Genomic DNA, 57,671 nt, shown 5'->3' with positions numbered 1-57,671 from the left:
CGCGGCGACCGCGCCCGCGGGCGCGGCCTGCGCAGGCAGGGCCGCGAGCGCGCAGCCCGCGACGAGCGCCCCGGCACCGAGGCCCGCGACGACGCGGGCCCCCGTCCGGCGGACGGCCAGGCCGCCAAGGCCCGTGCGGCGAGGACCGGGTGGTCCACCCCGCGTGGTCGTGTCGGTCTCGGTCGGGCTCATCCCTGAGCCACCTCCTTCGCGTCGCTGCGAACCGGCGGGGTGCACCGGGTGCGGGTCGTTCCCGCGGGGGTCTGTCGTGCCGAGGTAGCGCCCTGGTCCGCCGAGGTAGAGGCGTGGTCTCGACGACGGCGACCACGGCCTCCGGCTCGGCGATACCAGGCCTCTACCTCGCGGTACCAGGCCTCTACCTCGCGGTACTGGGGCTCTACCTCGTGGAGCCGGGGCTTTACCTCGCGGTGGCGGGGTTCTTCCTCGGCGGGGTCGGCGCGGCCGGGCGGCGGACGACGGCGACGCCGCGCGGCTCGAGCAGCAGCGCGCCGTCCCCCGTGCTTCCCGCCGCGCCGTCCGTCGTGCCCGACGCCGTGAGGCGGCGCCCGGCGAGGACGTCGCCCGCGACGTCGGGCACCTCGACCGGACGGGCCGTGCGGTTGACGAGGAACCAGAAGTCGTCCGTGCCGTCCGTGCGCACCGCGAGCTCGACGTCGCCGCGCACGGCGGCGGGCAGCTCGCTGCGCACGCCCGCGTCGTCGAGCAGACGGGCGAGCACGGGGACGAGGCCCTGGCGGCCGAAGCGCGTGGAGACGTACGCGGCGGAGCCCTCGCGGGTGCCCGTGCCGTCCCCGGTGCGGACCGTCCGCCGCGTCACGGCGGCGCGGCCGGCCTGCTCGCCGGTCTTGTACCAGCCCAGCACCTCGACGTCGGGGTCGACGACGTCCACCGGCTCGGTCCACACCGTGCCCTCGAGCTGCTCGCCCGCGAGCTCGACCGTCGCGCTCTCGCCGTCCAGCAGCGGGGCGAACTCCTCGACCCGGATTCCGAGCAGGTCGCGCAGCGCGCCCGGGTAGCCGCCGAGCCACGCGTGGTCGTCCTGGTCGACGACCCCCGAGAAGTACGTGGTGACCAGGTGGCCGCCCGCCTCGACGAACGCCGTGAGGCGGTCGCGCAGCCCGGCCGGGACGACGTGCAGCACCGGCGCCACGACGACGTCGTACGCCGCGAGGTCCGCCGCGGACGGCACGACGTCCGCGCGCACGCCGAGCGCGAGGAACGCCGAGTACCAGTCGAGCGCCTCCTGGCGGTAGCGCAGCCGGTCGGTGGGGTGGGAGTCGAGCTCGCTCGTCCACCACGAGTCCCAGTCGAAGACGATCGCGGCGCGCGCGGGCTTCTGCGTGCTGCCCGCGACGGGCGCGAGGTCGCGCAGCGTCGCGCCGAGCGCGACGACGTCGCGGAACAGGCGCGAGCGCTCGCCCGCGTGCGGGACCATGCCCGAGTGGTACTTCTCCGCGCCGGCCGCGGACTGGCGCCACTGGAAGTAGCAGACCGCGTCGGCGCCGTGGGCCACGTGGGTGAGCGAGTCGCGCGCGAGCTCGCCCGGCTTCTTCGCGACGTTGACGGGCTGCCAGTTCACCGCGCTCGTCGAGTGCTCCATGAGGAACCACGGGCGGTGCCGGGCGATGCCTCCCGTGAGGTTCGCGGAGAACGACAGCTCGTCGAGCGCCTGCGGGCCGGGCAGCACGTAGTGGTCGTTGGAGACGAAGTCGAGCTCGTCCGCCCACGCGGCGTAGTCCATGCCCTTCGTCTCGCCCATGACCATGAAGTTCGTCGTCACGGGCACGTCCGGCGTGACGCGGCGCAGGATCTCCGCCTCGGCGCGCAGGTACTGGCGGAGCGCGTCGGACGAGAAGCGCTTGAAGTCGAGCTGCTGGGTCGGGTTCGGGTGCGACGCGGCGAGTCGCGGCGGGAGGACCTGCTCCCACGCGCTGTAGCGCTGCGACCAGAACGCGGTGCCCCACGCGGCGTTGAGCGCGTCGAGCGTCGTGTAGCGGTCGCGCAGCCACGCGCGGAAGGCCGCGGCCGCGTCGTCGGAGAAGTCGTAGACGTTGTGGCAGCCGAGCTCGTTCGACACGTGCCACGCGACGAGCGCCGGGTGGTCGCCGTACCGCTCGGCCATGCGCTCGACGAGGCGCAGCGCGTGCTCCCGGAAGACCGGCGACGTCGGGCGCCACTGCTGCCGCGCGCCCGGCCACAGGGTCTCGCCCGTGCGCGTCTGCGGCAGGACCTCCGGGTGCTTCGTCGTCAGCCACGGCGGCGGCGAGGCCGTCGCCGTCGCCAGGTCGACCGTGATGCCGTGCGCGTGGAGCAGGTCCATCGCGTCGTCCAGCCACGCGAAGTCCCACGTGTCCTCGGTCGGCTGGATGCGGGCCCACGAGAAAATCGCGAGCGAGACCACCGTCACGCCCGCCTCGCGCATGAGGCGCACGTCCTCGTCCCAGACCTCGCGCGGCCACTGGTCCGGGTTGTAGTCCGCGCCGTAGGACAGGCCCGACGGCGTGTACGCGCCGGGCTCGCCCGGCGGCGTGTGCGGCCCGGGACGGCGCAGCCAGCGGAACGGGGTGGGGGAAGACATGCGTGCTCCTAGCGGGACGGTGCGCGGCGACGGGCGGTGCCCGGCCGGTCGGGAGGACGCGCGACGGCGTCCTCGGGGAGGTCGTCGGGCCGGCGAGCGAGCGCCGGCCCGACGACCGGGGGTGACGGTGTCAGCGCGTCACTCGTTGACGGTGAAGCCCTGGTCCTTGCCGTAGGTGACCGTGGCGTCCTGCCACGCGGTCAGCCCGTCGGCGAGCGGGGTGCCCGAGACGTAGGCCTTGCCGACGGTGTCGTTGAAGACGGAGTTCGCGTACACCTGGAACGGCAGGTACGCCCAGCCCTCGGCGACGTGCGCGGCGGAGTCCGCGAGGACCTCGTTGACCTTCTGGCCGCCGAAGTACTCGAACTCCTGCTGCGTGAAGTCGTCGGCCTCGAGCTCGGCGACGGTCGCGGGGAACGCGCCCTCGGCGACGCGGGTCGCGATCCCGTCACCGACCGTCGCGTACTCGAGGAACGCCCACGCGAGGTCCTGGTTCTTGCTCGCCGCCGGGATGGCGAGCGAGCTGCCACCGTTCTCGGAGGTGACGTCGGCGCCGGACTCCCACTGCGGCATGGGCGCGACGGCCCAGTCGCCCGAGGCGGACTCGACCGAGGTCTCGAGGTTGCCGCGCATCCAGGCGCCGATCACGAGGCTCGCGATCGACCCGTCGGCGAGGCCCTGGTACCACTCGTCGCTCCACGACGTGACGGGCGCGACGAGGTCCTCGTCGATCATCTGCTGCCACGTCGTCGCGAACTTCTGCGTGCCCTCGTCGGAGAAGTCGACGGTGACGTCGGTCCCGTCGACCTGGTAGGGGCGCCCGCCGGCCTGCCAGATCATGGAGGTCGTGAAGCCGGCGTCGCCCGTGTCGTTGGTGAGGTACGCGCCGGGGTCGGCGGCGTGCAGCGCCCGGGCGGCCTCGACGTACTCGTCCCACGTCGTCGGTACCGCGATGCCGTGCTCGTCGAACACGCGCTTGTTGTAGAAGAGCGCCATCGGGCCGGAGTCGGTCGGCAGCGCGTAGACGCCGTCGCCCTGCGTCACGGCGTCCCACGGGCCGGGCGTGAACGTGCCGTCGAGGTCGTCGGCCCCGTAGGACGAGAGGTCGGTGAGCGCCTCGGAGAGCGCGAACTGCGGGAGGGCGTAGAACTCGATCTGCGCGACGTCGGGCACGCCGGAGCCGGCGGCGATCGCGTTCTGGAGGGCCGTGTACTGGTCGTTGCCGGTGCCGGCGTTGACGATGTCGACCGTCACCCCGGGGTTCTCCTCCTCGAAGTCGGCGGCGACGCTCTCCAGCGTGGGGTCCCAGGCCCACACGGTGATCGTGCCGCCCTCCTCGAGGGCGCTCTCCGCGTCGTCGGAGCTCCCGCCGCCCGACCCGCCGCTGCAGGCGGTGAGCACGAGGGCGAGGACGCCGGTGGCGGCGATGGCGGCGGTCGCTCGGCGCGACCTGCGGGTGATGGGGGACATGCGGGTTCCTCTCACTTCGTCGTCAGACGGGCGGGTGGTGCGTGGGGTGGTGCGGGTGGGGGTGTGCGCCGGGGTGCCGGCGGGTGGGTGGACGGTCCGGCGTCGGACCGTCACTCCTTGACCGAGCCGGCCGCGAGGCCGGACTGCCAGTAGCGCTGCAGGAACAGGAACGCGATCACGAGGGGCAGGATCGTCAGGACCGCGCCGGTGATGACGAGGTTGAAGATCGCCTGCCCGCCCGCGGTGGCCGCCTGGGCGTTCCACGCGTTGAGCCCGAGGGTCAGCGGGTACCAGTCGGGGTCCTTGAGCATGATCAGCGGCAGGAAGTAGTTGTTCCAGGTCGCGACCATGGTGAAGAGCAGGACGGTGACGATGCCGGGCGCGAGCAGCGGCAGGGACACCTGGAAGAACGTGCGGGCCTCGTTGGCGCCGTCGACGCGGGCGGCCTCCAGCAGCTCCTGGGGCACCGACTCGGCGGCGTAGGTCCACATGAGGTAGAGACCGAACGGGGAGATCAGCGACGGGATGATCACGGCCCAGGGAGTGTTCGTCAGGCCCATCTGGCTGAACATGAGGAACGTCGGCACGGCGAGCGCCGTGCCCGGCACCGCGACGGCGCCGATGACGGTCGCGAACACGCCTCGCTTGCCGGGGAAGTCGAACTTGGCGAGCGCGTACCCGCCCATCACGGCGAGGAACGTGGCCCCGCCGGCGCCCACGACCACGTAGAGCAGGGTGTTGGCGAGCCAGCGGACGAAGATGCCGTCGTCGTAGGTGAGCGTCTGGACGACGTTGTCGACCAGCGCGAACTCGCTGCCGAACCACAGCCCGAAGCTGTCGAAGAGGTCGGGCTGGCTCTTCGTCGCGTTGACGACGAGCCAGACGAGCGGGACGAGCGAGTACACGAGCACGACGCCGGTCAGGACGGTGAGCAGCACGCTGCGGCGGGGCTTGTCGGCGGAGTACGCGGCACGCCGGGGCGTGCGGAGACGGACGGGCTTCGGTCCGGGGCGGGACGCGGCGGAGGCCGTGGGGGTCGCGGTGGTCATGGTCTCAGGCCTCCTTGCGCATGCCGCGGAGCTGGACCACGTAGGCGACGATCATCGTGACGACGCCCATGATGATCGCGACCGTGGCCGAGTAGTTGTACTGCTGCCCGGAGAAGGACAGCGAGTACGCGTACAGGTTCGGGGTGAAGTACGTCGTGATCGCGTTCGGGGCGAGCGCCTGCAGGATGCTCGGCTCGTTGAAGAGCTGGAAGGAGCCGATGATCGAGAAGATCGTCGCGATGACCAGCGCGCCGCGGATCGCGGGCAGCTTGATCGCCGAGATGATGCGCCACTGGCTGGCCCCGTCGAGCTCCGCGGCCTCGTACAGCGACGTGGGGATCACCCGCAGCGCCGAGTAGAAGATGAGCATGTTGTAGCCCACGAACTCCCAGGTCACGATGTTGCCGATCGAGGCGAGCACGAGGTCGGGGGAGAGCGGGTTGGGCAGCGAGACGCCGAGCGCGTCGTCGATGTTGCCGACGAGCCCGAACCGCGTGCCGTACATGAAGCCCCACATGAGCGTCGCGACGACGGCCGGGACGGCGTACGGCAGGAAGATCGAGATGCGGAAGAACGACTTGCCGTAGAGCCGGCCGCTGTCGATCGCGAGGGCGACGAGCAGCGCGAGGCCGAGCATGATCGGCACCTGGACCACGAGGAAGAGGCTGACGCGCCCGAGCGCCTCCCAGAACTGCGGGTCCGAGAACGCCCGGACGTAGTTGTCGAGGCCCACGAAGTGCGTGCCGCCGACCATCTGCGTGCGGAACAGGCTCAGGTACAGGGAGTACGCGATGGGTGCGAGGAACACCAGGGCGAACACGGCCATGAACGGACCCACGAAGCCCCAGCCGACCCACGAGCGCCGGTGGCGTCGGGTGCGGGGGGACGAAGGTGCGTCGACCGATGGCAGGGACGCTCCTGCCACGGGTGGGGACGTCGTCGTCATGCTGTGTCCTCGTCGTCGGGGGAAGGGGACGCCGGTCGTCGCCCTTGTTTACGCAAACATCAGCATGCACGACATTCGATGTTTGCGCAAACATCGCTTAGGGTGGTCGACGTCGGCGCGACGGCGCCGAACCAGCGCTGGAGCTGTGCCGCCACTGACCGCGAGGACGACGGATGACCAACCGGCTCGACGACGACGCCCCCGTCACGACGACGGCGCCGCAGCGGCGGACCGCTCCGGTCGCCGAGACGGTCCCCGCCGTCGAGCCGGCCCGGGCCCGCCGGCCGCACGACGTCCGCCGCGTGTCGATGGCCGACGTCGCCCGGATGGCCGGGGTGTCCGCGCAGACCGTGTCGCGCGTCGCCAACGGGCACCCCGGGGTCGTGGAGGAGACGCGCACTCGGGTGCTCGCCGCGATGGCCGAGCTCGACTACCGGCCGAACAGCGCGGCCCGCGCGCTCAAGAGCGGCACGTTCCGGACCATCGGCGTGATCCTCTTCTCGCTCGCGACCACGGGCAACGTCCGCACGCTCGAGGCCATCGCGACGTCCGCGGCCGCCCAGGGCTACGCGATCACCGTCATCCCCGTCGCCGCGCCGACCCAGGGTGGCGTGCACGGCGCGTTCACGCGCCTCGGCGAGCTGGCCGTCGACGCGATCATCCTCCTCATGGAGGTGCACCTGCTCGACGTGGCGCGAGTCAACCTCCCGCCCGGGGTGAAGGTCGTGGTCGCCGACTCCGACGCCGGCGACGCGTACGCCGTCGTCGACACGGACCAGGCGGACGGCACCCGCCAGGCGGTGCAGCACCTGCTCGACCTCGGCCACCGCACCGTCCACCACCTCGCCGGCCCGGAGAGCTCCTTCGCGGCCGAGCGCCGGGCCGTCGCGTGGCGCGAGACGCTGGAGCGCGCCGGCCGTCCGGTGCCCGAGCCGGAGCGGGGCGACTGGTCGCCCGCGTCGGGCTACGAGGCCGGGCGGCGGCTCGCCGAGGACGACGACGTGACCGCGGTGTTCGTCGCGAACGACCAGATGGCGCTCGGGCTCGTGCGCGCCCTGCACGACGCGGGCCGGCGCGTGCCGCAGGACGTGAGCGTCGTCGGGTTCGACGACCTGCCCGAGTCGAGCGAGTTCCTGCCGCCCCTGACGACCGTCCACCAGGACTTCGCCGAGGTGGGGCGTCGGTGCGTCGAGCAGGTCCTGCGCCAGGTGCACGACGGCGTCGCCGAGACCGGGACGCGGCTCGTGCCCACCCGTCTCGTCGAGCGCGCGAGCACCGCACCCCCGCCCGCCGCGGCCACACGTCGCTGAGCGTCGCCCGCGCACCGCAGATCCCCGCCGTCGACCCGTCGGCACCGACCCACGAGACGAGGACCATGATCCACGCACGCATCCAGATCGATCCGGACGACGCCGTGGGCGCCGTCTCTCCGCGGCTGTTCGGCACGTTCGTCGAGCACATGGGGCGCTGCGTGTACGGGGGGATCCACGACCCCGGGCACCCCTCGGCCGACGCCGACGGCTTCCGCGGCGACGTGCTCGAGCTCGTGCGCGAGCTGGGTGCGACGGTCGTGCGCTACCCGGGCGGGAACTTCGTCTCCGGTTTCCGGTGGGAGGACTCCGTCGGCCCGCGCGAGCAGCGCCCGGTCCGGCTGGACGCCGCCTGGCACAGCATCGAGACCAACCAGGTCGGGCTGCACGAGTTCGCCGGGTGGGCCGAGCGCGCGGGGCTCGAGGTCATGATGGCGGTCAACCTCGGCACGCGCGGCGCGGCCGAGGCGGCGCAGCTCCTCGAGTACTGCAACCACCCGGGCGGTACCGCGCTGTCCGACGAGCGTCGGGCGAACGGCGCGCCGGACCCGTTCGGCTTCCGCCTGTGGTGCCTCGGCAACGAGATGGACGGCGACTGGCAGATCGGCCACAAGACGGCCCACGAGTACGGCCGGCTCGCGGCCGAGACCGCGCGGCTGATGCGCTTCGTCGACCCGACGGTCGAGCTCGTCGCGGCGGGGTCGTCGTCGGCCGACCAGCCGACGTTCGGGGACTGGGAGCGCGAGGTGGTCCGCCAGACCGCCGGGCTCGTCGACCACGTGTCGCTGCACGCCTACTACGAGGAGACCCCGGGCGACCTGCCCTCCTTCCTCGCGTCCGGCGTCGGGCTCGACCGCTACATCGCGACCGTCGCGGGGATCCTCGACGAGGAGGAGGCGGCGCTCGGCGACCGGATGCAGGGTCGGCGGCTCGGCATCAGCGTCGACGAGTGGAACGTGTGGTACCTCGACCGCTTCAACGAGCGGGACAAGGAGCCGCTGCTGACGGGCGCGTGGAACGTCGCGCCGCGGATCATCGAGGACGAGTACGCGGTGGCGGACGCCGTCGTCGTCGGGAGCCTGCTCAACTCGCTCGTCCGGCACGCGGACCGGGTCTCGATGGCGAACCAGGCGCAGCTCGTCAACGTCATCGCGCCGATCCGCACCGAGCCCGACGCCGACGCGTGGCGGCAGACCATCTTCTGGCCCTTCGCGATCACGGCCGCCCGTGCGCGGGGCGCCGCGCTGCGCGTCGCCGCGGACTGCCCGACCGTCCCGACCGCCGCGTACGGCGACGTGCCCGTCGTCGACGTCTCCGCGACGACGACCGCCGACGGTCGTGTCGAGGTGTTCTGCGTGAACCGTGACCCGGAGCACCCTGTCGAGGTCACGCTCGCCGCGGGCGGGGTGCGGGCGGTGCGCGACGCCGTCGTGCTGACGGTGCCCGAGGGGCACGACCGGTTCGTGACCAACACGCGGGACGCGCAGCCCGTCCGCCCCGTGCCGCTCGGCGCGCGCGTCGAGGACGGCGAGGTGCGGCTGACGCTCCCGGCGCTCTCGTGGGCGGCGGTCGGGCTCGACCTGGCCTGACGCGGGCCCCTGGGCGCGCACCACCGGCGCGCGCCCGGGGATCAGTCCTCGGCGACCCAGGCGCTCGGGTCCTCGACGACGCCGCGCAGCACCTCGCGCGCGCCGCCCGTGAGCGCGGCGTGGTCGCCGACCGGCGCGGGCAGCAGCACGACGTCGGTCCAGGGTGCGGCGAGGACGCGGGCCCGGAGCTCGGCCTCGGCGGCGGGGCGCAGGTAGGGCAGGAGCGCGGGGTAGATGCCGCCGAGCAGGACGGTGTCGATGTCGACGAGGTTGACGTAGTCGGCGAGCGCGCTGCCGAGCGCGGTCCCGGCGCGCTCGACCGCGGCGAGCGCGTCCGGCTCGCCGGCGTCGAGGGCGGCGACGAGCGCCCCGGTGGGCGCGTCGACGGGCAGGCCCGCGCCGCGCAGGAGCGCGTCCTTGCCCGCGTACTGCTCCAGGCAGCCCGTCGCGCCGCAGCGGCACCGGGGGCCGTGCGGGTCGACGACGACGTGCCCGACCTCGCCCGTCCAGCCGTGGCGGCCGTGGAACAGGCGGCGGTCGACGACGATCGCGGACCCGATGCCCACGTCGCCCGACACGTAGAGGTACGTCGAGGGCGCGGGCCCGGTCGCGTCGTCGGGCACGACGCCGTGGCTCGCCTGGGCGAGCGCGGCGAGCTTGGCCTCGTTGCCGATCTCGACGGCGACGTCGGGGCCGAGCCCGAGGAGGCGGACGGGGTCGAGGTGGGACCAGCCGAGGTTCGGTGCGACCTCGAGCCGGCCGGCGCGCGGGTCGACCAGGCCGGGCAGGGCGAGGCGCGCGCCCGCGACCGTCATGCCGTCGGCGCGGACCTGGGCGAGGAGGTCGTGCGCGATGCGGCCGAGGCGGGCGAGCACCTCGGTCGGGTCGCTGTCGTGGAGGTCGTCGGGGTCGACCTGCTCGGCGACGACGGCGCCGGTGAGGTCGAGCACGCGCCCGCCGAGGTAGTCGACGTTCACCTCGAGCCCCAGACCCACGAGGGTGCGCGGCGCGGGGGCGAGCGGGACGGCCGGCCGTCCGGCGCGCTGCGGGGTGGCGGGCGGCAGCTCGGCCACGATCCCGGCGGCGACGAGGCGGTCGACGAGCGTCGAGACGGTGGCGCGCGTGAGCCCGCTCGCGCCGGCGATGTCGGCGCGCGAGCACGGGTGCGACGCCTCGAACACCGCCCGCGCGACCAGGGCGAGGTTGTGCTCGCGCAGCGTGGCCTGGCGGGCTGCTGGGGGACCCGTCCGGGTCGCGACGCTGCGGTTCACGGTCTTGACCTTACCGACCCGGACGGATAAGTTCAGCCGTACGACATAAATAGGCCGGGGTCGACCGACGTCGCTCCGGCCCTCTCGACGAGGAGACCACCGTGGCCGACGAGACCACCCGACACGACGCAGACATCAACTTCTCCTTCGGTCTGTGGACCGTGGGCTGGACCGCGCAGGACCAGTTCGGCAGCGCGAGCCGTCCGGCGCTCGACCCGGCCGAGTCGGTGCGTCGTCTGGCCGACCTCGGCGCGTGGGGCTTCACGTTCCACGACGACGACGTCGTCCCCTTCGGCGCGGACGACGCCGAGCGCACCAAGCGCCTCGACGCGGTGCGCCAGGCCGCGGAGGACACGGGCCTCGTCATCGAGATGGTGACGACCAACCTGTTCAGCCACCCCGTCTTCAAGGACGGCGGCCTCACGTCGAACGACCGCGGCGTGCGCCGCTACGCGCTGCGCAAGGTGCTGCGCAACGTCGACCTCACCGCCGAGCTCGGCGCCAAGACGTTCGTCATGTGGGGCGGTCGCGAGGGCACCGAGTACGACGGCGCCAAGGACCTGCACTCCGCGCACGAGCGCTACGCCGAGGGCCTCGACCTCACCGCGGCGTACATCAAGGAGAAGGGCTACGACCTCAAGATCGCGCTCGAGCCCAAGCCGAACGAGCCCCGTGGCGACATCTTCCTGCCGACCATCGGCCACGCGCTCGGCCTCATTGCGAAGCTCGACAACGGCGACATCGTGGGCCTCAACCCGGAGACGGGCCACGAGCAGATGGCGGGCCTCAACTACACGCACGGCCTCGCGCAGGCGCTGTGGGCGGGCAAGCTCTTCCACATCGACCTCAACGGCCAGCGCTCGATCAAGTTCGACCAGGACCTCGTGTTCGGCCACGGCGACCTGCTCTCCGCGTTCTTCACGGTCGACCTGCTCGAGAACGGCTTCCCGAACGGCGGCCCCACGTACACGGGCCCGCGCCACTTCGACTACAAGCCGTCGCGCACCGAGAACGAGGTCGGCGTGTGGGACTCCGCGCGCGCCAACATGGAGACCTACCGCCTGCTCGCGCGCAAGGCCGCCGCGTACCGCGCCGACAGCCGCGTCCAGGAGGCGTTCGCGCACTCGGGCGTGTTCGAGCTCGGCCAGCCCACGCTGGGCGAGGGCGAGTCCGTGGCCGACCTGCTCGCGGACCGCAGCGCGTACGAGGAGTTCGACGTCGACGCCGCGGCGAACCGCGACTTCGGCTTCGTGCGCCTCAACCAGCTCGCGCTCGAGCACCTCATCGGCTGAGGTGGCCACCGACGCCAGGACGTCCGACGCCGGCGGCGAGCGCGTGCTCGTCGCCGGCGTCGACACGTCCACGCAGTCCTGCAAGGTCGTCGTGCGCGACGCCGCGACGGGCGCCCTCGTGCGCACCGGGTCGGCCAAGCACCCCGACGGCACCGAGGTCCACCCCGACGCGTGGTGGGACGCGTTCCGCGAGGCCGCGTCCGCGGCGGGCGGGCTCGACGACGTCGCGGCGCTCGCCGTCGGCGGCCAGCAGCACGGTCTCGTCGCGCTCGACGCGGACGGGAACGTCGTGCGCGACGCGCTCCTGTGGAACGACACGCGCTCGGCGCCCGCGGCGCGCGACCTGATCCGGGAGCTCGGCGAGGCCCGCCTCGCCGAGGGCGTCCCCGACGCCCACGACCGGATCGAGTCCGCGACCGAGGCGGGCGCCCAGGCGTGGGCCGAAGCGATCGGCTCCGTGCCGGTCGCGTCGCTCACCGTGACCAAGCTGCGCTGGCTGCGCGACGCCGAGCCGGAGAACGCGGCGCGCGTCGCCGCCGTCGCGCTGCCGCACGACTGGCTCACGTGGCGCATCGCGGGGTACGGCCCCGCGGGCGACGAGTCCGCGCCGCTCGGGCCGGACCTCGACGCGCTCGTCACCGACGCGTCCGACGCGTCGGGCACCGGCTACTACGACGCGACGAGGGACGACGGCCCCGACGGCCGGGGCGCGTACCGCCTCGACCTGCTGGAGCTCGCGCTCGGACGGACCGACGTCGTGCTGCCGCGCGTCGTCGGGCCGTCGGCGACGGCGGGCGTCGCGCACCCCTCGGTCGCTGGGAGCGCGGTCGAGGGCGGCACGCTGCTCGGCCCCGGCGCGGGCGACAACGCCGGTGCGGCGCTCGGCCTCGGCATGGTCGCGGGCGACGTCGCGGTGTCGATCGGGACGTCGGGCGTCGTGTCGGCCGTGACCGACGACCGCACGGCGGACGGCTCCGGCCTCGTCAACGGGTTCTCCGACGCGACGGGCCGGTACCTGCTGCTCGCGGTGACGCTCAACGCGAGCCGGGTGCTCGACGCCGCGCGCGCGGTGCTCGGCGTCGACCACGCGGGGCTGTCGCGGCTCGCGCTCCAGGCGCCTCCCGGCGCGGACGGGCTCGTGCTCGTGCCGTACCTGGAGGGCGAGCGCATGCCCAACCGCCCTGACGCTTCCGGCACGCTGCACGGGATCCGGCTCGGCACGTCGACGCCGGAGCACCTCGCGCGCGCGTACGTCGAGGGCATGCTGTGCGGCCTCGCGGACGGGCTCGACGCGCTGCGGGCGCTCGGCGTCCGGGTCGAGCGCGTGCAGCTCATCGGCGGCGGCGCGCAGTCCGAGGCGGTCCGGCGCATCGCGCCGCAGGTCCTCGGCCTGCCCGTCACGGTCCCCGAGCCCGGCGAGTACGTGGCCGACGGCGCCGCGCGCCAGGCGGCGTGGGTCCTCGCCGCGCACGAGGCGGGCGGCACAGGGGCGGACGTCGCCCCGCCCACGTGGGCCGCGTCGTCGGCCACGGTGGTCGAGGCAGACCCGGTCCCGGCGATCCGCGAGCAGTACGCGGCGGTCCGCGACCTCGTCTAACCCCACCCCCGCTGAGTGCATGAAACAGTCGCGCCCGAGGCCTTCGGGCGCGACTGTTTCATGCACTCACGGTGCCGGGGCGGTGGGCCGGTCGGGTGCCACGGTCAGGAACCGCCCGCGAAGCCCGTCTGGCGCCACGCCTCGTAGACGGCGATCGACGCCGCGTTGGTGAGATTGAGCGACCGGCGACCGGGCAGCATGGGGATCTTCAGCTGGTCCGTGATCCGCTCGTGAGCCAGCACGTCGTCGGGCAGGCCGGTGGGCTCCGGGCCGAACAGCAGGACGTCGTCGGGCCGGTACGTCACGTCGGTGAACGACGCCGTCGCGCGGGTCGTGAACGCGAACACCCGGCCCGGGAGGGTCGCCAGCGCGGCGTCGAGGTCCGGGTGCACCTCGACGCTCGCGAGGTCGTGGTAGTCGAGCCCCGCGCGGCGCAGCTTGGGCTCGTCCAGGTCGAAGCCCAGCGGCTCGACCAGGTGCAGACGCGCCCCGGTCACCGCGGCGAGGCGGATCGCATTGCCCGTGTTCCCCGGGATGCGCGGCTCGAAGAACACCACGTGGGGCAGGGTCGACGGCGGTCGTGCAGCCGGGTCGGCGACGTGCGGCCGCCAGTCGGTGCGGGGGTCGGGGGTCTCGCTCACGCCCCCGATTCTCGCAGCGCTGCGAGGGAGGTGCGCCCCCGCGAGGTAGAGCCCTAGTTCCCCGGGGAGTGGGCTGGTCCTGCGAGGTAGAGCCCCGGTGGCGCGAGGTAGAGGTGTGGTGGCCCGCCGCGGGCGACCACGCCTCTACCTCGGCGGACCAGGGCTCTACCTCGGCGGCCGGGAGGTGTCGGGCCTCAGCGCGCGGCCGGGACGACGGCGCCCGCGCGCGCGACCGCGCGCAGCTCGTCGAGCACCGCCCGGGCGGGCGGCGTCGAGGCGGCGGCGTCGCGCACGACGGCGTAGACCGACCGGACGGGCGCGGGCCGCACGACCGGGACCGCGACGAGGCCGGGCGGCAGGTGCACCGCGCCGAGCCGCGGCAGCACCGTGATGCCGATGCCCGCGCCCACGAACGCGACCGCCGTGGGGTAGTCGTGGGCCTCGACGTGGAACGGCGGGCTGAACCCCGCCGCGGTGCACGCCTCGACGAGGTTGCGGCGGCACCAGCCGCGCGCGAAGTCGTTGTCGACCCAGCGTTCCGTCGCGAGCGCGGCGATCTCGACCTCGGGCTGGCCGGCGAGCGGGTGGTCGGCGGGGAGGACGGCGACGTACGGGTCGTCCAGCAGGTGGTGCGCCCGGAACCCCGTGCCGGGGACGAAGGCGGGCGACGCGACGGCGATCTGCACGTCGGCGCGGGCGTCGGGATCGTCGGGGATGGCCTCGCCCAGGGAGAGGTCGAGCCGGACCCCGGGGAACTCGGTCGTGAGCCGTCGGACGACGCGCGGCAGCCACGCGGAGCCGGCGGAGGCGAAGTACATGAGAGACAGGGTCCCGGTCCGCCCGGCGCGCAGGTCCGCGACGACGGCCTCGACCTCGCCGAGCCGGGCGAGCACGCGGTCGGCCTGCGCGGCGAGCTCGAGCCCGGCGGCCGTCGGCCGGACGCCCCGCCCGGCGCGCTCCAGGAGCGCGAGCCCGGTCTCGCGCTGGAGCGCGGCCACGTGCTGGCTCACCGCCGACGGCGTGTACCCGAGGTTGGCGGCGGCGGCCTGGACCGAGCCGCTCGCGACGACGGAGCGGAAGATCCGGAGACGGTGCACGTCCAGCATCCCCTCACGCTACAGCCGTACTGCATCGAACGGTAGGAACACGTGCTGGTGCTGAACGGTGCGGCGGGGCGACGATCGACCCGTGACCGCACCCGAGACCTCGACGACGACACCCGTCGGCTCCGCCCGGCCGGGCCTGCCCTCTGCCCGCGGACCGGCCCGTCGCACCGGGCTGCCCGTCGTCCTCGCGGTGGCCGTGACCGTCGTGCTGTGGGCGTCGGCGTTCATCGGCGTGCGCGCCGCCGGGCACGACTACGCGCCCGGGTCGCTCGCCCTGGGCCGCCAGCTCGCGGGCAGCCTCGGGCTCACCGCCGTCGTCGCCGTGCGGTGGCTGCGCAGCGGGCACCGGCCCGTGCTGCCCCGCGGCCGCGTGCTCGCGGGCGTCCTCGCGTGGGGCGTCGGCTGGTTCAGCCTCTACAACCTCGCGCTCAACGCGGCCGAGCAGCACCTCGACGCCGGCACGACGGCGCTCCTCGTCAACGTCGCGCCCGTCCTCGTCGCGGTGCTCGCGGGCCTCCTGCTCGGCGAGGGCTTCCCGCGGCGACTGCTCGTCGGCATGGCCTCGGCGTTCGCCGGGGTCGCGATCATCGCGGCCGCGACGTCCTCGGGCGAGCGCGACGTCGTCGGCGTGGCGCTCGGGCTCACCGCCGCCGTCCTCTACGCCGCGGGTGCGACGTCGCAGAAGCGCCTCCTCGCGCACGTCGACGCCCTCACGATGACGTGGGTCGGGTGCCTCGCGGGCACGGTCGCGCTCCTGCCGTTCGCCCCGGCGCTCGCGGCCGACGCCGCCGCGGCGCCGCCGTCGTCGACGTGGGCGGTCGTGCTGCTCGGGCTCGGCCCGACGGCCGTCGCGTTCACGACGTGGGGCTACGCGCTCTCGCGGCTCAGCGCGGGCCGGGCCGCGGCGACGACGTATCTCGTCCCGCCGCTCGTGGTGGTGCTCTCCTGGCTCGTGCTCGCGGAGGTCCCGGCGCCGGTCACCTTCGCGGGCGGCGCGCTGTGCCTCGCCGGGGTCGCGGTCGCGACCCTCCCAGGGCGGCGGGTCGCCCCGGTGCCCGCGGTGCCGGCCGCGCGAGCCTGACCCGCTCCGGCCGGTCCGACCCGGTCCGACGTACCCTGCCCGCCCGGTGCGACACGCTCCGACCCGGCCCCGCCGCGGGCTCAGCCCATGCGGTCGAGGTCGGCCTCACGCACCTCGTGGACGAGCGGCTCGCCCGCGCGGAAGCGCTCGAGCTCGTCGACGACGATCGCGCCCTGCGCGAGCCGGCCCTGCACGGTCGCGGCGGCGTGGTGCGGGGTGAGGAGCACGTTCCGCAGGCGGCGCAGCGGGTGGTCCTGGGGCAGCGGCTCGGCGTCGTAGACGTCGAGGGCGGCGCTGATCCGCCCGCTCGCGAGCTCCCGGACGAGCGCGTCCTCGTCCGTGAGCCACGACCGCGCGGTGTTGACGAGGCCCGCGTGGTCGGGCAGGAGCGCGAGCTCGCGTGCGCCGAGCAGGTGGTGGGTCTCGGGCAGCACGGGTGCGTGCAGCATCGTCACGCGGCTCGTCGCGAGCAGCTCGTCGAGCCCGACGAGGGTCGCGCCGAGCGCGGCGGCGTCGGCGGGGGAGAGGGTCGGGTCGGCGACCACGACCTCCGCGCCGAGCGCGCGCAGCATCGCGATCGCCGCGCGCCCGGTGCGCGACGCCCCGACGACGCCGACGCGCGTGCCCGCGATCTCGTACCGCGGGGGTGCGGCCTCGGCGTCGGCCCACGGGACGCCGTCGTGCAGAGCGTTGTGGAACGCGGGGACCTGGTGGAGCAGCGCGAGCGCGAACGTCACCGAGACCTCGGCCACCGGGCGTGCCATCGCCTGGCCCGCCTGCGTCACGCGGACCCCGCGCTCCCACAGCGCGGGCGTGACGAAAGGCTTGACGGAGGCGCCCGAGTGCGCGACGAGCCGCAGGCCGGGGAGCCGGTCCAGGAGGTCCGCGTGCAGGGGCGGCGTGCCCCACGAGATGACGAGCGCGTCGACGCTCTCGCGCGCCGCGGGGCTCAGCCGGTCGAGCGCGGCGCCGAGCGCGCGCGGGTCGTCGACGACGTCGAACGGTCCCGCGCCCGCCAGGCGCTCCCACACGTCGGGCGCGAACAGCTCGGTGCGCAGCCACGGCGCGACCGCGACGACCGCCCGGGCCGCCTCGGCTCCCGGACCGGGGCCAGCGACGGTCTCCGGGCCGGGCGCGCCGGTCATCGCAGCCAGTCCTCGAGGTGCTCCGCGACGAGCGCGTCGTCCGCGGCCGCGAGCCAGGGGTACGACGCCGTCACGCGCGTCAGCTCGTCGGCCTGCCCGGGGGAGAGGGTCTCGTCCGGGTCGAGGCACCAGATACCGTCGAGCAGGCCCTGGCGGCGCAGCACCTCGTGGACGCCCGCGATGACGCCCGCGAAGTCGTGCGCCGCGTCGAAGACGGCCGCGTTCGCGTCGGTGAGGCCGGCCGCGCGCGCGGTGAGCGTCGCGAGGGCGGCGGCGTCGGGCACGGTGGCCCCGCCGTCGGGACCGATGCCGTGCGCGGCGTGCGCGAGGGTCAGCGTCTCGACCGCGCCCCGGGTCCAGACCGCCCACTGCCCGAGCAGGCCGCCCACGAACCGCGCCGTGAAGGTCGAGGCGCGGCCCTCGGCGTCGGTCACCGGGACGTCGAGGCGCTGCGTGAGGTCGGCGACGATCGCGTCGTCGTTGCCCGTGTACAGCGCGATCTCGTCGCCGCGACCCGACGCGGCGACGCCGCGCAGCACGTCGATCGTCCGGTAGCGGTGGAACGGCGCGGCCTTGATCGCGACCACCGCCTCGATCGACGCGTACTCGCGCCAGAAGCCGACGGACAGGCGCGGGCCGCCGATCGCCTCCTGGAGGTAGAAGCCGATGACGGGCAGGACCTCGCCGACGGCGCGGGCGCGGTCGAGCAGCACGCGCTCGACCTCCTCGCGCGAGCCGGTGAGACCGGGCACGCGCGGCGCGAGCAGCACCGCGTCGTAGCCGAGCGATGCCGCGAGCTCCGCCTCCGCGACGGCCTGCCGCACGTCGCCGGCCGCGCCCGCGACCTGGACGAGCGGGCGGGGCCCGGTGTGCAGCGAGCCCGCGGGCGCGTCGCCCGCGACCGTCGCGCGCGACACCTCGGCCGCGAGCTCGAGCACGGGCCGCAGGAGCCCGTGCTCGCGGATCTCGAACTGCGTCGTGTGGACGCCGACGGCCACGCCGCCCGCGCCCGCCGCGTGGTAGTACCGCGTGAGCGCGCGCTGGCGGCGCTCGTCGAGGCGGCGGTCCGCGTCGAGCGCGAGGGGCTGGGCCGGGATGACGGTCCCCGCGCGCAGGAGCGCGGCGACGTCGTCGGCGAGGCGCGGGGTGGCCGGCGCCGCGGCGGGGGTGGTGGGGGCCGTCATCAGAACGCCCCGTCGCGCACGGCGAACTTCGTCGGCTTGCCGCTCGTCGGCAGGCCGGCCGCGAGCCACTGCGCCTGCCAGTCCACGAGCGTGCGCAGCGGCACCTGCGGGTAGCCGAACAGCTCGTGGCAGCGCGTCGCGTCGTTGAGCAGCGCCGTCGGGGCGGGCTCGCCCGTGAACGACACCTCGCGGTCGAGGCCGCGGCCGAGGAGCTCCGCGAGGCGCCGCACCGACGCCGTCTCCGGGCCGGTGAGGTTGATCGCCGTCGCGGGCGACGATGCGAGCGCGAGCGAGCGCAGCGCGACCTCGTTCGCGTACCCCTGCCACACGACGTTGACGTGCCCGGTCGTGAGGTCCACGGGCTCGCCCGCGAGGATCGGCGACGCGACGTCGAACAGGACGCCGTAGCGCAGGTCGACGGCGTAGTTGAGGCGGATCGTCACGACCTTCGTGCCGCGCGAGAGCGCGGCGTGCTGGAGCACGCGCTCGCGGCCGAGGCAGCTCATCGCGTACTCGCCGACCGGCCCGACGGGGTGCTCCTCCGAGCACCCGCCGGACTCGACGGGCACGAGCGGGTAGACGTTCCCGGTGGAGAACGCCGCGATCGTGGAGTCGGCGTAGCGGCGCGCGACGTCGTGCACGAGGGCCGCGTTCGCGGCCCACGCGAGCGACGGCGCGGACGACGTGCCGAACTTGGCGCCCACCATGTAGACGACGTCGGCGCCGTCGGGCAGGGCGGCGAGGTCCGCGTCGGGCGCGAGCAGGTCGGCCGCGACGACGTTCACCCCGGCGTCGCGCAGGCGGTCGGCCTGCTCGGGGTCGGACCACCGCGAGACGGCGTGCACGGCGTCGCCCGTGCGCCCGGCCGCGTCGAGCGCCCGGCGGGCGAGTACGGTCAGGCTCGGGCCCATCTTCCCGCCCGCGCCGAGGATGACGAGGTCGCCCGAGCGGGCGGCCAGGTCCTCCACGAGGGCGGGCGACGGCGTCGTGAGCAGCTCCTCGAGCTCCGCGACGGACGTCGGGGCCTTCAGGGCGGTGGTGCTGGTCTGCGTGGTCATGTGGTGAGTCATCCCTTGATGCCGGACGAGGTGACGCCCTCGACGAAGAAGCGCTGGGCCACGAGGTACGAGGCGAAGATCGGAACGAACGAGATGGTGGCGCCCGCGAGCACCATGTTGAGCGGCACGTCCTGCTGCTGGAGCGAGGCGATGCCGACGGTCAGCGTCCAGTGGTCGGTGCCCTGGCCGATGATGAGCGGCCACAGGAAGTCGTTCCAGTGCCACAGGAAGACGAACGTGCCGAGCGTCGCGAGGATCGGCTTGCACAGCGGCAGCACGATGCGCAGGAAGATGCGCCACTCCGAGGCGCCGTCGAGCTTCGCGGCCTCGAACAGCTCGTCGGGGAGGTCGAGGATGAACTGCCGCATGAGGAACACGGCCTGCGCGTTCGCGAGCGTCGGCAGGATCAGGCCCCAGTACGTGTCGAGCCCGCCCGCCTGCGCGATGAGGATGAACGTCGGGATGAGCGTCACGTGGTACGGGACCATGACCATCGCGAGGAACGACCAGAACATCGCCTCGCGCCCGGGGAACTTCTTCTTCGCGAACGCGTAGCCGGCCATCGACGCGAGCAGCAGCACCGCGACGACGGACACGACGGAGTACACGAGCGTGTTGACGAGCCAGGTGCCGATGTTGCCCGCGCCGAGCACGCGGCCGTAGGCCTCGGTCGTGAGGTTCGTCGGCAGGAGCGACGCGGGGAAGTCGATCGCGGCGGCCGGCTTCAGCGACAGCACGACCATCGCGTAGAACGGGAAGATCGTCACGACGGCGGCGAGCGAGAGCACGGCGTAGCGCAGCACCTTGCCGCGCAGCGACAGGTCGCTCGCGCCCTTGCGGCCGCGCCGGCGGCGGGTCGCGGTGGGGCGCACGGGCATCGCGGCGCCCTCGAGCACCCGCCCGGTGGTGGTGGGGTCGACGGCGGTCACTTGTCCCTCCCGATGGCGTAGCGCTGGAGCAGGGCGACGACCAGCGTGACGACGAACAGCGCGACGCCGAGCGCGCTCGCGTAGCCGAGGTCGAAGTACTTGAAGCCCTGGTCGTAGATGTAGAAGACGAGGTTGTAGCTCGCCCGGGCGGGGCCGCCCGCCGTCATGACGTAGACGAGGTCGAAGATCTGGAACGACGCCGTCGTCTCGATGACGGCGAGGAAGAACAGGGTCGGCTTGAGCTGCGGCGCGATGATGAACCAGAACCGCTTCCACGGCCCGGCGCCGTCGATCGCGGCGGCCTCCTCGAGCTCGCGCGGCAGGTCCTGCATGCGCGCGAGGAGGATGAGCATCCCGTAGCCGAAGCGCGACCAGATCGCGACCATCGCGAGCGCGGGCAGCACGAGCAGCGTGTCGCCCAGCCAGGAGTCGGTCGAGAACCCGAGCGCGCCCATGAGCTTCGACCACGGGCCGTTCGTGGAGAACACCCACGTGAACACGGTCGCGGCGAGCACGAGGCTCGTGACCACGGGCAGGAAGAACACCGAGCGGTAGAAGCCGGAGCCGCGGAACGAGCGGCGCACCATGAGCGCCATGAACGTCGAGATGGCGAGCGACACGGGGACGATGAGCACGCTCAGCACGACCGTGACGCGCAGCGCCGACCAGAAGATCGGGTCGTCGACCATGCGCCGGAAGTTCTCGACGCCCGTCCACTCGGCGCCGACGCCGATGGTGTAGTCGAAGAAGCTCAGCGCGACGCCGGCGATCGCCGGGCCGAAGCGGAACAGCAGGAACAGCAGGAACGCGGGGAGGGCGAACAGCAGGCCGATCCTCGCCTCTCGGCGCTCCAGGACGCGGCGGGTCGTGCCGCGCGGGGGCTTCGGCGCCCGGCGCCGGTCGGCCCCGTCGGCGGTCAGCCCGTCCGAGGTGGGGGCGGTCGCGGTCATGGGTTCTCCTCTCGTACCGCGAGGTACCGCGGCGCGGGCAGCAGGGGGGACGGCTGCCCGCGCCGCGGCGTCGGTCAGCCGAGCAGCGGGTTCGCCGCCGCGGCCGCGTCCTTCAGGGCCTGCTCCGGCGTCTTCTCGCCGATGAGCGCGGCCTGGAGCTCCGGGGCGAGCACGCCCATGACCTCACGGGACTTCTCGTTGACCTCGCCCGCGGTCGTGTACTGGAGCGTCTCCTCGAGCGCGGACAGCACCGCGTCGTCGGCGTACAGGCCCGACTCGCTCTCGTACGGCGAGAACCAGCCGGCGGCCTTGGCGTACTCGGCGCTCACCTCGGGCGAGGTCGCGAACGCGGCCCACTTGCCCGCGGCGTCGAGGCTGTCCGCCGTCTTGAGCACGGACAGCGAGCCGACGGTGCCGAACGCGACCGCCTCCGCCTCCTTGAGCGGCGGGAGCACGACGACGTTCTCCTCGCCCCAGAAGCCCGCGACGTCGGCCGGGCCCTGCTGCCAGGTGCACGCGATCTTGCCCTTGGCGGTGTTCGTCTGCTCGAACGCGGGGATGGTCGTCAGCAGGTCCTTCTCGATGTACCCGCCCTCGGCGAGGTCGACCGCGAACTGCAGTGCCTCGACGCCCTCGGGGGAGTCGAACGCGACCGACGAGCCGTCCTCGGAGAACACGGACCCGCCCGCCTGCCACAGCAGCGGGTAGAAGGACTCGTTGAGCGTCGCGTCGACCGAGCCCCAGTAGTTGGTGACGTCGTAGCCGGCGGCCTGGAACGTCGGCGCGAGCGCCATGAGGTCGTCCCACGTCTCGGGGTAGTTGCCCGCCTCGCCGACGGCCTCGAACGCCGCGGCGTTGCACACGAGCGGCTTGCTGTTCATGATCAGCGGCGATCCGAGCATCGCGCCGTCGACCGTGACGGCCTTCGACGCGTTCTCGCGCAGGTCGCCCACCTGGTCCGTGACGTAGTTGTCCACGGCGGCGAGGGACTGGCCGTACTTCGGGATCTGGTCCGGGATGAGGTAGACGACGTCGGGGCCCTTGTTGCCCGCGATCGCGGTCGCGAGCGTCTCGTCGCGGCCGGCCCACGGGTAGATCTCGACCTTGACGTCGACGTCGGGGTTCTCCTCCTGGAACGCGGCGACCTGCTCGTCCCAGAAGGCCTTGTGGGCGGCCTCGTCGGCGATGACGGGGTAGGTCCACATGGTGACGGAGCCGGACGCGGCGCCGTCCTCGGGCGTGGGGGTGGAGCTGCCGGCGCCGGCACCGCCGGCGCAGGCGCTCAGCGCGCCGAGCGTGCCGACCGCGAGCGCGGCGGTCCAGAGGCGCTTCGTCGTGCGCAGGGTCATCGACGTGTCTCCTTGGTGAGGTCCCGCCCGGGTGGGCGGGTGGGGGTGGGGGTGCTGCTGGGCGGTGTGGTGCTGTGGTGGTGCGGTCGTCGGGCCCGGCGCGTCAGCGCGCCGGGACGTCGACGACGGTGCGCCGGTGGCGCGACTCCTCGGCCGCGAACACGGCGAGGTGGCTCTGCAAGGACTCGACGGCGCCCGACCGGACGTGGCTCGGGTCCCCCGTCGCGACGGCGCGCACGAACGCGTCCATCACCCCCGAGTCGCCGCCGCCGTGGTCGTCGGCGGCGTTCGTGGCGCCGTGGTGGCCGCCGTCGTGCACGGTGACGCTGCCGTCGCGGAAGTCGGTCACGCGGACCTTCTCCCCGTCGCCGTCGAGGCACCCGTGGGTGCCGAAGATCTGGGTCTTGCGGTGGTCCTGCTCGGAGAACGCGGTCATGGTGAACGTCGCCGCGCCGCCGCCCTCGAGCTCCATGGCGACGACCTGGTGGTCGACGACGTCGTTGTCCGAGGCGTAGACGCACCGGCCGTAGTCGCCGGTGCGCAGGGCCTCGACGACGCCCGCCTCGTCGGTCGCGTCCGTGATGACGGAGACGGGCCAGATCGGGCCCTTCTCGCGCAGCGTGGTCAGGTAGAGGCGGGGCGCCGAGTACGGGCACGTGGGCTCGAGCGGGCAGTCCAGGCAGCGGTCCGCCGCGCCCGCGGGCCGCTCCTCGGGCCGGAAGTGCTTCAGGGAGCCGAAGCTCGCGACCGTCGCGATGCGCTTGCCCGTGACGTAGCGGATCCAGTCGAGGTCGTGGCTCGACTTCGCGAGGAGCATCGGGCTCGACGTCTTCTCCGAGCGCCACGGGCCGCGCACGTAGGAGTGGGCGTCGTGCCACCAGCCGACGGGCTCGAGGTGCTGGACGTTGACGATCTCGCCCAGGACACCCGAGTCGACGACGGACTTCACGAGGTCCGTGTACGGCATGTAGCGCATGACGTGGCAGACGCCGAAGAGCACGCCCGACGCCTCGACCGCGTCGACGACGTCCCGGCACTCCTCCGGGCTCGGCGCGAGCGGCTTCTCGACGAGGATCGCGTACCCCTGCGGCGCGAGCGCGACGACGGGGTCGCGGTGCTCGCGGTCCTGCGTCGCGACGATCACCATGTCCGCGACCCGGCCCGTGCCCCCCGCGGCCCGGTCGGCGTCGCCCGCGGCGACGAGGTCCTGCCAGCCGGCGAACTCCGCGACCTGCGGGAGTGCCGCGCCCAGGCCGACGGCGGGCGCGGACGTGTCGGCGGCGAGCGCGGCGGCGGTGGTGGCGGCCGGCGTGACGGCCGGGTCGGCGGGGCCGCCGGTCTGGGCCGCGGCAGCCTGGGCCGCGACGGCCTGGTCGACGACGAGCCCGCGCTGGTGCGCCCGAGGGTCGGCGACGGCGACCAGACGGGCGCGCTCCGGGTGCTCGGCGATCCAGCGCGCGTACGTCTGTCCGCGGTTCCCGGCGCCGACGAGGGCGACGGTGACAGGCTGGGGGGTGGGGGTCACGTGTGCGGTCCTTGCTCCGTTGCGATGGTCCTGCGGGGCGGGGGTCTCCCGGCCCTGGCAGGCCTCGTTTGCTATTTGCTATAGCAAGCCTGCCATGCCGATGTTACGCCAGATCGGCGCTCGTGTTAACTCGCGCACGACGCGATGCGGAGTTGTGACCTTTCGTGCCGGTCGTCGAGGGGTGCCCTGGTGCGCCCGTGGTGGTCGGCCTGGCACGGGGTCGGGGAGGCGGCTGCGGGTCTACCATCCGCGCTGCTCGTGCCTCGCGGCGCTCCCGCCAGGCCCGCCACGACCCGCAGCCGCCTCCCCGACCCCTTTGTCGTCTCACCTCCGCGCGGCGAGCGCCGGCCTCTCCTCCGCGCTCCTCGTCGTCCGGCGACGAGGAGCGCGGAGGAGAGGCCGGGTGCTGCCGACCCTCGGGTCAGACGACGAGGTTGCCCGTCGTGACGACGCGGTCGCCGTCGTCGGGGAACGCCGTGCGGGTGACGCCCTGCTCGACGTTGCCGCTGTGGAGGACGGACGAGTCGCCGCCCAGGGCGGACGGTGCGAGCGCCAGGGTCCCGCCCGCGAAGGTCGAGCCCGTGGCGGACCAGCTGTTGATACCGGCGTCGAGGTTCACGTGCCCAGTGTCGCCCGACGGCGCGGTGCTCCGGACGCCGTCCAGCGCCCACGTGACCGGCTTGTCCGTCTTCGCCCGGCGCAGGAAGCTCCCGCCCGCGGGCTTGCCCTCGAGCCGGGCGCCGCCGTCGAGCCGGACGGTCTGCTCGGCCGCGCCCGCCGCGACGACCGCGACGTTGCGGAGGACGCCGCCGCGCACCGTGAGGTCGCCGCTCACCGTCACCGTGCCCTCGCCCTCGGCCGCCTCGAGCGTGCACGTGTCCAGCACGACGGGGCCCTTCCCGGCAAACGACGCGTTCTTCAGCCCGTTGAGGGTCGTGCGCACGAGGTGCACCGGGTTCGTGACGTTCGCCTGGGTGATCGCGGTGTCCGGCAGGACCGCGAAGCGCGACCCCTCGATGACGTTGGGCCGCTTCGACAGCGCCGAGGCCTGGGAGATGATCAGCGTGTCGTCGGCCTGGCAGCCGCGGAGCTGCACGCCGTCGGCGTTGACCCACAGCATCCCCGAGCCCGCGAGGCCGTCCTTGCGGATGACCTGCACGTCCTCGAGCGTGAGGTCGGTGACCTTGACGCGTGCGACGAACCACGAGCACACGTGCCGCGTCACCGTGATGCGCTTGGCCGCGCCGCCCCAGGCCGCGCCCGAGTTGGCGAACGTCATGAGCCCCGAGTTCCCCACGTACGTGAGGTCGTGCTCGTACTGGCCGTGCGTGACGAACGGGCCCTGGTCGTCGCCGTCGCCGTGGCAGTTCTCCACGAGCCCGTACGACGACGCGGTCCAGTCGTTGAGGTGCCGGGCGTTGGTCGTGTGGCAGTCCACGACGTGCCCGTAGTTGCAGTAGATCTGCTGCGTCAGGTAGCCCGCGCCGCCCCACGTGACCGACGCCGGGTTGGTGAGCGAGCAGCCCGCCGTGCGGAAGAACGTGCTCCAGCGGCGCATGACGAGCGGCCAGAACGTCGCGACGCCGTGCACGTTCTCCACGTCGCAGCGCACCGCGTACTCGTAGGCGATCGGGTGCGAGCCGGTGTACTGGTCGCCGTCGGACCGGCCGCGGAACGCGAGGTTGCGCACGTGCACCTGCTCCACGGGCTCCACGCGCGTCCACGTGAGCGTGCGGCCCTTCGCGAGCGACCAGCCCGCCTTGTAGTTGACGCGCACGTGGGTGGCGTCGACGATCTGCGTGATCTGGACGAGGCGCTGCAGCTCGCGCTCCCACCGGCCGGCGAGCGCGTTGACCTCGACCGCGTACCACTGGCCCACCTCGAACTGCGACGAGTCCGCGACCTCGTAGTCGTCGCGCAGCTCCGGCATCGTCGCCGTGAGGGTGGTCTTCCGGACGTCGTCCGTGACCTTCCCGCGGAAGAACAGCACGGCCGCGAAGGGGTCGTCCTGCCCGGCGTCCTCGATGCCCTCGGTCGTCATGAGGTGGTTGCCGAAGTCGAGCTCGAGGTTCGAGCGCGTGAACGTGTGGCGCCGCGTGAAGTTGAGGTCCGTGTGCGCCTCGATGCGGGTGACGCTCGGGTCGTTCACGAGGGCGTCGAGCGCGTCGTCGGCGGGGTTCTCGGGGCCGAAGAGGCCGAACCAGCGGAAGTCTCCGGTGCCGGTGTGCAGGGTGTGCCAACGCCCCTTGGCTCCCGCGTCCTGCGGGGCGAGGACGGTGCCACCGTTGGCGGCGGCGGTGGACCTCGCGTCGTAGCGCAGGAGCCGGGCGGCGCCGTCGCCGGGGGTCGCGTGGCCGAGGAGCTGGGCGACGGTGCCGTCGTCGAGCTTCTTGGCCTTCCAGCCCGTGAGCTCGGCGACGCTGGCGGCGACGAGGACCTCGGCGTCGGGCTTGTCGTCCTTCTTCGCCGTGAGCGGCGCGCCGACGAGGGGCGCCGCGTGGGCGCTGCCGCTGCCGAGGGCGACGGCGCCCGCGGCGAGGGAGGCGATGCCGGCGACCCGCAGCAGGTGGCGCCGCGAGGGCGGCTGGGCGGCCTCGCCCGGCGCGGCCGTCGTCGGCTCGGTCGTGGTCTCGAGGGTCATGGGGGTGTCCTTTCGTCGGCCCGGCGCGACGGCGCGGGTGTCGGTGGGGAGGCGGGAACAGGGTGCCCGGGCGTCGCCCGGGCGGGTCACACGGTGAGGTTCGCGTCGACGAGCACGCCGTCGCCCGCGGTCGGCAGCCCCGCGCGGTCGACGCCGGTCTCGACGTTGCGGGCGTGGAGGACGCGCACGCCGTCGGGTAGGTCGAGGCGGCCGCCCGTGAACCGCGACCCGGTCGCGGCGTAGCGGTCGCCCGCCCGCAGCGCGACGTGCGCGGTGCCGTCGGCGGCCCGCAGGTCGGCGCCGCGGAGCGCGACGTCCACGGCCCCCGCGCCGGTGCCGCGCGAGACGAGGGCCCCGGCCGTCGTCGTGCCGGCGGCCCGGACGCCGTCGAGCACGAGCCGCTGGTCCCGCGCGCCGCTGAGCCGCACGCCCACGCCCTGCCACGACCCGCCCGTGACGGTGACGTCCGCAGAGCCGAGGTCGACGGGCGCGGCCGGGGCGTCGTCCGTGCCGCCGACGAGCTCGCAGTCGGTGAACGTCACGGGGCCCGCACCGCGCAGGATCGTGCCGTCCACGCCGGTGAGGCGGGTGCGCACGAAGTGCACGGGGTTCGTCACCGGCGTCTGGTGCAGCACCGACCCCGCGGGCAGCGCGAACGCGCAGTCCTCGACGACCGTCGGGCGCCGCGACAGCGACGACCGCTGCCCGACGGCGAAGAAGCCGGCCGTGCAGCCGCGCACCTGCGCGCCGTCGGCGTTGATCGTCAGCGTGGCCCGCGGGTCGAACGTCGAGCGCGCGACCACGTGCACGTCCTCGAGCGTGAGGTCCGTGATCTTGGTGCCCGCGACGAACCACGAGCACGTGTGGTGCTTGACCGTGATGCGCTTGGCCGCCGTGCCCCACTGGCCGCCCGAGTTGGCGATGTCCATGAGCCCGCTGTTGCCGACGAACACGAGGTCGTGCTCGTACTGGCCGTGGGTCGTGAACGGGTTGCCGCCCTGGTCGTCGCCGTCGCCGTGGCAGTTCTCCACGAGGCAGTACGCCGACGCCGTGAGGTCGTTGAGGTGCCGCGCGTTGTGGCTCGTGCAGTCGGAGACCCGCCCGTACAGGCAGTAGATCTGCTGCGTGAGGTAGCCGGCGCCGCCGTAGAACACCGTCGGCGGGTTGGCGACCGAGCACCGCTCCGTGACGAAGTGGGTGTTCCAGCGCCGCATGATCACCGGCCACCACGTGCGGTGGCCGTGCACGTCCGAGACGTCGCAGCGCACCGCGTACTCGAACGCGACGGGGTGCGAGCCGGTCATCTCGCGGTCGTCGGGCAGCTCGCCGTTCGCCGGGCCGTCGAAGGGCCCGGAGCCGTGGAACGTCATCGCGCGCACGTGCACCTGCTCGACGGGCTCGACGCGCGTCCAGGTGAGCACGCGCCCTGCGGGCAGCTCCCAGCCGTTCTTGTAGTCGACGCGCACGTGCGTCGCGTCGAGCACCTGCGTGACCTGGACGAGGCGCTGGAGCTCGCGCTCGTCCCCGCCGCCGCCCGGGCGCTCGTCCGAGCGCAGCGCCCACCACTGCCCGACGGCGAACGCGCCTGCGTCCGCGACCTCGAAGACGTCCGTGAGGTCGGGGAGCGTCGCGGCGAGCGTGCGCTGCTGCGTCTCGTCCGTCACGCGACCCTGGAAGAACAGGACCGCGCCGAACGGGTTGTCGTGGGCGTTGCGCTCGATCCCCTCCGTCGTGACCGTGCGCCCGCCGAAGTCGAGCTCGAGGCTCGAGCGGGTGTAGGTGTGGCGCCGGGTGAAGTTGAGGTCCGTGCGGGCCTCGATACGGGTGATGCTGGGGTCGTTCACGAGGGCGTCGAGGGCGTCGTCGGCGGGGTTCTCGGGGCCGAAGAGTCCGAACCAGCGGAAGTCCGCGGTGCCGGCGTGCAGGGTGTGCCAGCGGCCGGTGGCACCGGCGTCGCCGGGGGCGAGGACGGTGCCGCCGTTCGGGGTCGCGGTGGACCTCGCGTCGTAGCGGACGAGGCGGGCCGCGCCGTCGCCCGGGGTCGCGTGGCCGAGGAGCTGGGCGACGGCGCCGTCGTCGAGCTTCTTGGCCTTCCAGCCGGTGAGCTGCGCGACGGTGGCGGCGACGAGGACCTCGTCGTCGGGCTTGTCGTTCTTGCTCGCGGGGAGCGTGCCGGCGAGGGGCGCCGCGTGCGCGCTGCCGGCGCCGAGGGCGACGGCGCCCGCGGCGAGCGAGGCCATGCCGGCGACGCGCAGCAGGTGGCGGCGCGAGGGTGACACCGCCTCGGCGGTCATGGGGTCGGTCGCGCCGGAGCTGATGGGCGCGGGGCGGGTCTGGGATCGGGGAGTGGACAACGGGGGCACCCTTCGTGACGTCGGGAGGACGCCGTGCGGGCGGGCGACGCGGTGGCTCCGGCGGCCCGGGGCTGCGGGGTGTTCCGGGGGAGCGGTGCTGCGGGGGTCGTGCGGTTCCGGTGCTGGGTCGGGGGTCAGCGGGTTCGTGCGCGTCGTTGCGACGGTGAACCGGACACTCGGAGAGTAGCGGGATGCTATGGCATCGTCAAGAGCAATTGATCGAGCATCCACGCAGGTCAGATCGCTGTACCGCCTCGAAAAATGCCATAGCAACTGCCTTCCCACGGGAGCGCACGTGCCGACGACGCCGAGGTAGAGCCGTGGTCGCGCGAGGTAGAGCCTTGGTGGCGTGACCAGGGCTCTACCTCGGCGGACCGGGGCTCTACCTCGTGGGGTGGGTCAGCAGGTCAGAGGTAGTCGCCGGGCCAGTGGAAACCCACCCCGGCCGCGGCGGCGTCGCGGAGGTGCGCGACGACGTCGGCCGCCGCGCGGACGGGCCGGAGCATCCCCGTCGTGTCGGTCGCGACGACGGGCGCGTCGAGCACCGCGGCGGCGAAGCGGTCGGTCAGGGCGTGCGCGGGGAGGCGCACCTCGACGGCGGGGGCGCCGTGCAGGTGCGCGCGGTGGAGCGTGGTGCGAGCGAGGGCGTCGACGACGTCGTGCGCGCGGTCCGAGGCCGGGTCGACGCCGAGCTCGCGGACCTTCAGCACGTCCGGCTCGGGCTCGAGGACGAGGTAGCCCACGACCTCCCCGTCGGCGGCTCGTGCGGTGAGCACCTCGGCGCCGGAGTACCAGAGCGGGATGCGCTGCTCCCAGTGCTCGGCGGTGCGTCGGGTCGCGAGGGGGCGTGGCCCGTCCGCCACGGTGTCGAACGCGTCGTGCAGCACGGCGAGCTGCTCCCACCGCAGCGCGACCGACCACGCGGGCCACGGGACGCCGGGCAGGCGGTCGGTGCGGGTCCGCACGGGGGCGTCGCCCACGAGGTCCGACGGCGCGGCATCCGTCGGGAGCCCGTCGTCGTCGAGGTCGTCGTGCCCGGGGTCCGGCTCGTCGACCGGACGCGGCGCGCCGCGCCGGAGCGGCACGTCGAACGCCTCGAAGCCGCTCGACCGGTAGACGTCCGGGGTGCCGGTGAACAGCAGCGCGACGTCCGCGCCGTCCCGCTCCATCTGCTCGACGGCGCGCGCGAGCAGCGCGCGGACGAGGCCCCGGCCCCGCGCCTCGGGGGCGGTCGCGACGTTCGCGACCCCGCCCGCCCGGAGGATGCCGCCGTCGGGCCCGCCGAGCTTGCGCGGGGTCCAGTACACCGAGCCCACGACGCGGCCGTCGTCCGGGTCGACGGCGACGTGCGTGCGGTCGAGCCGGCCGTCGTCCGTCTCGTAGACCGGCACCATGAGCGGCGCGTCGAACGCTCGGCCCCACAGGGCGTAGAGCGCGGGGACGTCGTCGGGCGTGGCGGTGCGCAGGTGCATGGCAGTCCAGGGTCCGGGCCGGTGTTGACGGGATGCTATAGCAAAAGTAGGGTCGCGGGACGACCGTCGGCGTGCGACGCGACGGACCGCGCGGGCCGGGCTGGGCGCGTGCGACCCTCCTGGGTGGCGGCGCTGCCGCCACCCAGGACTGTGGTCTCGCCGGAGATCAGGCGAGCCGCCGGGCTGCCTGGCGGACGAACGAGCGAGGGTCGCCCGCCGCGCGCTTCGCGTACGTCTCGAGCTCGAGTGATCCGATCTGGTGCAGGACGTGCAGCGAGGCGATCCGCTGGTACTCGAGGCCGGACTCCCAGGCGGCGACGGCACACCCCTCCGCAGCCGGTACGCCGAGCTCGCCGAGGGAGAGCAGCGCGCGACGCCGGACGTACTCGTCGTCGTCGGCGAAGAGCGTCAGGAGCAGCGGGGTCGCGTCAGGCCCGATGGCGGGAAGATACGCCGCGATCTGCCACCGTGCGTCGGGCTCTGCGCACCCCGGCGCAGCGCAGACGTGCTCGGCGACGCCGGCCAGCGTCACCGGGTGCTCGGAGAGCAGGTCGGCCAGGTCCTCGACCTCGTTGTCGCGCGCGAGGAGGTAGAGGAAGGAGGCCTTCTCCGCGTCGCTCCATCGCGTGAAAGGGCGTTCGCCGACGAGGTCCCGGGCGCAGGCGTACGTCGCGGGCCACTCCTCGTAGTCCGTCTCCCACTCGCCAAAGTCCTGCGGATGCGTCTGCGCCCAGGACGCGAACGTCTCGGCGGCACGCACGATGTCCATCGCGCGACCGTATGCGGATCGGGCTCGTCCCGGCCAGAGCATTGGCAGGCCTGGACGTGCGAGGCGAACGGTCAGGCCCCGACGGCGGGCTCCGCCTCGTTCTCCGTGTGGCTCGCGAGGCGCGCGGCGGCCTCACCGATGTGCTCGGCCATGACGCGCTGGGCCGTGCCCGGGTCGCCGCCCGCGATGGCGTCGACGATGAGGTCGTGGGTGCGCGCGTGCGCGACGCGCGCCTCGGGTTCGAGCGCGGCGTTCGCGGCGCGCAGGAACCCGGTGATGCGGCTGCGGAGCTGGGCGTTGAGCGTCATGAGCATGCGGTGGTCGGCCATCTCCCAGAGCTGCTCGTGGAAGCGCCGGTCGAGCTCGAACACGCGGGCGTTGCTGCCCTTCTCCGCCGCCTGGACCATCTGCTGGACCGTCTTGCGCAGCTTCGCCTCCTTCGCCGGGTCCCAGGCGTCCTGGACCCGCACGACGGCGAACTGCTCCAGCAGGGTGCGCAGGCTGGAGATCTCCTCGAGGTCGCGGCTCGTGAGCGCGGCGACGCGCGCGCCGCGGTGGGGGAGCCGCTCGACGAGGCCTTCCTGGGTCAGGCGCGTGAGCGCCTCGCGCACCGGGATGTGGCTCGTGCCGAGGCGTTCGGCGAGCTTGCGCTCGACGAGCCGCTCGCCCGGCGCGAGGTCGCCGCTGAAGATCGCCTCGCGCAGCTCGACCGTGACGCGGTCGGCGACGTTCTGGTCCGGCACGCTCTTGAGCGCCATGGTTTCTCCGTGGTGTCGTGGGGGCGGCGGGCTCGGATCGTCGAGGGTCGGGCGCCGCTGAAGGATAGCGGCCACGGTGCCGTCCCGGGGGCGTCCCGACCGGACTACATGCTATAGCATCGGCACTCCCGAGCCCAGAGGAGGTGCGATGGTCGCCCTGCACACGCGGGCCCCCGTCCCCGCGTTCGTCGGCCTGGCCGGCGTCGCCGTCCGCGACGTCACGCCCGCCCCCGGCATCCGGGCGCGCAACTGGGGCCCGGCGGACTGGGACGTCTCCGAGGGCGCCCACCGCGCGATGACGCTGACCGCCGTGGCGCTCGCGGAGGAGCGCTCCGGCCCCGGGGTCGCCGAGCCCTTCGTCCTCGTGACGATCGACGGCACGTGGTGGCGCCGGGTCGACGACGAGGCGACCCTGCGCGCGACCGTCCTCGACGCGACCGGGCTGCCCGTCGAGCGCCTGCTCGTCTCCCTCTCCCACACGCACGCCGGGCCGGTCCTGTGCTCGGGCGACGCGGACCTCGCGGGCGGTGACCGCGGCGTCGCCTACCTGCACGACCTCGCGCGCGCAGCGGCCGACGCCGCCGTGGAGGCGATCGCGGCCCTCCGGCCCGCGACCCTCGAGTGGACGACCGGCCGCTGCGGCCTCGCGTCGAACCGCGAGGCGCTGCTCGACGGCTGCGCGGCCGGGGACGCGGGCACGAGCGCGGGAGCCGCTGCGGAGAGCATGCCGCCCCGGCCGCTCGTCGGCTTCAACCCCGACGCCGGCACCCCGCGCTCGCCCGGCGCCGACCCCGCGGACGACACGGTCGTCGTCGGGCGCCTCACCGCACGCCTCGCGCCCGCCGGGGAGACCCGGCCCGACGGCGCCGCGCCCGCAGGCCAGGACGTCACCCTCGCGACGATCGTCAACTACGCGTGCCACCCCACGACGCTCGCCTGGCAGAACCGGCTCGTCTCGCCCGACTACGTGGGCGCGATGCGCGACCTCGTCGAGCGCGAGACGGGCGCTCCCGTCGCGTTCCTCCAGGGCGCGTCGGGCGAGCTCGCGCCGCGCGAGCAGTACACGGGCGACACCGCCGTCGCGGACCGGCACGGCATCTCGCTCGGCCATGCCGTGCTCGCGGCGCTCGCCGAGCTCCCGCCGCCGGGTACGGAGCTGGAGCTGACCCACGTCGTCGAGTCCGGCGCGCCGCTCGCGGTCTGGGAGCCCGCGCCGTCGGCCGCGCTCCCGGGCGCCGGCACCGGCACCGATGCCCGGCCCGACGCCCGGACGCTCGCCGCCGTGGCGGAGCCCGTCGCCCTCGACCTGCGCGACCTCCCGACGTGGGACGAGCTCGAGGCCGAGTGGGCCGACATCGACCCGCGCTCGCGCGAGGAGCGCCTGCGCCGCGCGCGGAACCTGCGCGACGGCTACGTCACCGGCCCGACCGTCCAGCACCCCACGTGGGTGTGGCGCGTCGGCGAGGCGCTGCTCGTCGCGCACCCGGGCGAGGCGTACTCGCGCCTCCAGCGCACGGTGCGCGCCCACGCCGGGACGCGGCCGGTCGTCGTCGCGAACCTCACCAACGGGCCCGGCTTCGTCTACCTGCCCACCCGCGAGGCGTACGACGTCGGCGCCTACCAGGCGTGGCAGTCGCCGCTCGCACCGGGCTCGCTCGAACGCCTGGAGCGGCACGCGTGCGCCGTCGTCGACGACGTGCTCGCCGACGCCGCCGCCTGGCCCCCCGGCGACGCGGCACCCGCCGCACCGACGTCCGCCGCGCCCCCGACCCGTCCCGTCCCCGAGGAGGACCAGTGACCACCCCCGCCCCCGACGCCCCGCGCGTCCCGCTCGCCGTCGTCACCGGGGGAGCGGCCGGCATCGGCCGTGCCGTCGCCGAGCGTCTCGCGACCGACGGGTTCCGGGTCGTGTGCGCGGACGTCGTGCAGCACGACCTCCCCGCGCTCGACCTCGGCGCCGTCCCCGACGCGCCCGGGCTCGTGTGGGCCCCGCTCGACGTCACCGACCACGCCGCCGTGCGCGCCGCGTTCGACGACCTCGCCGCGGCGTTCGGCGGGATCGACGCGCTCGTCAACAACGCGGGCATCCAGCGCCACCGCGCGCTCGAGGACCTCACGTGGGACGAGTGGTCGGCCGTCGTGGACGTCAACCTGCACGGCGTCTTCGCGTGCCTCCAGGCCGCGGGTCGCCACATGCTCGCGGCGGGCCGGGGCGCCGTCGTCAACATCTCGTCCGTCTCGGCCCGCGGCTCCGCCGGCCGGGCCCCGTACTCCACGACCAAGGCCGCCGTCATCGGGCTCACCGCGACCGCGGGCGCCGAGTGGGCCGCGCGCGGCGTCCGGGTCAACGCCGTCGCCCCCGGGTACATCGACACGGGCGTGTTCCGCCAGGGCGTCGCCCAGGGCACGCTCTCGGAGGAGACGATCCTCGCGCGCATCCCCGCGCGCCGGCTCGCCCAGCCGGAGGAGATCGGCAACGCGGTGAGCTGGCTCGTCTCCGACCAGGCCGCGTACATGGTCGGGCAGACCGTCTACGTCGACGGCGGTTTCCTCGTCGACTACGGCGTGCCGCTCGCCAAGAAGCCGGAGTGAGCGTGGGGACCGCCGCGCGCGTCGTCGCCGTCCGCACCGCGACGACGGTCGTCCCGCTGCCGCAGCCGCTGCGCCTCGGCGCGATGACGGTCGAGCGCCGCGAGTACGTCGGCGTGCGCGTCGTCGCCGAGACGGACGACGGCCGCACCGTCGCGGGCGAGTCGTACGCGCTCACGCGCGAGGCGCCCATGGCCGAGCTCGTGGACCGGCTCGTCGCCCCGCACGTGGTGGGTCGCGAGGTCGTGGCGTCCGACGGCGTCGCCGCGCGCCAGAGCGTCGGCGCCGCGTGGGACGCGGCCCTCCGCGGGTCCGCGATCGTCGGCCGCGTGGGCCTCGTGCGGCGCGCGGTCGGCCTGGTCGACGTCGCGCTGTGGGACCTCGCGGGGCGGCTCGCCGGGCGTCCGGTGTGGTCCCTGCTTGACGACGGCCCGGACCTCGCGGGGTCCGCGGAGCCGGGTGTCGGCGGCGACAGGGGCGTTCCGGCAGTTGGCGTCGCCGGGAGTCCCCGCGACGTCTCGTCCGGGGCGGCCGTCGCAGTGCCACGCCCCGCGATCCTCGTCGCGGCGTACCCGACGCCCGGCCGCACCGCGCGCGACGTCGCGGACGAGGTGCTCGCTCACGCGCGCGCCGGGTGGCCGCTGCTGAAGATCTCGCGCTCGCCCGACCGCGCCCTCATGCGCGACCTGCTCGCGACCCTGCGCGCCGAGCTGCCCGACGCCACCGGTCGCCCGACCGTCGCGGGGCGCAGCGGCGTCGTCGTCGACGTGGGCTTCGGCTGGCGCGACGCCGACGAGGCGCTCGCGGACCTCGACGCGTGGGGCGTCACGGGTGCGGCGGGGGAGAGCGCGCCCGCGCTCGCGTGGCTCGAGGACCCCCTGCTCCCCGAGGACGCGGCCGGCGCGGCGCGCGTCCGCGACGCGTCCGGGCTGCCGCTCTCCGTGGGCGACGAGGTCACCGACCCCGAGGTCTTCGCCCGGCTCGACGCGCTGGGCGCGCTCGACGTGCCGCGCGTCGACGTCGTCGCGATCGGCGGCATCACGGCCGCCGACCCGCTCGTGCGCGCGTGGGCCGCGCGGGGGAAGGTCGTGTCCAGCCACGTGTACCCGGAGGTGAGCGTGCACCTGGGCGGAGCGGCGGGCATCGGCGTCGAGACGTTCGACCGCTCGCCCGCGGGCAACCCCTACGACCCCGCGCCGCTGCTCGTGCGTAGCGGTCCCGTGTTCGACGGCGGCCACGCCACCCCGCCCGACGCGCCCGGCCTGGGCTTCACGCTCGACCCCGACCGCTTCGACCTGGAGGCGACCCCGTGACCGGACCCACGGACGGACCCGCGAGCAAGCACCGCAGCGTCGTCGTCACCGGCAGCGGCAAGGGCATCGGCCGCGCCGTGGCCGCGCGCCTCACCGCCGACGGGTGGACCGTCGTCGGGCTGGAGCGCACCCCGGGCTCGGGGACGGTCGAGGAGGGGGTGTGCGCCGCCGTCGTGCTGGGGGACTCGCGCGACCGCGAGGCCCACCGCGAGGCCGCGCGGACCGCGCGCGACCTCGCGCCGCTCGCCGGATGGGTGAACAACGCGGGCATCACCGTCCGCACGCCGCTGCACGCGCTCGCCGACCCGGAGCGGGCGGCGCAGGTCGAGCAGGACGCGCGCGACGTCGTCGAGATCAACGGTCTCGGCTACCTGTGGGGCTGCGCCGCCGCCGTCGAGGCGTTCACCGACCAGGTGAGCGGCGGGTCGATCGTCAACATCGGCTCGATCCACGGCCGCGCGGCGTTCGCCGACCACGCCGCCTACGAGCTGACCAAGGGCGGCATCGACGCGCTCGCGCGCTCCGTCGCCGTGACGTACGGGCGGTACGGCATCCGCGCCAACACCGTCGCGCCGGGCGGGGTGCGCACCCCGCACCTCGACGCGCAGATCGCCCGCGCGGCCGACCCGGCCGCCGAGGAGCGCGCGCTCGCCGAGGGCCCGCCGCTCGGCCGCATCGCCGAGTCCGCGGAGATCGCCGCGCTCGTCGCGTTCCTGCTGTCCCACGAGGCCGGCTACGTGTCCGGCCAGTCGATCGCGGCCGACGGCGCCTGGACCGCGTCGTTCGGCAACCCGCCCCACGACCCCGACCTCGACGCGCGCTACGGCCTCGCCTGACCCGGGCACACGAACCCGACGAGCCCGCAGCGTTGGGCGCGAGAAGTGAGTCGTGGCCCCTGGCAGGCCGGCGACAGGGGCCATTTCTCGCTTCTCGTCCCGTCGTCGCGGCGACGACCGAGCGGACTGCCCACGGCCCGCCGAACGCTTTTCTTATGCCCGCCGAACGTTCATATAATGGTGATCGGTCAACTGGACATCTGGACACCTGTCCAGGGCGCTGTTCCGGCGTGCGGATACCGCTGGGCGAAGGCGCCACGACCGCAGCCAGGGCCACCAGGGCCCGGCGTGACGACATCGCGGGGCGAGGGCGCCACAACCGGTGCCCGGTCCACCTGTGCCCGTGCCCGGCGAGGCGTCCAGCGCTGAACGCTCCCGCATGACGCACGCGACCGTCCCGCCCGACAGGGCGCTCATGTGGGAGAGGAGCACACTGTGTCCAACATCGAGACCGCCGTCGAGACCGAGCGCCGCGATCGCAAGACCTACCTGCGCTTCGGGCTCGCCGCAGTCGCAGTCCTGGGTATCGGAGCCGCGGTGACGAGCGCCTCGTGGACCGACCAGGCGTGGTTCACCGGCAGCGCCGGGGCCGCCCAGGTCGAGCTGCAGGCGAGCACCGACGGCACGTCGTGGGTCGACGCCGACACCGTCGGCGACGGGGTGGCCGTCGCGATCGACGAGGCGGCGTTCGCTCGCATGAACCAGGGGGAGACGCGGCAGGTGACGCTGCATCTCAAGAACTCCGGGTCGGTCGACCTCAGCCTCGGCGGGCAGGCAGAGGTCAGCGCCACCGGATCCCTGTTCGAGGGGTCCGATCCGGCCAGCGCGACGGTGAGCGTGCCGGACGACGTGCTGTTGTCCCCGGCGGAGACCGCGACCGCGACCCTGACGATCACGACCCCGGAGGACTGGGACCCGTCGTACCAGGGTGCGGCTGGTGCCCTGACGGTGTCGTTCACCGGCGTCAGCCAGGCGTAGGCGTCGGTCGCCTGCGCTGGGCGCGACGGCTGGGGAGGCTCGGGATCTGCCCAGCCGTCGCGCTCGGTCCCCCGTGGTTTGGAGGTGATGATCCTTTTGCGCGCGCTGAAAGCCCTCGCTGACGTCCTGGTGTGGACGCTGGCCGTGATCGGCGTGCTCTGCGGCGCCCTGTGGGCGGCCGGCCAGGCAGGCCTGGTCCAGCCTCTCGTCGTGGTGTCAGGCTCGATGGAACCGGCGATCATGACCGGCGACCTGCTCCTGGACACCCCCGTGCCGGTGGAGCAGGTCGAGGTCGGCGACGTCGTGTCCCTGCCGAACCCGGCCACCGGGGTGCTGGTCACCCATCGCGTGGTCGACATCGCCCCGCAGGACGACGGCACCTGGCACGTCCGGATGCAGGGCGACGCGAACGACACCGAGGACGGCGGCGCCTACGTCGTCACCGACGACACCGTCCTCAGCCCGCGGTGGCGGGTTCCCGGCGGCGGGGACTTCATCACCCGCCTGACCCGCCCGAGCACGGCCGTGCCGCTGCTCGTCGCCCTGGCCGCGCTCCTCGCGCTCAGCCGGATGCCCGCCTCGCGCACCGGACACGAACGCGCACGCGACCGGCGCCCCAGCCCTCAGCCCTCGGGGAGCGAGCCGTGACCCGGACCCTCCGACGGCTCGCGAGCGCCGCCGCCACCCTCCTGGTGTGCCTGCTCCTCGTGCAGGTGACCGCTCCCGCCACGACGGCCTCCTGGACGGACGGCGCCACGTTCTCCGCGACGGCCACCGCACGCGACTGGTCGACCGGGAACAGCTGCGAGATCGTCAGCGACGCTTCGCGCGAGGTGGTCGGGAGCTGCGAGGTGTCGGCGGTCAGCGTCGTCCACGAGTGGGGCGACCCCGGCCCGGACGGGGACGTCCTCAACGGGGGGATGGTGTTCACCGTCGACGTCGACGGCTACCAGGGCGCGGAGGGGACCTCCGCGCGCATCACGGTCGACCTCTCGCGCGTCACCGGCACGACGCGGTCGTGGCCGTGGGCCGAGGGCACCGTGCGCATGTACAACGGCGTCGTCGACTCGTGGGATGCGCCGCTGGTCACCTTCACCACCCACGAGTGGCACCCCTCACCGTTCCAGGGGCAGTTCACCGTCGGCGCCTAGGCCGGGGCGTCAGCCCTTGACCATGCTCGCGCGGGTGATGAGGCCGTCGCGGACCTCGAACGTCGCGATGGTCTCGCCGGTGCCGTTCGACGTCGTGACGAGCTCGCGCGCGACGAGCCAGCGGTCGCCGAACGTCACGGACGCGTCGATGACGCAGTGCAGCGCGGTGTCCTCGAACCGGCTCGCGTAGAACGCGCGCAGGGCGTCGCGGCCGACGATCGGCTCGGGAGTCACGCCGCTCACGACGGCGTCGGGCGCGTAGGTCGCGCAGAAGCCGTCGAGGTCGCGGACGTTGAAGGCGTCGACCTGGGCGGTGACGACGGCGGACGGGGACGTGCTCATGGGTGCCTCCTCGGGCAGGGGTGGGCGCGGTGTGCGGCGGGCGGGCGGGGCGTCAGTCGATCCGGACGCCGCCGTTGACGTCGTACGTCGCGCCGGTGACGAACCCGGCGCGCGGGGAGGCGAGGGACGCGACGACCCAGGCGACGTCGTCGGGCGTGCCGAAGTCCCCGAGGGGGATGGACGCGGTGAGGCCGGCACGCGCGTCGGGGGCGAGCTGGTCGGTGATGGCGCTCGTCACGGGGCCGGGGGTCACGGCGTTCACGCGGATGCCCTCGCTCGCGAGGATGCGCGCGAAGGAGCGCGTGATCGCGAGGATCGCGGCCTTGCTCGCGGCGTAGTGCACGCCGGTCTTGAGCGCGCCCTGCTCGCCCGCGATGGACGAGAGGTTGACGATCGCGCGGTCGCGCGCGGTCCGCTCGTCGGGCGTGACCGTGGCCCCGGCGGGCGACGGACGGCCTGCGCGCAGCAGGGGGAGAGCGGCGCGCGACAGCACGAACGTGCCGCGCGCGTTGGTCTCCATGACGAGGTCCCACTCGTCGAGCTCGATGTCGTCGAGCGCGCGGTAGGGGCACACGCCGCCGTTGTTGACGAGCACGTCGAGGCGTCCCCAGGCGTCCGTGACCTCGGCGACGAGCGCCTCGACGGACGCGGTGTCGCGCAGGTCGAGGCGCGAGACGCGGGTCGCGGCGCCCTCCTCCTCGCAGCGGGCCGCGGTGGCGCGCGCACCGGCCTCGCCGCCGGTGTACGTGAGCCAGACGTCGTGCCCGTCGCGCGCGAGCTGGAGGGCGGTGGCGGCACCGATGCCGGAGCTGGCGCCGGTGACGAGGGCGAGGCGGCGGCGGGCGCCGTCCGGGGCAAGGGTCATGAGCCCACGCTATAGCATCCGACCGGTCCGAGGGTTGGTCGAGGGTGCTATTTGCTATAGCATTCCTCGCATGACAGCCGACACCGTCGTCATCACCGACTGCGACCTGCCCGGGACCGCGTGCGAGGACACCCTGACCGCCGCCGGGCTGCGGGCCCTGCGCGCCGCCGCGCGCACCGAGGACGAGGTGATCGCCGCCGTCGAGGAGGCCGCCGCGAGCGGGTCCGCGCCCTCTGCGCTCGTCGTGCAGTGGGCCCCCATCACGGCCCGCGTGCTCGACGCCGTCGCCGGGCCGGGCGGGGTGCGCATGGTCTCGCGCATGGGCATCGGCTACGACATGGTCGACGTCGCGGCCGCCACCGAGCGCGGCGTCGCCGTCGCGAACACCCCGACCTACTGCATCGAGGAGGTCGCGAGCCACACGGTCGCGATGATCCTCACCCTCGACCGCGGTCTCGTCGCCTACGACCGCGCGCTGCGCGCCGGCACGTGGGCCCCGACGGCGCAGCACGCCGCGCGCCTGTCCAGCACCGTCGTCGCCGTCATCGGGTACGGGCGGATCGGCTCCGAGGTCGCGCGCTCCGCCCGCGCGCTCGGCTACCGCGTGCTCGTGCACGACCCGTTCGTCGACCCGCAGGCCGTGGCTTCCGACGGGCACGAGGCCGTGGGGATCGACGAGGCCGTCGCGCGCGCCGACGTCATCACGCTGCACGCGCCGCTCACCGAGTCGACGCGCCACCTGCTCGACGCCCGCACGCTCGCCGCCGCGAAGCCGGGCGTGCGGGTCGTCAACACGTGCCGCGGGCCGCTCATCGACGAGGACGCGCTCGCCGACGCGCTCGCGTCCGGCCACGTGGGCTCGGCCGCGCTCGACGTCTACGCGACCGAGCCGCTGCCCGCCGACTCGCGCCTGCGCACCCTGGACAACGTGCTGCTCACCCCGCACGCCGCGTGGTTCTCGCCCGAGGCCATGCAGGACCTCCCCGTGCACACCGCGCGCAACGCCGTCGACTTCCTCGCGGGCCGCCCCGTGCCGTCGATCGTCAACCCGGACCACGCGCGCGCCCTCGCCTGAGCAACCGCGCCACCCGCCCCGACCTAGGAGACCCACCCGTGCAGCTCGTCCGACTCGGCCCCCTCGGCCAGGAGCGTCCCGCCGTCCGCGAGGACGGGGTCGTGTACTCCCTCGACCCGCTCACCCGCGACATCGACGGCGCGTTCCTCGCGGCCGACGGCGTCGGCCGGGTCCGCGCGGCGCTCGCCGCGGGCGCGCTGCCCGTGCTCGACGGCGCGGACGAGCTGCGCGTCGGTGCGCCCGTCGCCCGGCCGACGGCCGTCGTCTGCATCGGGATGAACTACGCGGAGCACGCCGCCGAGTCCGGCTCGACGCCGCCCGACGTCCCGATCGTCTTCTGGAAGCACTCGAACACGGTCGTCGGCCCGCACGACGACGTGCTCGTGCCGCCCGGGGCGACGACGGTCGACTGGGAGGTCGAGCTCGGCGTCGTGATCGGCCGCCGGGCGCGCTACCTGTCGTCCCCGGAGGAGGCGCTCGAGCACGTCGCGGGCTACGTCCTGTCCCACGACGTCTCCGAGCGCGACTACCAGATGAAGGTCTCCGGCGGGCAGTGGTCGAAGGGCAAGAGCTGCGAGACGTTCAACCCGCTCGGCCCGTGGCTCGTCCCCGCCGACGAGGTGGACGTCCAGAACCTCGGGCTCCGGTCCTGGGTCAACGGCGAGCCCCGCCAGGACTCGACGACGGCCGACATGATCTTCGACGTCGCGTACCTCGTGCACCACCTGTCGCAGTACATGGTCCTCGAGCCCGGCGACCTCATCAACACCGGCACCCCGCAGGGCGTCGCCCTGTCCGGGCGCTTCCCCTACCTGCGGGCGGGCGACGTCGTCGCGCTCGAGATCGACGGCCTGGGGCGCGCCGAGCAGCGCGTGCGCGACGCCGTCCGCTGACGACCTGCGGGGCCGCTCAGCCCGCGAACGGCAGTGCCGGGAGCCCCCGGACCCCCGGGTCCGCCACGAACAGCGAGCCCGACGCGGCCTCGTCCGCCTCGGGGTCGTCCAGCCCCTGGCGCGACGTCGTGACGAACAGCCGGTCGAGGTCGTCGCCGCCGAACGTGCACGCGCTCACCTGCGACACCGGGAGCGGGACGACGGCGTCGAGCGTGCCGTCGGGGGAGTAGCGCCGGACGGCCCCGCCGCCCCACAGTGCCACCCAGACGCCACCCTCGGCGTCGACCGTGAGGCCGTCCGGCATGCCGTCGTCGGGGTCGACCTCCACGAACGCGCGACGCCGCACGAGACCGCGCGAGTCCTCCGCGGCGGGCACGACGTCGAGCACGTCGATCCGCCGCGTCGCGGAGTCGACGTAGTAGGCCCGCGACCCGTCCGGCGAGAACCCGAGCCCGTTCGACACCTCGACGCCGTCGAGCACGACACGCGACGACCCGTCGGCCTCCACCCGGTACAGCGCGCTCGGCCGCTCGCCCTCGGCCTGGCCGCCCACGTAGAACGCGCCGTCGGGCGCTGCCGCCCCCTCGTTGAGGCGGACCGTGGGGTCGTCGACGAGCGACGCGAGCGCGCGCACCGGCGCGCCGTCGCTGTCCGCCACCGCGACCGACCGCGCGAGCCCGACGACGAACCCGCCCCCGGTCCGCGGCCGCACCACGGCCGCGTGGTCGCCCACGTGGAGGCGGTCGACGCCGCCGTCGGGCCGCAGCGTCAGGAGGTCGCCCGCGAGCATGTCCACGTACCGCAGGCCGCCCCAGCCCGGCCACCACACCGGACCCTCCGCGTGGTAGGCGACGGGACCGGTGACGTTCTCGACGGAGATCTCAGGCATCCGACCATTCTCGCCGAGGGCCGTCGCCCCGCGCGGCGGGCGTAGGGTGGACGCATGATCACGCAGAGCTGGTGGTGGCTGCCCCCGCAGCCGTGACCAGTCCTGCCCACGTCCCGAGCTGCGCGCCGCAGCCGGGACGTCGTCATGTCCGGGCCGGTCCGGTCCTCGACCGGGCGTGGTGCGTGGCTCCCCACCGAAGGAGAGCACCATGACCACGATTCTCGACCCCGCGCCGTCGGCCCTCTCGTCCGCAGCGTCGACCGCGTCCGTCGCGGCGGCCCGCGAGCGGTCCGCGCAGATCGAGGCCCGGCTCGCGACCGACCCGTCCGGCTTCCGCGTCCTCACCGGCGACCGCCCGACGGGCGCGCTGCACCTCGGGCACTACCTCGGCACCCTCGCGAACCGCGTCCGGCTGCAGGACGACGGCGTCGAGGTCGTGCTCGTCGTCGCCGACTACCAGGTCATCACCGACCGCGACGACGCCGGGGACCTGCGCGCCACCGTGCGCGAGGTCGTCCTCGACTACCTCGCGGCCGGGATCGACCCCGCCCGCACGACGGTGTTCGCCCACTCCGCGGTCCCGGCGCTCAACCAGCTCCTGCTGCCGTTCCTCAGCCTCGTCACGACCGCCGAGATGGAGCGGAACCCGACCGTCAAGGCCGAGGCCGTCGCGGCCGCCGCACGGCAGGGCCGCCCCATGAGCGGCCTGCTGTTCACCTACCCGGTGCACCAGGCGGCCGACATCCTGTTCTGCCACGGCAACCTCGTGCCCGGCGGGCAGGACCAGCTCCCGCACGTCGAGCTCACGCGCACCGTCGCGCGACGCTTCAACCAGCGCTACGCCGCCGCGCAGCCCTACTTCCCCGAGCCCGACGTCCTGCTCGCCCCCGCGCCCACCGTGCTCGGCACCGACGGGCGCAAGATGAGCAAGTCCGCGGGCAACGCGCTCGAGCTGCGCGACGACGAGGACGCCACCGCGCGCTTCGTCCGCCGCCACCGCACCGACTCCGAGCGGCACGTCACGTACGAGCCCGAGCGCCGGCCCGAGGTCGCGAACCTCCTCACGCTGGGCGCGTTCGCCGCCGGGACGACGCCCGAGGCGCTCGCCGACGAGGTCGGTGCCGCCGGGGCGGGCCGGCTCAAGCAGGTGGTGACCGAGGCGCTCGTCGAGCACCTGCGTCCCCTGCGGGCGCGCCGTCGTGCCCTCGCCGCGGGGGACGGGCCCGACCCGCTCGACGTGCTGCGCGAGGGCAACGCCCGCGCCAACGCGACCGCGGACCGCACCCTCGCCGAGGTACGCGAGCTCATGGGCACCGCGTACTGACGCAGGACGTCCCTCGCGCGGCGGGCCGCCGGCGGGTGTCAGCCGTACCGTGATTGCCGGTGCGGCCGCGAGCGCTGCACTGTCGGTCGCCTACTATCCCGACAACTCTCTGCTGGGTGGTCCGAGAGAGGTACGCGAAGGCCGCATTCACTGGCGCGATCTCTGGAGCCGTCAGCGAGGCAGCAGGTTGAGCGCGCGCTCGACGCATCTTCTCGGTGAAGAAGGCAGGGGAAAGGTGTGCTGAGAACGAACAGGTCCGGCGGTCGACATGTGCGCCCGTCCCGCGGCGGGACGACACGCGCAGTTCCGAGTCTCAGGCCGCTGGGGCCCGTGGATCAAGATGGCGCAGGGGCGCTGCCGTCAGCAATTCTGTCTCGTGGTGAACGGGGAAGACCTGTGGTTGGTGAGCCTCGCGAGCAGCATGCTTCCTATCGTGCGATGCGATGGGTGTTTCTGATTGCTTGCGCGATTCCTGGAGTTGTTGGATTCGTCTTCATCGACCGCCTGCTCGCGCTCTCCCCGTGGCTCGGCATTCCGGTAGTTGCCTCTATTGTCGTCATCATTGCTGTAGGGAGGCGGATCTAGATGGTGCAGGCCAGAGGCCCTGCCTCCTCGACCGGGCCCGCGTGGCCGCACAGGCTGCTCACCGAGGACCGGGTTGCGGGTCTCGTTCGCCCTCTGATCGATGCAGCATGCAGCGTGCACAGGAAGGGAGGACTCGCGTGAAGGCGACTCGGCTGGGGGTGGCGGCGCTTGCTGTCGCGGTCACCCTGGGTGTCTCGGGGTGCGGCTTGTTCCAGAGCTGTGAGGAGCGGAACGCTGCGATCCTCGAGATCGCGGCGGGTGCCGTCGAGTCGTCCGGCGCGCCGCTCGCTCTCGTCGAGGCGCACGACGCCTGCGGGGACTCCGACCCGACCATGGTCCGCATGCGGTACGAGGTCCCGGCCGGTGCAGGGGACGCGGTGTCGGACGCGCTGGGCGCGGCGGGGTGGGGCCGCTCTTCGCAGGAGGACGGCGTCTGGATCGTCGAGGAGCACGGAGTCCGGGTCTTCGCCGAGCAGGTCTCCTCGGTCGAGGTGGTGGTCTCGGCGCATTCGCTCACGGAGAGCTGATGCCGGCGCCGGTGCTCGGTGCGTCGCACCGAGCACCGGCGCGCGAGGGGAGTGCTCCGCTCGGGTGCGGCGTCAGGCCCCGAGGCGGTCCCGCAGGCGCGCGAGCTGTGCCCAGAGCTCGTCGGGCACGCGGTTGCCGAAGGTGTCGAAGAACTCGGCGGTCAGCTCGGCCTCGGCGAGCCACTGCTCGGGCGAGACGTCGAACAGGGCGTCGAGGTCGGCGTCGTCCAGGTCGAGGCCGCCGAGCTCGAGCGCGCCGGGCGCGGGCAGCAGGCCGACGGGGCTCTTCACGGCGCCGCTGTCGGTGCGGACGCCGCGCGAGCGGTCGACCTGTGCCGCGATCCACGCGACGACGCGCGCGTTCTCGCCGAACCCGGGCCAGAGGAACCGGCCGTCGGCGTCCTTGCGGAACCAGTTGACCTGGAAGATCTTGGGGCGCTTCTCGGGGTCGAGGGAAGCGCCGACGCGGAGCCAGTGCGCCCAGTGGTCGGCCATGTTGTAGCCGCAGAAGGGCAGCATCGCGAACGGGTCGCGGCGCAGCGCGCCGACGGTGCCCTCGGCGGCGGCGGTCTGCTCGGAGGAGATGGTGGCGCCCATGAAGACGCCGTGCTCCCAGCCGTACGCCTGCGCGACGAGCGGGACGTTGGTCGCGCGGCGTCCGCCGAAGACGATCGCGTCGATCGGGACGCCGTCGGGGTCTTCCCAGGAGTCGGCGATCGTCGGGCACTGCGCCGCGGAGACGGTGAACCGCGAGTTCGGGTGCGCGGCGGGGCGGCCGGCGTCGGGCGTCCAGTCCTGGCCGGTCCAGTCGATCAGGTGCGCGGGCGGCTCGGGGGTCAGGCCCTCCCACCAGACGTCGCCGTCGTCGGTGAGCGCGACGTTCGTGAAGATCGTGTCGCGCGCGAACGTCTCGACGGCCGCGGGGTTGGTCTCGACGCCGGTGCCGGGCGCGACGCCGAAGAAGCCGGCCTCGGGGTTGATCGCGCGCAGGCGGCCGTCGGGGCCGGGGCGCAGCCACGCGATGTCGTCGCCGATGGTCTCGACGGTCCAGCCGGGGATCGTTGGTCGCAGCATCGCGAGGTTGGTCTTGCCGCACGCGGACGGGAAGGCCGCGGCGAGGTGGTAGGCCCGGCCCTCGGGCGACGTCGCGCGGATGAGCAGCATGTGCTCGGCGAGCCAGCCCTCGTCGCGCGCCATCGCGGACGCGATGCGCAGCGCGAAGCACTTCTTGCCGAGGAGGGCGTTGCCGCCGTACCCGGAGCCGTACGACCAGATCTCGCGCGTCTCCGGGAAGTGGACGATGTACTTCGTGTCGTTGCACGGCCACGGCACGTCCTCGGAGACCGCCCCGGTGTCGTCGACGAGGGGCGCGCCCACCGAGTGCACGGCGGGCACGAACGCGGCACCGGCGTCGATGAGGTCCATGACGGCCGTCCCGACGCGCGTCATGATCCCCATGCTGACGACGACGTACGGCGAGTCGGTGACCTGGATGCCGACCTGGGAGATGGGGCCGCCCACCGGGCCCATCGAGAACGGCACGACGTACATCGTGCGGCCGCGCATCGAGCCCTCGAACACGCCGCGGAGCTCGGCGCGCATGGCGTCCGGCTCGCGCCAGTTGTTGGTCGGGCCGGCGTCGACCTCCTCGCGCGAGCAGATGAACGTGCGCGACTCGACGCGCGCGACGTCGCTCGGGTCGGAGCGCGCGAGGTAGCTCCCGGGGCGCAGCTCCGGGTCGAGGGGCAGGAGCGTCCCGGCGTCGACGAGGAGGTCGGTCAGGCGCTGCTTCTCCGCCGCGGAGCCGTCGCACCAGACGATCGCGTCCGGCTCGGTGAGGGTCGCGATCTCCCGCACCCAGGCGCGCGCGTCGCGCGGACGAGGGTCGGCCGAGCCGCCTCGCTGCCCCGGCGACCGGTCCGTCGACAGCCCGGCGAGGTCGGTCTCGACGTCGTCGAGCAGCGCGGCCTGGCGGGTACGGCGGGTCTGGCGGGGGCCTGCGGCGGTGGTCATGGGTTCTCCTCGCTCGGCGGGTGGGCGGTGCTGTATCTCCAGCCTCACGCCGAACCGGCGTGGATTTCGCCTCAGAGTGCTGTGAAGATCGGTCGATCTTGACGTACTGTCAAGACATGGCCAGCACGACGTCGTCCAGCCGCCCCGGGGACCGTCCCGAGGCTCAGCCCGCGGCCCAGGCGGACCTCATCACGCTCGGCCGGCGCGTGCGGCACTTCCGCACGGCGCGCGGCCTCACCCTCGATGCGCTCGGCGAGGCCGTGGGCACCGCGCCCAGCCTGCTGTCGATGATCGAGAACGGGCGCCGCGAGCCGCGGCTGTCGCTCCTCCAGCAGCTCGCCCAGGCGCTCGACGTGCCGGTCACGGACCTGCTCACGGACGAGCCGCCGTCGCGCCGCGCCGCGCTGGAGATCGCGCTCGACCGCGCCCAGCGCGGCCCCCTGTTCGCGGGCCTCGGGCTGCCCGCCGTGAAGGCGAGCCAGAAGCTGCCCCTGCCGGTGCTCGAGAACCTCGTGGGCCTGCACGCCGAGCTCCAGCGCCGCGCGACCGAGGCCGTCGCGACCCCCGAGGAGGCGCGCCGCGCCAACACCGAGCTGCGCCTCGAGCGCCAGGCGCGCGACAACTACTACCCGGAGATCGAGGCGCTCGCCGAGGAGATGACGCGCAAGGCCGGCTACACGGTCGGCGCGCTCACCCACCGCACCGTCGCGCGCATGGCCGAGCAGCTCGGCTTCACCATCTGGCACGTCGACGACCTGCCGCACTCGACGCGCACCGTCACCGACCTGGAGAACGGGCGCATCTACCTGCCGCCCGCGTCGATCCCCGGCGGCCACGGGCTGCGCTCGCTCGCGCTCCAGGCCATCGCGCACCGCGTGCTCGGGCACGAGCGGCCGCGCTCGTACGCGGAGTTCCTGCGCCAGCGCGTCGAGATCACGTACTTCGCCGCGTGCTGCCTCATCCCGCAGAGCGCGGCCGTCGACTTCCTGGAGCGCCGCAAGCGCGAGAAGGACCTCGCCGTGGAGGACCTGCGCGACGCGTTCGGCGTCACCCACGAGGCCGCCGCGCAACGCTTCACGAACCTCGCGACCGTGCACCTCGGCATCCCGCTGCACTTCCTGCGCGTCGGCGACGACGGCGCGCTGTTCCGGGGCTACGAGAACGACGGCCTGCCCCTGCCCGCCGACGTCACGGGCTCGATCGAGGGCCAGATGGTGTGCCGCAAGTGGGCCGCCCGCGAGGCGTTCACGCGCCGCGACCGCGCGCAGGAGTCGTACCAGTACACCGACACGCCCGCGGGCACGTTCTGGTGCTCCACGCAGACCGGCACGACGACGTCCGGCCAGTTCTCCATCGCCGTCGGGGTGCCGTTCGCCTCGGCGAAGTGGTTCCGCGGCCGGGACACGACGGTGCGGCGGCAGTCGTCGTGCCCGGACGAGTCGTGCTGCCGCCGCCCGGCCGCGGACGCGGCCGCGCGCTGGGAGGACGCGTCGTGGCCCAGCGCGCGCATGCACCAGCACGTGCTCTCCGCGCTCCCGAGCGGCGCGTTCCCCGGCGTCGACGCGACGGAGGTCTACGCGTTCCTCGCGAAGCACGCCCCGCGGGACGCCTGACGGGGCGCCGGGCGAGCGCGCCTCAGGCGACCGGCCGGCCCGAGAGCGCCGCGACCTGCCGGTGCACCTGCGTCGTCTCGATCTCCGACCGCAGCGCGACGCGGTCGAGCCCGACGGCCGCCGCCTGCGCGACCGGGCCGAGCACCATGCGCAGGTCGGCGACGGCGTCGAGCGCGGCCCGCCTCGTCGTCGCCCGCTCGGCGCTCGCGGTCACGAGCGACAGCGCGAGCCCGAGGTCCTCGGCGACGAGCTCGCGCGGGGAGAGCAGCGTCGACGCGATGCGCGCGAGCGTGCCGACCTGCCGGCCGAGCTCGCGCGCGGTCGCCCGGCCGCGCCCCAGGCGGGCGGCGCGCTCGCCGAGCTCGCGCGCCACGAGCGCCGACGACGCGTCGCGCAGGTCCTCGACGTAGGTCCGGGACTCGCCCGGCCCGGCGAGGGGCCGGTGCACCCGGTCGAGCGACCACGCCGGGTCGCGCCCCTCGGCCTGCAGGTGCCGGTCGAGGTCCACCGCGTCGAGCGCGGCGTCGGCCGCGCCGGCGAGCCACGCCTCGACCCGGGCGACGTCCGCCGGGTCGTCGACGTCGAGCCCCACGGTCGACAGCACGTCGAGCCACGTCCCGGTCGTCACGTCGAACAGCGGGACGAGGTCGTGGTCCTCCGGCCCGGCGGGGCGCACGAACCGGTCGTGCGCCGGGTCGTGCAGCAGGACCCACTCCTGCCCGTCGAGCGTCACCGGGCCCGCCTCGGTGAGCTCGAGCACGACGCGCAGCGCCCACTCGTCGTACGTCTCGCCCCACGTCTCGCCCGTCACCGGGTCGCGCAGGACCCGCGGCGTGCTCAGGCGCTCGGGCAGCCACAGGAGCGGGTGCCACATCGCCTCGGGGCGCACGGTGGCCCACCGCCGCCGGCCCGCGGGCACGGTCCACGGCAGGGGGAGCGGTGACGCGGACAGGGGCGAGAGCAGCACCTCGCCGTCGGCCAGGCCGGCGAACGCCTGCCAGCGGTGCAGGCGGGCCACCGTCTCGATCGCGGACGAGGGGAGCAGGAGGCCCGCTCCCGGTCCGGCGTCGAACGTCCGGCGTCTGTGCTCCACAGGGGTCCTCTCGTCGTGGTGGTCTCCACGCCTATGCGGCGGGCGCGCGCGCCAACCTGCGCGCACCACCGCGCACGAGGCGGCGACGGTGTGACGGACATCACAGCGCTGCGGGGCTGCGAGCGGCCGATTTTCGCGCGGGCGCCGCACACACCCTCGCCATGCACACCTCGACCGTCGCCACCGACGTCCCCGCCCCCCGCACCCACGACCGCGCGAGCGACGAGCTCGACCGCCTGACGACCGACCTCGCGCTGCGCGTGCGCGCCGGTGCGCTCCCCGAGCGCGAGGCCCGCATGGCGGTCTTCGAGGCCGTCTTCCGGACCGGGATGATCCCGTCCGAGACGCTGCGCTACTGCCACCGGCACGACGTCGCGCGGTTCCTGCACGACGACATGGTCGAGGCGGCCGTCGACTTCTACACCCGCAAGCTCCTCGACCTCCCGAGCGCCGACGGCGCGACCGGTGACTCGACGGGACGCAACGGCACCAAGTTCTTCGACCTCGAGGTGTTCGCCGACGGCGCGAGCGCGGCCGGCTCCATCCGCCAGGCGCTCGGCGACTACACGCTCATGCACCGCACGCTCCTGCGCACCGTGCGCAGCGCGCGCCGGGTGGGGCAGATCGTGTCGACCGACCTGCTGGAGGGCACGGTCGACGACGAGGGCCGGCTCGCGGGCCTCCTGCACGAGCTCCCGGTCGTCCCCGACCCCGCGACCGACGTGGTCGACGCGGGGCGCTCCGCGCAGCTCGAGCAGCTCTACGAGACGCACGTGAGCGCGGCAGCGCGGCAGCGCGGAGTGCTCCGCACGCAGATCGACGCGGGCGCGATCCGCGAGGCGTTCGACCTGCCCGAGCTCGACCGCCCGCTCGACCCGGACGTGCGCGCCCGGATGCTCGGGTGGGTCGAGGAGGACGAGGACCTCGCGCTGCGCTCCGTCGTCGGGCTCCTCGCCCGGACGGACGAGCGCCGCGCGGTCCTGCTCGGCCGGCTCTGGGCCGCGTTCGACCGCGACAGGCTCTCGACCCTCGCCGACCACGAGTACGGCGCGCGGATCGCGGACCTGCTCGTCCGCGACGCGCTCGCCGACCGCGCGCGCCCCGGCCGGCCCGCCGTCTCCCGCACCCGCGTCGCCGTCAAGCAGGCCGTCGCGGGCTGCGGCGTGGACGCTGCCTGGGTCGCCGAGCTCACCGCCGTCTTCCTCGAGCACGAGCACGAGGCGCGCTCCGCGTGGGACCCCGACCGCGGGACCGGCGAGACGACGCGCGACGCGGCGCGCTACCTCGCCGCCCTGACGACGGCCGCGGCGCTGCCCGGCGCCCCGCTGGGCGCGACGCCGCTCGCCGTGCGCCGCGCGCTGGCGGGCCTGGTGGCCGCGGCCCGCACGGGTGGCCAGAAGCGCTCGCTCGTCGCATAGGACCTCACGACCACCGACGCGCCTCGCCCGCGAGGCACCGAGAGGAGACCCCATGGCCGCCGTCCCGGCACGCCCGCGCACGACCATCGCCGAACGCTGCGCCCCGCTGAACAAGGAGCTCGCCCGGCGCCGGTCCGGCTCGCCACTCAACCCGCGCGACGTCCACGAGCTCATCGCCTCGTTGGTCGAGGAGCTCGTCCTGCAGGGCATGACGCGCCCGGAGGCCGCGGGCCTCGTGAACCGCGCCGCGCAGAAGGCCACCGCCTGACACGACCCCGGACGACCCGCACCCCACGAGGCGGCAGCGCGTACCGAGAGTACGCCGTGACCGCCCGTGCCGAACGGGTCGGTCACCCGGGCACCCGCGGGGGTACCCGGGCCGCACGCCGGACACCGGCGACGAGACAGACACACGCCAGACATGGCGGGGAGGTACGGACGTGGACGAGATGGACGAGATCGTCCACGAGTTCCTGGTCGAGTCCTACGAGAACCTCGACCAGCTCGACCAGGACCTCGTGGCGCTCGAGAGCGACCCGTCGTCGCGCGCGCTGCTGAGCAGCATCTTCCGCACCGTGCACACCATCAAGGGCACGAGCGGCTTCCTCGGGTTCGGCAACCTCGAGCGCGTGTCCCACGTGGGCGAGTCGCTCCTGTCGGAGCTGCGCGACGGCGAGCGGGCGATGGACCAGCCGACGGCGGACGTGCTGCTCGCGCTCGTCGACACGCTGCGCGCCATCCTCGCGAAGGTCGAGTCCGGTGCCGGGGACGACCTCGACGTCGACCCGATGGTCGCGCGCATCGTCGCGGTCCAGGACGGCACGGCGGCGCCGGAGCCGGACGTCGCGCCCCCCGTCGCGGACGGTGCCTCGCCCGACGCCGCGGCCGGCACCGCGCCCGAGACCGACCCCGAGACCGCTCCCGAGCCGGAGCCGGAGCCCACGCCCGCGGCGGGCCCCGCGACCGAGCCGGCTCCCGCACCCGAGCCGGCTCCCACGCCCCGGACCGTCCCGGTGCTCGCTGCCGAGCCGGCGCCCGCACCCGCCGTCGGACCGGCGCCCGCGCCCGAGCCGGCACCCGAGCCCGAGCCGCACACCCGCAACGCCGCGGACGGCTCGATCCGGGTGGACGTCGACCTCCTGGACACGCTCATGCGGCAGGTCGGCGAGCTCGTGCTGGTGCGCAACCAGATCGACCGGATCGCCGGCGCGGGCGAGGACCAGGAGACCAAGCGGTCCGCGCAGCGCCTCAGCCTCATCGCGTCCGAGCTGCAGGAGGGCGTCATGAAGACGCGCATGCAGCCGATCGAGCACGTGTGGTCCAAGATGCCGCGCGTCGTGCGCGACCTCGCGAAGATGCTGGGTCGCGACGTCCGGATCGAGATGACGGGCGGCGACACCGAGCTCGACCGCTCCCTGCTCGAAGCGGTCAAGGACCCGCTGACGCACCTGGTGCGCAACGCCGTCGACCACGGGATCGAGGCGCCCGAGGACCGGCTCCGCGCCGGCAAGCGGCCCCATGGGCTCGTGACGCTGCGCGCGTACCACTCGAACGGCCAGGTCGTCGTGGAGATCACGGACGACGGCGCGGGCATCGACCCCGAGAAGGTCGGCCGCACCGCCGTGGCCAAGGGGCTGCGGACGGCGGGCGACGTCGCCGCGATGGCCCCGTCCGAGTTGCTCGACCTGCTGTTCCTGCCCGGCTTCTCGACGGCGGCGAAGGTCACGAACGTGTCCGGGCGCGGCGTCGGGATGGACGTCGTCCGCACGAACATCGAGGCCATCGGCGGCTCGGTCGACGTCGAGTCGACGGTCGGGACCGGGACGACGTGGCGCATGCGGATCCCGCTGACGCTCGCGATCATGCCCGCCCTCACGGTGATGTGCTGCGGCGCGGTCTACGCGATCCCGCAGGTCAGCCTCCTCGAGCTCGTCGCCCTCGGCGACCAGCACGGCGAGATCGAGCACGTCGGCACCGCCCCCGTCTTCCGGCTGCGGGGCACGCTGCTCCCGCTGCTGTCGCTCTCCGAGGTGCTCGGGCTCGACCCGGAGTCCGAGGGCCGCGTCATCGCGGTCGTCGAGGCCGACGACCAGCGCTTCGGCGTGATCGTCGACCGCGTCCTCAACATGGAGGAGATCGTCGTCAAGGCGCTCGCGAACCGCCTCAAGCAGATCGGCATGTACTCCGGGGCGACCGTGCTCGGCGACGGCGGGGTGGCGCTCATCCTCGACCTCCAGGCGATCGCCCGCAAGGTGCTCACGTCGGACGCCGCGGACATGGCCCGTGCGTACGCGCAGGACACGACGGAGAGCGCCACGACCGTCGAGCAGATGCTCGTCGTCGGGGCGGGGGACCGCCGCGTGGCGATCCCGCTCTCCGCGGTGACGCGGCTCGAACGCATCCGCGCCGCCACGATCGAGCAGGTCGGCTCGCGCGAGGTGCTCCAGTACCGCGGCGCGCTGCTGCCGCTCGTCCGGCTCGACCAGCTCCTGGGCGCGGCGGGCGGCCCGCCCGCGGACGAGCTCGACATCGTCGTGTACACCCGCGCGGGGCGCAGCATCGCGATGGCGGTCACGGAGATCTTCGACATCGTCGAGGACGACGCGCGCCGGCGCAGCGACATCGACGGCCACGGGCTCACCGGGTCGACCGTGCTCAAGGACCGCGTGACGGAGCTGCTCGACGTCCGCAGCGCCGTCCAGGCGGCGGACCCCGGCTTCTACGACGACCTCGACCCCTTCGACGCGACGGCCGAGAACGACCTGTCGCTGGCAGGTGCCCGATGACCACGCAGCAGCTCGTGACGTTCACGCTGGCCGACCGGCTCTGCGGGATCCCCGTCGACCGCGTCCAGGAGGTCCTGCCGGGCCGCGCCCGGACACGCGTTCCGCTCGCGCCCGACGACGTCGGGGGCCTCGTCAACCTCCGCGGGCAGGTCGTGCTGTCGGTCGACCTGCGGCGTCGCCTCGGCATGACGGCCCACGACGCGGACCAGATGATGGTCGTCGTCTTCGTCGGCGACGAGACCGTGAGCCTGCTCGTTGACACGATCGGCGACGTGCTCGAGGTCGACGCCGACCAGTTCGAGACGCCGCCCCAGACGCTCCCCGAGGAGCTGCGCGCCGTGATCCGCGGCGCGTACAAGCTCTCCGACCGGCTGCTGCTCGCGCTCGACGTCGACGCCGCGGCGTCCTGAGCCCGACCGGCTCGCCCCCCTTCCTCTTCTCGTCCCCACGTCCCCAGGAGCTCCTCATGTCCACGCTCGAGACCCCGCGGCCCGCCGCGCGCCGGCGTCGCTTCGCCGACTTCTCCGTCCGCACGAAGATCCTCACCGCGCTCGGCGTGCTCGCCGTCGTGCTCGTCCTCGTCGTGGGGTTCGCCCTGCAGAGCCTGCGGTCGACGTCCGACGACACGGCGTCGGTCGCGGGCGTCGCGAGCTCGCTCCTGCGCAGCAACGCGGAGGTGGACCACGGCACCCAGGAGGCGTGGCGGCTCACCTACCAGTACGACATCGTCCAGGGCGAGGCCCGCGAGCAGACCGTGGAGCAGATGGCCGCCACGGACGCCCTCGTCGAGGAGCAGATCGGCGTGATCGACGCGGTGCTGGCCGCCGACGGGGTGGACGAGCCGAACTGGAACGCGTTCAAGGCGAGCTGGGCCGAGTGGCTCGCCTACCGCGACGCGACGCTCATGCCGGCCGTGGAGGCCAAGGCGGTGACGCCCGAGATCCAGGCGGCCAACGACGAGATCATCGCGTCGTACCGGGCCTCGCTGGCGGCGTCCGGCGACGCGGTGTACGCCTACCTCGACACCGTCGCGGACGACGCCGCGGCGAAGGCCACGCGGGCCTTCCTCCTCATGATCGTCGTCGCCGCCGTCGGGCTCCTGCTCGCGGTCGTCGTGGGCGTGCGCGTCGCGAACGGCATCCGGCGCTCCGCCGGCACGGTCCAGCACGCGCTCGGCGCGCTCGCCTCGGGCGACCTCACCGTGCCGGCGCAGGTGGAGGCCCGTGACGAGCTGGGGCAGATGGCTGCGGCGTTGACGAGTGCGCAGGAGAACTTGCGGGGGATCATCGCGGAGGTGGCGGGGACGTCGGAGGCGGTGGCTGCGGCGACGGAGCAGCTGTCTGCGGCGGGTGCGCAGTTCTCGGCGTCGTCGGACGAGACGGCGGCGCAGTCGGGTGTGGTGGCGTCGGCGGCGGAGCAGGTGTCGCAGAACGTGCAGACGGTGGCTGCGGGTGCGGAGGAGATGGGGGCTTCGATCCGGGAGATCGCGCAGAACTCGAACGAGGCGGCGAAGGTGGCGAACAAGGCCACGGAGCGGGCTGCGGCGACGAACGAGACGGTGCAGAAGCTGGGGACGTCGTCGCAGGAGATCGGTGACGTGATCAAGGTGATCACGTCGATCGCGGAGCAGACGAACTTGTTGGCGTTGAACGCGACGATCGAGGCGGCTCGTGCGGGTGAGGCGGGCAAGGGGTTCGCGGTGGTGGCCAGCGAGGTGAAGGAGCTGGCGCAGGAGACGGCGAAGGCGACGGAGGACATCGCGCGTCGGGTGGAGGCGATCCAGGGGGACACGGTGGGGGCGGTGGAGGCGATCGGGGAGATCGCGGACATCATCGGGCGGATCAACGACTACCAGCTGACGATCGCGTCGGCGGTGGAGGAGCAGACGGCGACGACGAACGAGATGTCGCGGGGGGTGCAGGAGGCGGCGACGGGGTCGAGCGAGATCGCGGGCAACATCACCGGCATCGCCGCCGGCGCCTCGTCGACGGCCCAGGCCGTCGAGCAGATGAACGGGTCGATCGCCGAGCTCGCGCGCATGGCCGCCGAGCTGCGCGGCCGCGCCTCCCGGTTCACCTACTGACCTGCTGACCCCCTGACACCCACGCACCCACGCACCCACGCACCCACGCAGAGAGACGACCACGATGACCACGAACCAGCAGCAGGACGCGCCCCGACGCCTGTGGGGGGACCGCCCCGTCCTCGTCAAGATCCTCACGTCGGTCCTCGTGATGGTGGTGGTGACCGCCGTCATCACGGCCGTCGCGCTCGTCTCGATGCGCCAGCTGCGCTCGGACGCCGACGAGATGTACCGCAGCAACGTCACGCCGCTGCAGCAGCTCACGGAGATCCAGCGCGCCTTCCAGGGCGACCGCGCCCGCGTCATCCAGTACGGGATCGCGGACGCGGAGACCCGGGCGAGCCTCCTCGACGAGCTGGTGGAGCGCAAGGTCGACCTGGACGCTCAGATCGAGGCGTACCGCCCGAACGCGGTGAGCCAGACCGACGTCGACGCGCTCGTCGCCGCCCTGGACGCGTACTACGCGGCGGCCGAGGGCGAGCTCTTCCCGCTCGCGGACGCGGGCGACACCGCGGGCTTCGCCGCGTACTTCGACGGCACCGTCCGCCCCCTCACCACGGGCGTCATGGACGCGATGCAGGTCGAGACGGCGTCGCAGGGCGAGGAGGCGGCGGTGCTCGCCGAGGAGACGGACACGCTCGCGGCGCGGGCGCTGCTCGCCACGATCCTCGTCGCGGTGCTCGGCGCCCTCGCGGCGACCGCGCTGTCCTACGTCGTGGCGCGCGGGATCGCCCTGCGGATCCGGGCCGTGTCGAGGAGCCTGACCGCGCTGGGCGACGGCGACCTCACCGTGCGGGCCGAGGTGGTGGGTCGTGACGAGCTGGGGCAGATGGCTGCGGCGTTGACGAGTGCGCAGGAGAACTTGCGGGGGATCATCGCGGAGGTGGCGGGGACGTCGGAGGCGGTGGCTGCGGCGACGGAGCAGCTGTCTGCGGCGGGTGCGCAGTTCTCGGCGTCGTCGGACGAGACGGCGGCGCAGTCGGGTGTGGTGGCGTCGGCGGCGGAGCAGGTGTCGCAGAACGTGCAGACGGTGGCTGCGGGTGCGGAGGAGATGGGGGCTTCGATCCGGGAGATCGCGCAGAACTCGAACGAGGCGGCGAAGGTGGCGAACAAGGCCACGGAGCGGGCTGCGGCGACGAACGAGACGGTGCAGAAGCTGGGGACGTCGTCGCAGGAGATCGGTGACGTGATCAAGGTGATCACGTCGATCGCG

General features: G+C 74.1%; 48 protein-coding genes (2 of these 48 running past the window's edge). 23 read left to right on the top strand and 25 right to left on the bottom strand.

Annotated features, from left to right (window positions below):
* From B8281_RS18895 to B8281_RS18875, 5 genes are all read right to left on the bottom strand, one after another.
* Window positions 1-192 carry the 5' portion of an Ig-like domain-containing protein gene (locus B8281_RS18895; RefSeq protein WP_085388513.1) on the bottom strand. Its footprint begins 3,408 nt before the window's first position, so only the first 192 of its 3,600 coding nucleotides appear in the window; the start codon lies at window positions 190-192; its stop codon lies beyond the left edge, outside the window.
* 226 nt (window positions 193-418) lie between these two features.
* A complete protein-coding gene (locus tag B8281_RS18890) occupies window positions 419-2,599 on the bottom strand; it encodes a beta-galactosidase (RefSeq protein ID WP_085388512.1) in 2,181 nt (726 codons plus the stop codon).
* Window positions 2,600-2,737: 138 nt separating this feature from the next.
* Window positions 2,738-4,069: an ABC transporter substrate-binding protein gene (locus tag B8281_RS18885; protein WP_085388511.1), complete on the bottom strand. Its 1,332-nt coding sequence runs from the start codon at window positions 4,067-4,069 to the stop codon at window positions 2,738-2,740.
* 110 nt (window positions 4,070-4,179) lie between these two features.
* A complete protein-coding gene (locus tag B8281_RS18880) occupies window positions 4,180-5,118 on the bottom strand; it encodes a carbohydrate ABC transporter permease (protein WP_085388510.1) in 939 nt (312 codons plus the stop codon).
* Window positions 5,119-5,122: 4 nt separating this feature from the next.
* A complete protein-coding gene (locus B8281_RS18875; protein ID WP_085388509.1) occupies window positions 5,123-6,064 on the bottom strand; it encodes a carbohydrate ABC transporter permease in 942 nt (313 codons plus the stop codon).
* 308 nt (window positions 6,065-6,372) lie between these two features.
* Here B8281_RS18875 and B8281_RS18870 point away from each other — a divergent pair, with 308 nt between their 5' ends.
* Both B8281_RS18870 and B8281_RS18865 read left to right on the top strand, forming a co-directional pair.
* Window positions 6,373-7,374 (top strand): LacI family DNA-binding transcriptional regulator, encoded by a 1,002-nt coding sequence (locus B8281_RS18870; protein ID WP_043654319.1) that lies wholly within the window; start codon window positions 6,373-6,375, stop codon window positions 7,372-7,374.
* Window positions 7,375-7,439: 65 nt separating this feature from the next.
* Entirely contained in the window at window positions 7,440-8,963 is a 1,524-nt protein-coding gene (locus B8281_RS18865) for an alpha-N-arabinofuranosidase (protein ID WP_085388508.1), read from the top strand.
* 41 nt (window positions 8,964-9,004) lie between these two features.
* Here B8281_RS18865 and B8281_RS18860 read toward each other — a convergent pair whose 3' ends face one another.
* Window positions 9,005-10,234, bottom strand: coding sequence for an ROK family transcriptional regulator (locus B8281_RS18860; RefSeq protein WP_085388507.1), 1,230 nt, complete (start codon window positions 10,232-10,234; stop codon window positions 9,005-9,007).
* A gap of 101 nt (window positions 10,235-10,335) precedes the next feature.
* Between B8281_RS18860 and xylA the strand changes: the two genes are divergently transcribed.
* Window positions 10,336-11,526: a xylose isomerase gene (gene xylA / locus B8281_RS18855; protein ID WP_186325206.1), complete on the top strand. Its 1,191-nt coding sequence runs from the start codon at window positions 10,336-10,338 to the stop codon at window positions 11,524-11,526.
* Window position 11,527: 1 nt separating this feature from the next.
* Window positions 11,528-13,123, top strand: coding sequence for a xylulokinase (locus B8281_RS18850; protein WP_232322619.1), 1,596 nt, complete (start codon window positions 11,528-11,530; stop codon window positions 13,121-13,123).
* A 104-nt stretch (window positions 13,124-13,227) separates the two neighbouring features.
* Here B8281_RS18850 and B8281_RS18845 read toward each other — a convergent pair whose 3' ends face one another.
* Window positions 13,228-13,689, bottom strand: coding sequence for a tRNA (cytidine(34)-2'-O)-methyltransferase (locus tag B8281_RS18845; RefSeq protein ID WP_085388869.1), 462 nt, complete (start codon window positions 13,687-13,689; stop codon window positions 13,228-13,230).
* A 269-nt stretch (window positions 13,690-13,958) separates the two neighbouring features.
* Window positions 13,959-14,870 (bottom strand): LysR family transcriptional regulator, encoded by a 912-nt coding sequence (locus B8281_RS18840; protein ID WP_085388506.1) that lies wholly within the window; start codon window positions 14,868-14,870, stop codon window positions 13,959-13,961.
* An 82-nt stretch (window positions 14,871-14,952) separates the two neighbouring features.
* Between B8281_RS18840 and B8281_RS18835 the strand changes: the two genes are divergently transcribed.
* Window positions 14,953-15,951, top strand: coding sequence for a DMT family transporter (locus B8281_RS18835; protein ID WP_085388505.1), 999 nt, complete (start codon window positions 14,953-14,955; stop codon window positions 15,949-15,951).
* An 80-nt stretch (window positions 15,952-16,031) separates the two neighbouring features.
* Here the strand turns inward: B8281_RS18835 and B8281_RS18830 are convergent, their stop codons facing one another.
* From B8281_RS18830 to B8281_RS18775, 12 genes are all read right to left on the bottom strand, one after another.
* Window positions 16,032-17,096 (bottom strand): hydroxyacid dehydrogenase, encoded by a 1,065-nt coding sequence (locus B8281_RS18830; RefSeq protein WP_085388504.1) that lies wholly within the window; start codon window positions 17,094-17,096, stop codon window positions 16,032-16,034.
* Window positions 17,093-18,280, bottom strand: coding sequence for a dihydrodipicolinate synthase family protein (locus tag B8281_RS18825; protein WP_198163098.1), 1,188 nt, complete (start codon window positions 18,278-18,280; stop codon window positions 17,093-17,095). Before B8281_RS18825 ends, B8281_RS18830 begins: the two co-directional genes overlap by 4 nt.
* The gene (locus B8281_RS18820) at window positions 18,280-19,338 is read right to left on the bottom strand and encodes an NAD(P)-dependent oxidoreductase (protein WP_034652423.1); all 1,059 of its coding nucleotides are present in this window, start codon (window positions 19,336-19,338) and stop codon (window positions 18,280-18,282) included. The genes B8281_RS18825 and B8281_RS18820 overlap by 1 nt, the downstream gene beginning before the upstream one ends.
* 8 nt (window positions 19,339-19,346) lie before the next feature.
* Window positions 19,347-20,267: a carbohydrate ABC transporter permease gene (locus tag B8281_RS18815; protein ID WP_228485232.1), complete on the bottom strand. Its 921-nt coding sequence runs from the start codon at window positions 20,265-20,267 to the stop codon at window positions 19,347-19,349.
* Complete coding sequence (locus B8281_RS18810; protein WP_085388503.1) at window positions 20,264-21,217, bottom strand: carbohydrate ABC transporter permease; 954 nt, start codon at window positions 21,215-21,217, stop codon at window positions 20,264-20,266. Before B8281_RS18810 ends, B8281_RS18815 begins: the two co-directional genes overlap by 4 nt.
* 74 nt (window positions 21,218-21,291) lie before the next feature.
* Window positions 21,292-22,566, bottom strand: coding sequence for a sugar ABC transporter substrate-binding protein (locus tag B8281_RS18805; protein WP_085388502.1), 1,275 nt, complete (start codon window positions 22,564-22,566; stop codon window positions 21,292-21,294).
* 103 nt (window positions 22,567-22,669) lie between these two features.
* On the bottom strand, window positions 22,670-24,091 hold the full coding sequence (locus B8281_RS18800; protein ID WP_085388501.1) for a Gfo/Idh/MocA family protein: 1,422 nt from the start codon (window positions 24,089-24,091) through the stop codon (window positions 22,670-22,672).
* A gap of 421 nt (window positions 24,092-24,512) precedes the next feature.
* On the bottom strand, window positions 24,513-26,732 hold the full coding sequence (locus B8281_RS18795) for a peptidase C14 (RefSeq protein ID WP_198163097.1): 2,220 nt from the start codon (window positions 26,730-26,732) through the stop codon (window positions 24,513-24,515).
* An 86-nt stretch (window positions 26,733-26,818) separates the two neighbouring features.
* Complete coding sequence (locus tag B8281_RS18790; protein WP_232322618.1) at window positions 26,819-29,086, bottom strand: peptidase C14; 2,268 nt, start codon at window positions 29,084-29,086, stop codon at window positions 26,819-26,821.
* Window positions 29,087-29,493: 407 nt separating this feature from the next.
* Window positions 29,494-30,558, bottom strand: a complete 1,065-nt coding sequence (locus B8281_RS18785) for a GNAT family N-acetyltransferase (protein WP_085388499.1) — start codon at window positions 30,556-30,558, stop codon at window positions 29,494-29,496.
* A gap of 166 nt (window positions 30,559-30,724) precedes the next feature.
* Window positions 30,725-31,327, bottom strand: coding sequence for a HEAT repeat domain-containing protein (locus B8281_RS18780; RefSeq protein WP_085388498.1), 603 nt, complete (start codon window positions 31,325-31,327; stop codon window positions 30,725-30,727).
* Between the two features lie 71 nt (window positions 31,328-31,398).
* Window positions 31,399-32,085 carry a GntR family transcriptional regulator gene (locus B8281_RS18775; RefSeq protein ID WP_085388497.1) on the bottom strand — a complete coding sequence of 229 codons (687 nt, stop codon included), beginning with the start codon at window positions 32,083-32,085 and terminating at the stop codon, window positions 31,399-31,401.
* 148 nt (window positions 32,086-32,233) lie between these two features.
* On the opposite strand from B8281_RS18775, the gene B8281_RS18770 reads away from it, so the two are divergent.
* The 7 genes from B8281_RS18770 to B8281_RS18740 all read left to right on the top strand — a co-directional run bounded on the left by B8281_RS18770 (window position 32,234) and on the right by B8281_RS18740 (window position 38,952).
* Window positions 32,234-33,883: a hypothetical protein gene (locus B8281_RS18770; protein WP_085388496.1), complete on the top strand. Its 1,650-nt coding sequence runs from the start codon at window positions 32,234-32,236 to the stop codon at window positions 33,881-33,883.
* Window positions 33,880-34,677, top strand: coding sequence for an SDR family NAD(P)-dependent oxidoreductase (locus B8281_RS18765; protein ID WP_085388495.1), 798 nt, complete (start codon window positions 33,880-33,882; stop codon window positions 34,675-34,677). Before B8281_RS18770 ends, B8281_RS18765 begins: the two co-directional genes overlap by 4 nt.
* On the top strand, window positions 34,674-35,987 hold the full coding sequence (locus B8281_RS18760; RefSeq protein WP_232322617.1) for an enolase C-terminal domain-like protein: 1,314 nt from the start codon (window positions 34,674-34,676) through the stop codon (window positions 35,985-35,987). The genes B8281_RS18765 and B8281_RS18760 overlap by 4 nt, the downstream gene beginning before the upstream one ends.
* Window positions 35,984-36,823, top strand: coding sequence for an SDR family NAD(P)-dependent oxidoreductase (locus tag B8281_RS18755; protein WP_085388494.1), 840 nt, complete (start codon window positions 35,984-35,986; stop codon window positions 36,821-36,823). The genes B8281_RS18760 and B8281_RS18755 overlap by 4 nt, the downstream gene beginning before the upstream one ends.
* Before the next feature lie 435 nt (window positions 36,824-37,258).
* A complete protein-coding gene (locus B8281_RS18750; protein WP_051028004.1) occupies window positions 37,259-37,801 on the top strand; it encodes a DUF4232 domain-containing protein in 543 nt (180 codons plus the stop codon).
* Between the two features lie 87 nt (window positions 37,802-37,888).
* A complete protein-coding gene (locus tag B8281_RS18745) occupies window positions 37,889-38,449 on the top strand; it encodes a signal peptidase I (protein WP_198163096.1) in 561 nt (186 codons plus the stop codon).
* Window positions 38,446-38,952, top strand: a complete 507-nt coding sequence (locus B8281_RS18740; protein WP_043653773.1) for a hypothetical protein — start codon at window positions 38,446-38,448, stop codon at window positions 38,950-38,952. The genes B8281_RS18745 and B8281_RS18740 overlap by 4 nt, the downstream gene beginning before the upstream one ends.
* Window positions 38,953-38,961: 9 nt before the next feature.
* On the opposite strand, the gene B8281_RS18735 is transcribed toward B8281_RS18740, so the two are convergent.
* The gene (locus B8281_RS18735) at window positions 38,962-39,294 is read right to left on the bottom strand and encodes a nuclear transport factor 2 family protein (protein WP_021482951.1); all 333 of its coding nucleotides are present in this window, start codon (window positions 39,292-39,294) and stop codon (window positions 38,962-38,964) included.
* Window positions 39,295-39,346: 52 nt separating this feature from the next.
* Window positions 39,347-40,159, bottom strand: a complete 813-nt coding sequence (locus B8281_RS18730) for an SDR family NAD(P)-dependent oxidoreductase (protein WP_085388493.1) — start codon at window positions 40,157-40,159, stop codon at window positions 39,347-39,349.
* Between the two features lie 70 nt (window positions 40,160-40,229).
* Here B8281_RS18730 and B8281_RS18725 point away from each other — a divergent pair, with 70 nt between their 5' ends.
* Window positions 40,230-41,234 (top strand): C-terminal binding protein, encoded by a 1,005-nt coding sequence (locus B8281_RS18725; protein ID WP_034656409.1) that lies wholly within the window; start codon window positions 40,230-40,232, stop codon window positions 41,232-41,234.
* Window positions 41,235-41,272: 38 nt separating this feature from the next.
* Window positions 41,273-42,127 (top strand): fumarylacetoacetate hydrolase family protein, encoded by an 855-nt coding sequence (locus tag B8281_RS18720; protein ID WP_085388492.1) that lies wholly within the window; start codon window positions 41,273-41,275, stop codon window positions 42,125-42,127.
* 16 nt (window positions 42,128-42,143) lie between these two features.
* On the opposite strand, the gene B8281_RS18715 is transcribed toward B8281_RS18720, so the two are convergent.
* Window positions 42,144-43,016 carry an SMP-30/gluconolactonase/LRE family protein gene (locus B8281_RS18715; protein WP_369824916.1) on the bottom strand — a complete coding sequence of 291 codons (873 nt, stop codon included), beginning with the start codon at window positions 43,014-43,016 and terminating at the stop codon, window positions 42,144-42,146.
* Window positions 43,017-43,224: 208 nt separating this feature from the next.
* On the opposite strand from B8281_RS18715, the gene trpS reads away from it, so the two are divergent.
* Together trpS and B8281_RS18705 are read left to right on the top strand one after the other, a co-directional pair.
* Entirely contained in the window at window positions 43,225-44,340 is a 1,116-nt protein-coding gene (gene trpS, locus B8281_RS18710) for a tryptophan--tRNA ligase (RefSeq protein WP_085388491.1), read from the top strand.
* A 692-nt stretch (window positions 44,341-45,032) separates the two neighbouring features.
* The gene (locus tag B8281_RS18705) at window positions 45,033-45,452 is read left to right on the top strand and encodes a hypothetical protein (protein WP_157446677.1); all 420 of its coding nucleotides are present in this window, start codon (window positions 45,033-45,035) and stop codon (window positions 45,450-45,452) included.
* 72 nt (window positions 45,453-45,524) lie between these two features.
* Here B8281_RS18705 and B8281_RS18700 read toward each other — a convergent pair whose 3' ends face one another.
* A complete protein-coding gene (locus tag B8281_RS18700; protein WP_085388489.1) occupies window positions 45,525-47,465 on the bottom strand; it encodes a phosphoenolpyruvate carboxykinase (GTP) in 1,941 nt (646 codons plus the stop codon).
* Window positions 47,466-47,581: 116 nt separating this feature from the next.
* On the opposite strand from B8281_RS18700, the gene B8281_RS18695 reads away from it, so the two are divergent.
* Window positions 47,582-49,078, top strand: a complete 1,497-nt coding sequence (locus tag B8281_RS18695; protein WP_085388488.1) for an XRE family transcriptional regulator — start codon at window positions 47,582-47,584, stop codon at window positions 49,076-49,078.
* A gap of 22 nt (window positions 49,079-49,100) precedes the next feature.
* Here the strand turns inward: B8281_RS18695 and B8281_RS18690 are convergent, their stop codons facing one another.
* Window positions 49,101-50,171, bottom strand: coding sequence for a hypothetical protein (locus B8281_RS18690; RefSeq protein WP_043653783.1), 1,071 nt, complete (start codon window positions 50,169-50,171; stop codon window positions 49,101-49,103).
* Between the two features lie 161 nt (window positions 50,172-50,332).
* Between B8281_RS18690 and B8281_RS18685 the strand changes: the two genes are divergently transcribed.
* From B8281_RS18685 to B8281_RS18660, 6 genes are all read left to right on the top strand, one after another.
* Window positions 50,333-51,589, top strand: coding sequence for a hypothetical protein (locus B8281_RS18685; protein ID WP_085388487.1), 1,257 nt, complete (start codon window positions 50,333-50,335; stop codon window positions 51,587-51,589).
* 52 nt (window positions 51,590-51,641) lie between these two features.
* Window positions 51,642-51,857, top strand: coding sequence for a hypothetical protein (locus B8281_RS18680; protein WP_043653789.1), 216 nt, complete (start codon window positions 51,642-51,644; stop codon window positions 51,855-51,857).
* Window positions 51,858-52,038: 181 nt separating this feature from the next.
* On the top strand, window positions 52,039-54,375 hold the full coding sequence (locus B8281_RS18675; RefSeq protein WP_198163249.1) for a chemotaxis protein CheW: 2,337 nt from the start codon (window positions 52,039-52,041) through the stop codon (window positions 54,373-54,375).
* Window positions 54,372-54,785, top strand: a complete 414-nt coding sequence (locus tag B8281_RS18670; RefSeq protein ID WP_061266653.1) for a chemotaxis protein CheW — start codon at window positions 54,372-54,374, stop codon at window positions 54,783-54,785. The genes B8281_RS18675 and B8281_RS18670 overlap by 4 nt, the downstream gene beginning before the upstream one ends.
* Before the next feature lie 56 nt (window positions 54,786-54,841).
* A complete protein-coding gene (locus tag B8281_RS18665; RefSeq protein ID WP_085388485.1) occupies window positions 54,842-56,458 on the top strand; it encodes a methyl-accepting chemotaxis protein in 1,617 nt (538 codons plus the stop codon).
* A gap of 64 nt (window positions 56,459-56,522) precedes the next feature.
* Window positions 56,523-57,671: the 5' portion of a methyl-accepting chemotaxis protein gene (locus tag B8281_RS18660; protein ID WP_085388484.1), read on the top strand. The gene runs 459 nt beyond the window's last position; 1,149 of the gene's 1,608 nt are visible here — the first part of the coding sequence; it begins with the start codon at window positions 56,523-56,525; its stop codon lies beyond the right edge, outside the window.

Origin of the sequence: Cellulosimicrobium sp. TH-20 (assembly GCF_002105775.1) — a bacterium.
Taxonomy (GTDB): Bacteria; Actinomycetota; Actinomycetes; order Actinomycetales; family Cellulomonadaceae; genus Cellulosimicrobium; species Cellulosimicrobium funkei.
This window is presented reverse-complemented; position numbering and strand designations above follow the sequence as displayed.

What these genes read in the sequence shown, in the direction of transcription:
- B8281_RS18775 (WP_085388497.1), bottom strand. Translation starts at nt 32,085, where the DNA reads ATGGCGCTCAAGAGCGTGCCGGACCAGAACGTCGCCGACCGCGTCACG.
- B8281_RS18865 (WP_085388508.1), top strand. Translation starts at nt 7,440, where the DNA reads ATGATCCACGCACGCATCCAGATCGATCCGGACGACGCCGTGGGCGCC.
- B8281_RS18820 (WP_034652423.1), bottom strand. Translation starts at nt 19,338, where the DNA reads ATGACCACGCAGACCAGCACCACCGCCCTGAAGGCCCCGACGTCCGTC.
- B8281_RS18725 (WP_034656409.1), top strand. Translation starts at nt 40,230, where the DNA reads ATGACAGCCGACACCGTCGTCATCACCGACTGCGACCTGCCCGGGACC.
- B8281_RS18680 (WP_043653789.1), top strand. Translation starts at nt 51,642, where the DNA reads ATGGCCGCCGTCCCGGCACGCCCGCGCACGACCATCGCCGAACGCTGC.
- B8281_RS18695 (WP_085388488.1), top strand. Translation starts at nt 47,582, where the DNA reads ATGGCCAGCACGACGTCGTCCAGCCGCCCCGGGGACCGTCCCGAGGCT.
- B8281_RS18715 (WP_369824916.1), bottom strand. Translation starts at nt 43,016, where the DNA reads ATGCCTGAGATCTCCGTCGAGAACGTCACCGGTCCCGTCGCCTACCAC.
- trpS (WP_085388491.1), top strand. Translation starts at nt 43,225, where the DNA reads ATGACCACGATTCTCGACCCCGCGCCGTCGGCCCTCTCGTCCGCAGCG.
- B8281_RS18840 (WP_085388506.1), bottom strand. Translation starts at nt 14,870, where the DNA reads ATGCTGGACGTGCACCGTCTCCGGATCTTCCGCTCCGTCGTCGCGAGC.
- B8281_RS18670 (WP_061266653.1), top strand. Translation starts at nt 54,372, where the DNA reads ATGACCACGCAGCAGCTCGTGACGTTCACGCTGGCCGACCGGCTCTGC.
- B8281_RS18685 (WP_085388487.1), top strand. Translation starts at nt 50,333, where the DNA reads ATGCACACCTCGACCGTCGCCACCGACGTCCCCGCCCCCCGCACCCAC.
- B8281_RS18780 (WP_085388498.1), bottom strand. Translation starts at nt 31,327, where the DNA reads ATGGACATCGTGCGTGCCGCCGAGACGTTCGCGTCCTGGGCGCAGACG.
- B8281_RS18885 (WP_085388511.1), bottom strand. Translation starts at nt 4,069, where the DNA reads ATGTCCCCCATCACCCGCAGGTCGCGCCGAGCGACCGCCGCCATCGCC.
- B8281_RS18700 (WP_085388489.1), bottom strand. Translation starts at nt 47,465, where the DNA reads ATGACCACCGCCGCAGGCCCCCGCCAGACCCGCCGTACCCGCCAGGCC.
- B8281_RS18665 (WP_085388485.1), top strand. Translation starts at nt 54,842, where the DNA reads ATGTCCACGCTCGAGACCCCGCGGCCCGCCGCGCGCCGGCGTCGCTTC.
- B8281_RS18735 (WP_021482951.1), bottom strand. Translation starts at nt 39,294, where the DNA reads ATGAGCACGTCCCCGTCCGCCGTCGTCACCGCCCAGGTCGACGCCTTC.
- B8281_RS18825 (WP_198163098.1), bottom strand. Translation starts at nt 18,280, where the DNA reads ATGACGGCCCCCACCACCCCCGCCGCGGCGCCGGCCACCCCGCGCCTC.
- B8281_RS18830 (WP_085388504.1), bottom strand. Translation starts at nt 17,096, where the DNA reads ATGACCGGCGCGCCCGGCCCGGAGACCGTCGCTGGCCCCGGTCCGGGA.
- B8281_RS18770 (WP_085388496.1), top strand. Translation starts at nt 32,234, where the DNA reads ATGGTCGCCCTGCACACGCGGGCCCCCGTCCCCGCGTTCGTCGGCCTG.
- B8281_RS18870 (WP_043654319.1), top strand. Translation starts at nt 6,373, where the DNA reads ATGGCCGACGTCGCCCGGATGGCCGGGGTGTCCGCGCAGACCGTGTCG.
- B8281_RS18805 (WP_085388502.1), bottom strand. Translation starts at nt 22,566, where the DNA reads ATGACCCTGCGCACGACGAAGCGCCTCTGGACCGCCGCGCTCGCGGTC.
- B8281_RS18810 (WP_085388503.1), bottom strand. Translation starts at nt 21,217, where the DNA reads ATGACCGCGACCGCCCCCACCTCGGACGGGCTGACCGCCGACGGGGCC.
- B8281_RS18880 (WP_085388510.1), bottom strand. Translation starts at nt 5,118, where the DNA reads ATGACCACCGCGACCCCCACGGCCTCCGCCGCGTCCCGCCCCGGACCG.
- B8281_RS18705 (WP_157446677.1), top strand. Translation starts at nt 45,033, where the DNA reads ATGCAGCGTGCACAGGAAGGGAGGACTCGCGTGAAGGCGACTCGGCTG.
- B8281_RS18785 (WP_085388499.1), bottom strand. Translation starts at nt 30,558, where the DNA reads ATGCACCTGCGCACCGCCACGCCCGACGACGTCCCCGCGCTCTACGCC.
- B8281_RS18730 (WP_085388493.1), bottom strand. Translation starts at nt 40,159, where the DNA reads ATGACCCTTGCCCCGGACGGCGCCCGCCGCCGCCTCGCCCTCGTCACC.
- B8281_RS18795 (WP_198163097.1), bottom strand. Translation starts at nt 26,732, where the DNA reads ATGACCCTCGAGACCACGACCGAGCCGACGACGGCCGCGCCGGGCGAG.
- B8281_RS18675 (WP_198163249.1), top strand. Translation starts at nt 52,039, where the DNA reads ATGGACGAGATCGTCCACGAGTTCCTGGTCGAGTCCTACGAGAACCTC.
- B8281_RS18745 (WP_198163096.1), top strand. Translation starts at nt 37,889, where the DNA reads ATGATCCTTTTGCGCGCGCTGAAAGCCCTCGCTGACGTCCTGGTGTGG.
- B8281_RS18875 (WP_085388509.1), bottom strand. Translation starts at nt 6,064, where the DNA reads ATGACGACGACGTCCCCACCCGTGGCAGGAGCGTCCCTGCCATCGGTC.
- B8281_RS18890 (WP_085388512.1), bottom strand. Translation starts at nt 2,599, where the DNA reads ATGTCTTCCCCCACCCCGTTCCGCTGGCTGCGCCGTCCCGGGCCGCAC.